Origin of the sequence: Bradyrhizobium sp. SZCCHNS3016 (assembly GCF_032484535.1) — a bacterium.
Lineage (GTDB): Bacteria > Pseudomonadota > Alphaproteobacteria > Rhizobiales > Xanthobacteraceae > Bradyrhizobium.
The window spans coordinates 167,461-225,131 of sequence record NZ_JAUETE010000008.1 but is presented as its reverse complement, the minus strand read 5'-3'; the positions used below and the strand labels follow the sequence as shown (position 1 = coordinate 225,131).

Below are 57,671 nucleotides of genomic sequence, written 5' to 3'. Positions count from 1 at the left end.
CAGCGTCGTGTTCGGAAGCCGCGCCGTTTCGGACGAAAATACCGTCACGCCAGCGGTCTGACGAAGGCCTGCTTCCAGCCGGTCGCGCAGCGCCGTGATCCGGGTCAGGTCCACCTCGCGCGAAGCCAGGGCAGCGCCGGCCGCAGCGCCAAATCCGGCAATTCCGGCCACGTTTTCGGTTCCAGCCCGGCGACCGCGCTCCTGGCCGCCGCCGCGGAGAACCGGAATCGGCTCCTCCACGCCGGCGCCCAGGACCAGCGCGCCGACCCCCTTGGGTCCGCCGATCTTGTGCGCAGAGATGGTCACAAGGTCCGCGCCCATCTGCTTGATATCGAGGGGTATTTTCCCGAATGCCTGAATCGAATCGACGTGCAGCACGCCGCCCGCCTGGTGCACCATCTCGGCGACTTTCGAAACCGGTTGAAGCACCCCGGTCTCGTTGTTGGCGGCCATGACGGACACCAGCGCCGGCGGCCCGCCGGCGAGCAGGGCTTCCAGGCGGCCGAGATCGACCACGCCGGAGGAGTCGACCGGGATCGTCTGCACTACTGATGGCGCGAACCGGCCGCCGGCCAGCACCGAGGCATGCTCGACCGCAGACACCAGCAGCCGCTCGACCGGGCCGGCCGGCGCGCGCAGGCCTGGGCTCAAGGCGAGCACATTGGCCTCGGTTCCGCCGGAAGTGAACACCACGCGGCGCGCGACGGTGCCGAGCCCCCGGGCGATCACCTCGCGGGCCTCCTCCGTCAGCCGCCGCGCCTTGCGGCCTTCGGCGTGAACCGACGAGGGATTGCCGACCAGATCCATGGCGGCGAGAATCGCCGCGCGCGCTTGCGGTCGCAGCGGGGTCGTCGCATTCCAGTCGAGATAGATCCTGTCCGCCATGGCTCGTTCTTATCAACTCGGGCCACGAACGACCATCGCTCGCCCGCGCCATGATGATGCGCGACGGCCAGCGTGATATCGTCGGGCGCGAGATTGAGATAGCGGGTCCGGTGCCATGAACAAGCTTGTCGGCTCGATGCTGCGTCCGAATGATCGTACCTTCTACGCGATCATGGCCGGGCTCTCGCTCGGCATCGGCGTCGTCAACGCCCTTTCCGCCGCCCACGATGCCGTCAGGCGGGGCGCGGCCTATGATCTGGAAAAGCAGTTGCTGTGGGAAATGACGAGCATTGTCGTCATCATCCTGCTGGCGCCGCTGCTGGTCGCCACCGTTCGTTCCATCCGGCTGGGCCCGGCCGCCATGGCACGTCATATCGCGCTCGCCGTTGCCGCCGTCGTCGCGTTCTCTGCGCTTCACATGATCGGCATGGTGACGCTGCGCAAGCTGCTGATGTGGACCGCGGGCAGCGCGTACGACTTCCAGCTCTCGCTGGCCACAATCGTGTACGAGTTCCGCAAGGACGTCATGACGGCGCTCCTCATCGGTGGCACGCTCTGGCTGTACGACGGCTATCGCGCGAGCGCTGTCCGAGAGCCGACACGGCGATCCGAGCCTCCTGCCCCTGCCACGCTCTGGCTGCGCGACGGCCCGAGCCGCATCCGCATCTCGCCGGCCGACATCCTGTGGGTGGCCGCGGCCGGCAACTACGTTGAATATGCCATGGCCGACGGCAGGCGGCATCTGATCCGCGGCACCTTGTCGGCCGCCGAGGTCGAGCTCGCCCGCTTCGCGCTCGTCCGCATCCACCGCGGCCGGCTGGTCAACATGGCCCGGGTCGCCGCGCTTTCGGTCCTGCCAACGGGCGATTTCGGCCTGACCTTCGACAGCGGACAATCCGTGCAGGGCAGCCGCCGCTATCGCAGCGCCGTTTCGCAGCTGGAGCAGACGGCGTCGCAGCGCTGAACGGCCGGGCTGCAGACGAAAACGCCAGTATTTTCATCGAATTGCAGGCGCATTCGGATCACGTTCCGCGGCCACTTCGCCCCGCCGCGGTATCGGCGGCCCGGTCTGCATCCCTGCCGCAGCCGCCTTGCCGGGCGTTGAAAATCCTTGCTTTTTGCCCCGCGCTCCATGCTAGAAGGCCAACTTCCAGTCACGCCAGCGCTGCTCCGTCCAAGCGAACGGATGGCGCTCGATCACCACTTGTCCTGCGGAACTCGTCGGCGAGGCGCCAGATGAAGCATGGACGAAGTCGGTCGACGCTCTGCCAAGGATTCTCTGATGCCTGAAGTCATCTTCAACGGTCCGGCCGGCCGCCTCGAAGGCCGTTACCATCCGGCGAAGCAGAAGAACGCGCCGATCGCGATGATCCTGCATCCGCATCCGCAGTTCCACGGCACGATGAACCATCAGATCGTGTACCAGTGCTACTATGCCTTCGCGCATCGCGGATTCTCGGTGCTGCGCTTCAATTTCCGCGGCGTCGGCCGCAGCCAGGGCTCGTTCGACCACGGCACCGGCGAGCTGTCGGATGCGGCGTCCGCGCTCGATTGGGCGCAGACCATCAACCCCGAGGCACGCGCCTGCTGGGTCGCCGGCTTCTCGTTCGGCGCCTGGATCGGCATGCAGCTTTTGATGCGCCGCCCGGAGGTCGAGGGCTTCATCTCGATCGCGCCGCCCGCCAACCTCTACGACTTCTCGTTCCTGGCGCCCTGCCCGTCCTCGGGCCTAATCGTGCACGGCGAGCGCGATGCGGTGGTGCCGCCCAAGGACGTCAACACGCTGGTCGAGAAGCTGAAGACGCAGAAGGGCATCGTGATCGACCAGCAGGTCATCCCCGGCGCCAACCACTTCTTCGACGGCAAGCTCGAGCCGCTGATGGAAACCATTACCGCCTATCTCGACATGCGCCTCGCCAATGTGAGGTGAGGTCGCGCGCGTTACCGGATGTTCGAACGGACGTGCCTTAAGGCACTGCTGTCATCACCCGCTAAAGCGGGTGATCCAGTACGCCGCGGCTTCTCGGCTGATCATCAGCGTCTCGGAATACTGGATCGCCCGGTCAAGCCGGGCGATGACACTGTGAGTGGCGTGAGAGCTCGGTACGACAACAACGTCCCTAGGCCGCCTGCTTCAACAGATACGCATCGTGCCGCGCGAGGAACGCGCGCAGCAGCTGCGGATAGTCGGCGCTGACCGCCGTCCTCACGCTCGGCCGCTGCGCGAGTTGATCGCGCCACGCCCGAACTTTCGGCGTGGACGCAAAGATGCCGAGATCACCGTACGCATCGAACACATCGAAGTAGCGGAAGATCGGCGCGAACACGGCGTCGACCAGGCTGAAACGCGCGCCGGCAAAATACGGCCCCTCGCCCAGCGCATCCTCGACGCGAGCAAACTTCGTCGTCAACGCCTCGCGCTTGGCCGCGAACAATGCGGCATCCTGCGTCGTCTCCAGGCCCCAGAGATCGCCGAGGATCGCAGAGCCGAACTCCATCCAGGCCCGATGCTGCGCGCGGACCAGCGCGTCCTCGGGATGCAGCCTCACAGCCGGCTGCGTCTCCTCGATGTACTCGCAGATCACGTTGCTCTCGAACAGCGCCACCTCGCCCTGGCCTAAAGGCACCACCAGCACCGGCACCTTGCCGAGCGGCGAGATCTTCAGGAACCAGTCGGGCTTGTTGGCGAGATCGATGTCGATCCGCTCGAATGCGACGCCCTTCTCGGTGAGCGCAATGACGGCGCGTTGCACATAGGGGCAGAGCTTGTGGCTGATCAGCTTCAGGACAGGCGCCATGACATCCTCGGCAGTTTGATGCAGATGCATCAAACTAGATGCATACGCATCGGACTGTCAAGATTCATGCAATTGCATGAATCAAGGGCGCGCAATCACCCCGCCGGTCATCGGAAACGGCACGCCTGTGGTAGTGGGATAGCTCAGCGGCAGGCCCTTCATGCCGCGTACCGCCAGGAAGCCAAACGCCTGGGCCTCGATGGCGTCCGCCGACCAGCCCTGCGCATCGGCCGATTCGACGCTCGCCGGCGCGACACGCTCGCGCAGCATCCGCATCATGGTATGGTTGCGGGCGCCGCCGCCGCAGACGATCCAGCTCGCCGGCGGCTTCGGCAGCAGCGGGATGATGCGGGCAATCGCTGCGGCCGTGAACGCCGTCAGGGTTGCGGCCCCGTCCGCCGGCTTCACATCGCCCAGCTTCAGCGCGGCAAAATCGTTGCGGTCGAGAGATTTCGGCGGCGGCAGCGCGAAAAAGGGCATTTCCAGCGCGCTGGTGATCCAGGCCTCGTCCGGGTTGCCCTGCTCCGCCACGCGGCCATCCTGATCGAATGCCTGTCCCGTGGTCCGATGCATGAAGTCGTCGAGCAGCGCATTCCCGGGACCGGTGTCGCAGGCGATCAGCACGTCGTCGCCGTCGATATAGGTGATGTTGGAGACGCCGCCGATATTGACGACGGCGATCGGCCCCGCGCGCGACAGCGATTGCGCCAGGGCACGGTGATAGACCGGCACGAACGGCGCGCCCTGCCCGCCGAAATCGACGTCAGCAGCGCGGAAATCGTGCATCACCGGGATATGGACGGACTTGGCGAGCGCGGCCGCGTCGCCGATCTGCACGGTCAGGCGGCGTTCGGGGCGGTGCAGCACGGTCTGGCCATGAAAGCCGATGATATCGATGTCCTCGGGCTTGAGCCGGTGCTGCGCCAGGAACGCGGCGACCGCCTCGGCATGCGCCACCGTCACGACGCGCTCGGCGTCGCGCACCCGTCCGGGGCGCGCATCGCGCCGCTCGATCTGCACCGCATCGGCGAGCGCCTCGCGCAGCAGGCTGCGCTCCGCGGCGCTATAGGCCCGGTAGCCCGATGGACCGAGGCTCTTGATCTGCCGCCCATCGGTCTCGATCAGGGCCACGTCCACCCCGTCGAGCGAGGTGCCACTCATGAGGCCAAGTGCGGTCAGAATCATTGCAGTCGAACCTAAAAACCCTGCCTGCTTGCCAAGTACGGCCGATTTGAGGTCCCGCCCAGGCCGTGCACATGCTTGTACAAGCCCGGCGCATCTTATAATGCCACAACGCCCGTATCCGTGGCATGTGCCCCCCGCACGTCCCCGCGACAAGCGGTCAATACCGTAAACAAATGCTCAGAGTCGCCGACAATGACTGGCTTCAAGTCTGATTTCCTGAACGTGCTGCAGAGCCGCGGGTTCATTCATCAGTGCTCGGATTTCGAGGGGCTGGATGCCCTCGCCGCCAAGGGCGAGGCGACCGCCTATGTCGGCTATGACTGCACCGCACGCTCGCTGCACATCGGCAACTTCCTGACCATGATGATGCTGTACTGGCTGCAGCAGACCGGGAACAAGCCGATCACCCTGATGGGCGGCGGTACGACGATGGTCGGCGATCCCTCCGGCAAGGACGAGACCCGCGCGATGCGCACGGTCGAGGAGATCGAGGCCAACAAGGCGTCGATCCGCGGCGTGTTCGCCAAGGTGCTGCGCTACGGCAATGGCGCCACCGATGCCATCATGCTCGACAATGCCGAATGGCTGACGAAGCTGAACTGGATCGAGATGCTGCGCGACATCGGCCGGCATTTCTCGGTCAACCGCATGCTGACCATGGACTCGGTCAAGCTGCGGCTCGAGCGCGAGCAGGAGATGAGCTTCATCGAGTTCAACTACATGGTCTGCCAGGCCTACGACTTCGTCGAGCTGGCGCGGCGCACCGGCTGCCGGCTGCAGATGGGCGGCTCCGACCAGTGGGGCAACATCGTCAACGGCGTCGAGCTCGGACGCCGCATGGGCACCGAGCAGCTGTTCGCGCTGACCACGCCGCTCTTGACCACCGCGTCCGGCGCCAAGATGGGCAAGACCGCGCAGGGCGCGATCTGGCTCAATGCCGACCAGTGCAGCCCGTATGATTTCTGGCAGTACTGGCGCAACACCGAGGACGCCGACGTCGTCAAGTTCCTCAAGCTGTTCACCACGCTGCCGCTGTCCGAAATCGAGAAGCTCGCTGCACTGCAGGGCGCCGAGATCAACGAGGCCAAGAAGGCACTGGCCGATGCGGCCACCACCTTGCTGCATGGCGAAGAGGCGGCGCGCACCGCTGCCGAGACCGCCCGCCGCACCTTCGAGGAAGGCGCCATCGCCGAGAACCTGCCGACGGTCGAGGTGCCGCAGGCCGAGCTCGACGCTGGCCTTGGCGTGCTCAACGCCTTCGTCAAGGCCGGCCTCGTCGGCTCCAACGGCGAGGCGCGGCGGCAGATCAAGGGCGGTGGCCTGCGCGTCAACGACATTGCGGTCACCGACGAGAAGATGGCGCTGACGCCGGCTGCACTGACCAGCGAGGGCGTGATCAAGCTGTCGCTGGGCAAGAAGCGCCACGTGCTGGTCAGGCCTGCATAGCCGCATTCGCTTTTGCCTGCTTGTCAGGGAAGGCCGAAAGGCGCTCCCTGACGGCATGACGATCAGCGCGCCGCGAGAGCCTGCGCAAGCCGAGGAAACCCCGACAGCTCCACCACGAGTGCGCATGGCGTTCGTGGTGCTGGGTCTCTGCTTTGCGCTGTCGGTGATCGGCCGCGGGCTGGGAGAAAGCTTCACCGTCTTTCTCAAGCCGATCTCCGACAGCTTCGGCTGGGATCGTTCCGAGGTCGTCTCGATCTATTCGCTGACGGCGCTCGCCGGCGGCCTCGCCGCTCCGCTGATCGGGCGGCTGTTCGACCACTCCGGACCACGCGCCGTCTATGCGCTCGGCCTCCTGCTGCTTGGTTCAGCCTTCACGGCCGCCGCGCACGCGCAGGCGCTGTGGCAGTTCCAGATCAGCATCGGCCTGTGCGTCGGCATCGGCATCGCGCTGATCGGCAACGTCCCCAACTCGATCCTGCTGGGCCGCTGGTTCGGCAAGAAGCTGCCGACCGCGATGGCGGTGATCTATTCCGCCACCGGTGCCGGCGTGCTGATCCTGCTGCCGGGCTCGCAACTGCTGATCGACGCGATCGGGTGGCGCAGCACCTATCAGGCGTTCGGCGCCGCCACCTTCATTCTGCTGGTGCCGCTGGCGCTGCTGCCCTGGCGGCTGTTTGCCGCCGGCGCGCCCCACATCACCAGGCCCGTCGCCGACGAGCTCGCCGACGATGCCTGGACCTTGTCGCGGGCGCTACGTCATCACGCCTTCTGGGCGTTGTTCTCGACCTTCTTCTTCACCGCCGTTGGCATGTATGCGATCGCGCCGCAGGTCGTCGCCTATCTGATCGACGCCGGCTTCGCGCCGCTGCAGGCCGCCACCGCCTGGGGCTTCTCGGGCGTGGTGCTGCTGTTCGGCATGCTCGGCGTCTCGGCCCTCGATGGGTTGATCGGCCGACGGCCGTCGGTGCTGTTCTCCTACGCCGTATCGATCGCAGGAATCCTGATGCTGTGGGCGTTGCAATTCTCGCCGAACATCTTCCTGCTCACCGGCTTCGTCGTCTGCTTCGGCAGCATGATCGGCTCGCGCGGACCGCTCCTGTCGGCCACCGCGATGAAGATCTTCCGCGGCAGGCGGCTCGGCACCATCTACGGCACGATCACGATCGGCAGCGGGCTCGGCTCGGCGCTTGGATCATGGAGCGGCGGCGTCATCCACGATCTCACCCACGGCTATGATGCCGTCATTCTGCTCGCGCTCGTGAGCGTCGTCATCGGGATGATCCCGTTCCTCGTGGTTCCTGCCCTCCGCACGTAGTTGCGGTCGGGCCATCCGCGCACGATGTGCCGGGACGCGCCTGATTGCCGCGTCAGTCCACATAGTGGACTCAGCTCGACAGATCCGCATTCATGATTAGTAAGCAGCTTGATGATAGTTGTTTCGGCAACAACAACGAAGAGGAAGCCGTGACACTGCTCAGCCGCATGAAGTTCCGCACCAAGCTTGCAAGCATGGTGATCCTTGCGATCGCGACGGTGATCGCGATCGTGGCCGTCTCCGGTTGGCTCAGCCGCGCGCGCATGCTGGAGGATCGCATCACCCAGATGCATACGGCGGTGGACCTCGTCTACGGCCTCGCGGAGACGCTGCAGACGGAGGTCGCGGCAGGAAAGATGTCGGTGGACGAGGCCAAGAACAAGTTCCGCTATTTTGCGCGACGGATGACGTTCAACAACGGCCAGGGATATCCGATCGCCTACAACGCGTCCGATTCGGCGCTTCTTCTGAACGCCGCCAACGAGAAGCTGGAAGGCAAGATCCTCGGCACCAAGGACGCCAACGGCGTCATGATCGCCGATGCGCAGATCAAGGCTGCGCAGCAGAAAACCGAAGGCAGCACGACGTCCTATCTCTATCCCCGGCCCGGCCAGACCGAGCCGCTCCGGAAGGTCGTCTTCGTGCGCAGCTTTGCGCCATGGAACATCGTCATGAGCTATGGGCTCTATGTCGACGACATCGAGGCGGACGTCTACGCTCTGCTGATGCGGCTTGCGGGGATCGGCGCGGCGCTGCTCGTGCTGCTCGGCATCCTGTCCTTCCTGATCTCGCACAATGTGGTCGGCGGACTGCATCGGCTGAAGGATCGCATGCAGGACATCGCCGGCGGGCGGCTCGAGCAGCCGGTGGCCGAGACCGAGCGTGGCGACGAGATCGGCCGCATGGCCGAGACCCTTGAGGTGCTGCGCAAGACGGCGATCACCGCGCGCATGCTGGAGCAGGAGCAGGCCGCATCCAAGCAGCGCAGCGAAGCGGACAAGCGCGACGCGCTGATTGCGATGGCCGACCGCTTCGATGCCTCCGTCGGCCAGCTCGTCGCCCTGATGGCGTCCGGCGCCGGAGAGCTCGAGGCGACGGCAAAATCGATGACCGGCACGGCAGAGAGCACCAATGCGCGCGCCACCGCCGTCAGCTCCGCGGCGACGGAAGCGAGCTCGCGCGTGCAGACGGTCGCCACCGCTGCGGAGGAGCTGACCTCGTCGATCACCGAGATCAGCCGTCAGGTCGCCCAATCCGCCGAGGTCACCGGACGCGCCGTCGAAAGCGCGCGCCACACCGACGGGATCGTTCGCGCACTGGCCGACGGCGCCAAGCAGATCGAGCACGTTGCCGAGCTGATCTCCAGCATCGCGGGCCAGACCAACCTGCTGGCGCTCAACGCCACGATCGAGGCCGCGCGCGCCGGCGAAGCCGGCCGCGGCTTCGCCGTAGTCGCAGCGGAGGTGAAGAGCCTGGCCAGCCAGACCGCGCAGGCCACGCAGGAGATCGGCGACCGCATCGCCCAGATCCAGAACGCGACCAGGGAAGCGGTCGGCGCGCTCGACGGCATCACCCTGACCATCGAGGAGGTGTCGGCGATCGCCGCGACGATCGGATCGGCGATCGAGGAGCAGGGAACCGCCACGGCGGAGATCGCGCGCAACGTCACCCAGACGGCGCAGGCCACCCGCGAGGTCACCGCCAACATCGGCGGCGTCTCGACGGCGGCCAATGAGACCGGAAGCGCCGCCGGCCACGTGCTGATCGCCGCCGGCAACCTCTCCAAGCAGGCCGAGCAGCTCTCCCGCGAGGTCGACACCTTCCTTGCGGGCGTCAGAGCCGCCTGACCGCTTCGATCCGCCGCAACGGCGTCGCCAAACGCTGACGCGGCCAGCGGCGTCAATTGTTCGGCGGCAGCTCCGCCGGCGGGTATTGCTGCCTGCCGGTGTTGAAGTCCATGATCTTGCGCGTCACGCCCGGCAGCATGGCCGAAATCGGATTGATGCGCACCACCGGCTGGCTCGGCGTGCCGACGACCTCGTAGGTCACGCCGAACAGCCCCTCATTGCTGCCGCCGAGGAACAGGCCGACGATCGGGATCTGGTTGAACATGTTGTTCAGCCCGTACAACGGCACGATCGTGCCCGAAGCCCGGACCTGGTTGACGTTGTAGTCGATGCTGCCTTCGATGGTCAGGCCGAGCGTCGGTCCCTTGACCACGCCGTCGCGGATCGAGAGCAGCCCGTTCTGCCGCGTGAACTCCGCGCGCAGCATGGTGAAGGCGATGCCTTGCGAGGCGCCCTGTGCGGCGCCTGAGGCAGCGCGATCCAGCGCCTGCTCACCCCTGACGGTGAAGTTGCGAACGATCGCCAGGCCCTCCTTGGGGCTGGTGTCGGCCGTCGGCGGCTCCATCGCAAGCTCCAGCTCGCCGCCTGCCATCTTGGAATAGGTGTCGGCGAACCGCAGCAGCGCGCCGGCATCATTGGTCACCAGATAGATCACCTCGCGGCCCTGGCGGCGTGCCCGCGGATCGGCGCTGGGCGCCTCGCGGCCGATGCGCAGGTCGGCCGTCACCGGCGTGTCGCGGCCGACCTTTCCGCTCAGATTGAAGCTCTTGAAGGCACCGCCGCGCCTGGAGAGCTTGACGTCGACGCTGCGCAGCGCCTCGCCGTTGAAGCCGGCGACGGCGCCAAGCTTGACCTCAGCGTCGAAGTCGAGGTTCGAGCGCGCCTTGTTCTTGTCGGCGTCCTTGTTGGTGCCCGAGATCGCCGACTTCAGGAAGCCGCGGCCGTCGAACACGTCGCCACGCATCGACAGCTTCAACACGCCGTCCTGGCCGCGCTCGGCCTTGAGCTGCGTCTTGTCGCCTTCCGACGGCGAATAGGTCGGAAAGTTGGCGTTCATCAGGTCGCCGTTCTGGTCGACTTCCAGCGAGCCCTTGATGGAGACGCCGCCGCCTTCGATGCTGATGTCCTCGAAGCGTGTCGATTGCTGCTTGGCGACAACGTTGAAGGTGGCCTTCCCGGATTTGCCCGGATTCTTCACCCAGCCCGGCAGCAGGTTGTCGAGCTTGAGCTGGGTCAGATCGGCCTCGACGCCGATGCGGCTGTCGCGATCGCTGGAGCCGGCGATCTTGCCATTGAGCTTGAGCGGCACGTTGCCGGTGATCGCGGTGCCCAGATCCATGCCGAGCCGGGCCCGGCTGGCATCGTCGAGGATCGCCTGCATCTTGATGTCGGCGTCGCCCTCGGTCGGCTTGCGATAGTCGAGCGTGGCCGGCTGGCCGTTGATCTTGACGTCGCCCTTCACCTGATAGCCGGCGGTGTTGGCCACGATCTTGAGCGTGTTGGCCTCGAGCTTCTGATTCATCACCAGCTTGTCGGCGGCAAAGCCATTGAGATCGGCCGTGACCGCGTAGCTGGTGTCGGCCTTGGTCAGTTCGCCCTTGACCGGCATCGCGAGATTGACGCTGGCCTGGAACGTTCCCTTGGTCTGGTTGGGATCGATCGGCATCGACGACAGATCGTTGAGCCGGTCGGAGGCGAGGATCTCGGCGGCAGCGGCGACCTGACCTTCGACGCGCATGCGTACCCGCGACGGCGACGGCTTTGGCGCCATGTCCGGCACTTCGAACACGACGTCGGAGAAGTTGAGCTTGCGTCCGGCCGGAGTATCCGCGACGCCCTGCCCGATCGTCACCGTCGCGGTGCGGCCGGTGACATGCGCCTTCACGTCGGCATCGCGCACCGACGGCAGGCCGTCGACCGGATGCACGGTGACATTGGTGGCGACGATGTTGACGTCGAGACCATCGTCGGGAATCGGCGGCCCCTTGCGCGGTAGGTTGCGCGTCGGCGAATTGACCGCGACATCGATCCGCTGCACCGAGCCGCGTTCGATGCGCTCGATGATCCAGGCCCGCACCTCCGGCACGATCAGCGCCGGCCAGATCCGCTTCATCGCCAGCGCGGGCATGGGCGTCGCCGCGAAGCCGAGCTTCAGCCGCGGCTCGCCGGCATATTCGACGCTGCCGGTGCCGGCGACGCCGATCTCGCCGTTGGACACCTCGGCCTGCGTCAGCAGCACGCGCTTGCCCTCGGTGTCGAAGCGGAAGTTGATCGAGATGCGGTTGAAGATCAGCGGCGGCTCGTTTTCGATGGCGCCGAGCAGAATGGTGCCGCCGTTGAGACCCAGCCGCCAGTCGTTTGCGGTGTCGTTCGGCGGCTCGAGATTGGCGTTGAGCGTGACGCGGTTGGCGCCCGAGATCACCTTCAACGGCGCGACCAGCACGCGGCGCCCGGCGTCCCATTCCATGCTGATCTCGGCGGAGTCGATCGCCATCGGATAGTCGGGCGTATCGGTGTCGATGATCTTGCCCGCGCCGATGTTGATCTTGCCGCGCAGATAGGTCGGCAGCCCGTCGCGCGCGAGCTCGCCCTTGATCTCGCCGCTCATGGGCAGGTCCGCCATGTAGGTGAGATCCTTGAGCCGCATCGCCAGCAGGATGTTGCTGGTGGAGACCTTGTCGGCCTTGATGTCCACCGTGCGCACGCCGTTGGCCTGGGGCCCGACCAGGATGCGCAGCTGCCACGGCCTGGCGCCCTCTTCGCCGAGGCTCAGCGCCACCCCGCCGCCGGACGGCCGGCGCAGGCTGAGGCTGATGTTCTCGAACGTCCATTTGTTGCCGCGCTGCTGGTCGTCGACGATCAGCACGCCGTTCTTCAACCCGATCTCGTTCAGGTTCTGGCCATCGAGCCCGGTCAGGCTGAGGCTGTCGAGCCAGTCGAGGCCGGCCAGCAGGCCGTTCTGGGCAGCGGCTGGCGCGGCGGCCGCAGGCAAAGTCGAGGTGGTCGGTGCCGACGGCTGCGAGCCGGCCTGCGGTCCCGGCGCATTGGGCGGTGGCGCGGCCTGTCCCGGCCGCGGGAATGTCGGCGGCAGGCCGGCGTCGCGCTTGGAGGCGACGCCCGTCGCGAGCGGCTTGTTGGTCTCACCCGTCGATACGGTGACGGTGCCGTCCGGCGTGATGCGGATCGCGAGCTCGGCGTCGACCAGCTTGAGGCTCTCGGCGCGCAGCTGGCCCATCAGCAGCGCAGCGCCGGACAGCCGCACCTCGGCCTTGGGCGCGCTGGCGACGATGGCGTGATCCTGATCGCGCACGATGATGTCGCGGATCCGGACCGCGATCCGGATCCGGCCGGCGCGCTCGATCTGGGTGCCGCCGACCTCGACGGTGTTGCCGTGGCCGATATTGTCCTCGATCGCCGCCGCGAGCCACGGCGTCGCCAGATCGAGGCTGATCGGGCCCGCACCCAGCCGCAGCCACAGGCCGGCGAAGCCGAGCCCCACGAGCAGCATCAGCGATGCCAAGGTGACGACGACCCGCTTGACCATGCGGCCGCCCGGCACACGCGGGCGCAGTCCGCCTAATCGACCGGTGCTCTCGCCCGAATCGGACCGCGACAACAGGCGGCGGCCGCGCTGCCCGGCCCTCTCGTCGGGCTCGGCGGCGGCCTCGTACTGGTCGGCCACATCCCAGTCGGCCTCATCCCACTGTTGGCCCTGGGTGTCCGCTTGCAGATGGGGCCGGTGGGGTGATGTCTGTCTTGCCATTGCCTCTCGGTGCCGGCCCCTCGTGTCCGAAACATTTCGTGCCAATCTGGCCTCGGCCAGGTTGGTCGCCGGTGTGGCCCCGCCCGTTCACGCAGCGCGCGTGCTCACTGCCGGCAGGGCCCGATCCCCCAATGATCCCGTCACGCTTCGGCGGGAGCTGTCAACACGCCTGCCGGCGGTACGCCGGCGGCGCGGACGACGCGCGAAATCCCCGTCACCATACCCCACCGCCGTCAGGTTTGCCCACCTGCTCGCGCCAGCGGACCGGCGCCGCTCCACCGCCGGACGAAATTTTTGGTGGAGCGTCTGATCCGGACGGTACGAGAGTCGTCATTGCACTGTGCTCGACTGCGCTGGTGCTCACGCCTGCTGGTAGCCATGATCTTCCCTTCATCGCAAGAGGCGTGATCCCCTGCGCGCCGCGAAGCACGGATGCCAGATCGATCCCGGGACACCGGACAAGAACCGAGATACTTTCATTTTTGAGCCGCCGAAAGCGACGAAAGGAAGGCGTATGTCAAAGGAATCACAAAAGAAATCCTCCGACCCGGCGTCCTACGGGGCGATTGACGGGAACCGGCTCGCCACCGCGGCCAAGAAGGCGACCAAGAAGACGGCCAAACCGGCATTGACGAAAGCCGCCAAGACGACCTCCGCCAAGACCGCGACGACCAAAGCCGCGCCCACCAAAACCGGGGCGGCGAAGGCCAAGCCCGCGACGCCGGCTGCGGCCGGAACGGGCCTCGCCGAGGGCGCCAAGGCGCCCGCCTTCAAGCTGCCGCGCGATGGCGGCGGAACCGTCTCGCTGGCCGACTATGCCGGCCGGAAGCTCGTGCTGTTCTTCTATCCCAAGGCCAATACGCCCGGCTGCACCAAGGAGGCGATCGACTTCACCCGCCTGTCGAAGGACTTCGCCGCCGCCGGCGCCGCCGTGCTCGGCGTCTCCGCCGATTCGGTCAAGGCGCAGGACAATTTCCGCGACAAGCACGATCTCGCCGTGCCCCTGATCTCGGACGAGACGCACGAGATGCTGGAGGCCTACGGCGCCTGGGGCGAGAAGTCGCTCTATGGCCGCAAGTTTCTCGGCATCATCCGAAGCACCATCCTGATCGGCGCCGACGGCCGCGTCGCCAAGATGTGGCGCAACGTCAAGGTCGACGGCCACGCCGATGCGGTGCTGGCGGCGACGCGCGCGCTCTGAGAATGCGCCTGACGGCGTTGGCGGAAAATTAACCATGCAGAGGTCAAATCGCTCCCGTAAATGACGCCGCTGGAATGACGATCTCCGGCCGGCGCGGGAGTGCCGATGTCGTATCGTTCCGGCCATCACGCCGAATATCCCCAGCACCATCCTCATGATCGCGGGCACGCCCACCACCATCGGCGTGCACCCGTCAGCCATCCGGCGCAGGTCGCGGCCGCATCGCAGAGCGACTACACGCTGGTGCATGCCGGCAAGCAGGTGCGCATCGGCCCCGTGGTGTTCTGGATCGTGGTCGGCACCGTCAGCCTGCTCGGCCTTTGGTCGGCGGCGACCGCGACCTATTTCGCCTTCCGCGACGACGTGCTGACGCGGCTGATCGCGCGCCAGGCCGAGATGCAATACGCCTATGAGGACCGCATCGCCGAGCTGCGCGCCAAGGTCGACCGCGCCACCAGCCGCCAGCTGCTCGACCAGGAACAGTTCGACCAGAAGCTCGACCAGATTCTGAAGCGCCAGACCGCGCTCGAGGGCCGCGCCACCGCGCTGGGTAGCATGCCCGACGTGACCGGCTCGATCCGTCTGCCAGCGCGCGGACCCGCGGCAACCGAGTCGGCGCCGTCCGCGCCAAAACCGTCGCCGATCAGCGACACCGTGATCTTCACCGCGCCGCCGGACCGCGAGGCCCGGCTCGAATCGCGCAGCCCCGTGATGGCGAATGCGCAGCCGAACCCATCGACCAAGCTCGCCGGCGTCGACAGCGTGCTGACGCGGCTGACGCGCTCGCTCGACCAGGTCGAGGCGCGGCAGATCGCGATGCTGTCCTCGGCCGAGGAGACGCTGGAATCGAAGCTGCGGCGGATGCGCGGCGTCATCACCGATCTCGGCCTCGACATGGGCCAGCTCGAGGCGGCCGCGCCGAAGGGCGGCATGGGCGGCCCGTTCGTGCCGGTCAAGCTCGGCGCCGAATCCGGTCCGTTCGAGCGTCAGCTCTACCGCATCAGCATCACCCGCGCCCAGGTCGAGAAGATGAACCGCGCGCTGTCGCTGGTACCCTATCGCAAGCCGGTCATCGGCGAGGTCGAGTTCACCTCCGGCTTCGGCGTGCGCTCGGATCCGTTCCTCGGCCGCCCCGCGATGCATACCGGGCTCGACTTCCGTGCTGCCACCGGCGATCCGGTTCGCGTGACAGCGAACGGCAAGGTGGTCAATGCCGGCTGGGCCGGCGGCTATGGCCGCATGGTCGAGGTCGATCACGGCAACGGTCTCTCCACCCGCTACGGCCATCTCTCCGAGATCAACGTCAAGATCGGTCAGCAGGTGAAGATCGGCGACATCATCGGCGAGGTCGGCTCGACAGGCCGCTCGACCGGCCCGCATCTGCACTACGAGACCCGCATCGACGGCGAAGCCGTCGACCCGCAGAAATTCTTGCGCGCGGGTGTACGGCTGAGCGCCGGCTAGGCAGACGACCGACACACTCCGGTTACTTGCGCGCCGCGCGCGCCCTGCTCCGGCCCTCGGGCGCGACCTGCGCCGCGCATTCGGCGAACACCTGGCGCAGAAATTTGTGGCTGGGGTCCTGATCCCTGAACGAGGGCCAGATCATGGATTCGTTCAAGCTCGGAATCTCGAACGGGAAGTCGACGAACTTCACGGCATAATGCAGCGCCAGATCCTGCGCGAGCAGCCGATGCACGGTCGCGATCCGGTCCGTCCCGCACAACATCCTGGGCAGCAGGCAGTAGGAATCGACCGTACAGGCAATCTTTCGCGGCCGGCCGGCGCGCGGGAAGAACAATTCCTCGAACGAGAAGGTGCCGGCTTCGCCGAGGCGGACGTTGACGTGATGGGCCGCGAAATAATCGTCCTCGGACAGCCTGCCACGCCGCAACGGCCGCTCCCGGCACATCATGCAGACATGATCGTCCGACAGCAGATGCGTCTGCGGATGCGCTATCCGTGATGCATATTGCTCGGGCAGTATCATCAGGTCGATGTCGCCGAGCCCGAACACCTGCTCGACATGCTTGGGCAGATGCGCGATCTCGAGCTGGAATCCGCTCGCGCGCTGCGCGAGCGCGATCGCCACCCGCGACACCAGCACATAGGTCGCGTAGTCGGACGCGCAGATCCGGAATGTGCGGCTGACCTTCGAGGGATCGAAGTCCGGTCTCGTGCTGATCGCGGCGCGCGCATGAACGAGCGTGTCCTTGACCGGCTCCACCAGCGCCTGGGCTAGCGGCGTCAACTCGAACTGCCGTCCGACCTGGGTCAACAACTCGTCCTCGAAGAATTCGCGCAGACGCGCCAGAGCGGCGCTGGTCGCGGATTGGCCGAGCCGGAGGCGATCCGCAGCCCGCGTGACGTTGCGCTCGTCGAGCAGCGCGTCGAGCGCCACTAGCAGATTGAGATCGAACCTGTCCAGCCGCATCGAGCGCGTCCCCTCCCCTGTCCTTGTCGCTTGGTATCGATCGTATCGATGAGAGCGCGCAATTCAATCGATTTTGCCGGATTACGGATTCGACCTAGCGTGTGGTCGGACCAGCGGCGGCAAGGGCGCGCAAAAGCCCGGGCCATGGGGCCCCGCAACCGGTCCGTTCTCGGGGAGGGAAACATGAGCCGATCGAGCTCTGGCGGAATTGTGCTGGCCATATGCCACGTGGCCGGCATGCTGGACCTGGTGGCGCTGCCGGTCTGGGTCGGAACGTTCATCGAATTCTACGGCCTGTCACCGGCACAGGCCGGTGCCACCGTCACCAGCTTCCTGGCGGGCATCGTGCTCGCGAGCCTGGTGACCGCGCGATCGTTCACGCGGCTCGACGCGCGCACCATCGTGGTCGGCGGCTTCGTCGTGGCCGCTGCGGCCTTCGGCTATCTGGCGAGCAGGCCGCCAGAGCTGGTGCCATTCTCGGTTCTGCCGATCATCCACGCAATCGCTGGCCTCGCGGCCGGTGCCGCCTTGTCGATGACGCACGGCACGATGGGCCGTACCGACAATCCGCACCGCCTGTTCGGCCTCGCCAATGTCGCGCTCGCCATCTTCAGCGTCGCCTTCTTCGCCGCGGTGCCGGCTCTGATCCATGCAATCAGCCCGCGCCTGCTGTTCGTCGTGTTCGCAGCCAGCATGGCGGTCGCGGCGCTGCTGGCCGCTGTCGGCTTCCCGCGCTCCGTCGGCACCGCCATGACCGGCGGCGAGGTGCTGCACGCCATGCCCGGCAAAGCCTGGCTGATCATCGTCGTCGTGATCTGCCTCGCCTTCAACCAGTCGCTCGTTTTCTCCTTCCTGGAGCGCATCGGCCATCACAAGGGATTCTCGCAGGCCGATGTCACCAAGGTCCTGGTCGCCGTCGGCTTCATCAACCTGGTTCCCGGCGCGCTCGCCGCGGCCCTGCAACGACGCCTATCACCGATCGCGGTCGGCATCGCCGGCCCCATGTTGCAGGCGCTGCTCGCAATCGTGATTGTCAACGCTCAGGGCCTTTCGACCTACGCGGCCTTTGCGATCCCCTACGTCTCGATCGTGATCTTCACCCATACCTTCCTGTTCGGGCTGCTGTCGCAGATCGATCCGAGCCGGCGCGCGGTAGCGGCGACACCGGCGATGATGATGATCGGGTCGGCCGCAGGGCCCGCCGTCGCCGGCGCGATCGTGGAGACCCTGGGCTATGGCGGCCTGAGCTCCATGGCCGGAATCACATCCGCGCTCGCCGTCGTCCTGATGCTGACCTTCAAGGCGCGCGCCGCCGCGCCACCGGCCATGCTGCGCTCCGCCTGAGCGCAGCGTTCCCCTGTCCCTGAGGAGAGCCCCATGAACAAGCACGTCACGCAGCACAACGGCCTGCAGTTTCCGCAAGACATCGTCTTCTCCGGCTATGCCGCTCCCGTGCGGATCGAAGGCGAAGTGCATGACCTCGAGGTAATCGGCCGCATTCCAGCGGGGCTCGAAGGCGTCTACTACCGCAACAGCGCTGACCACACCTACCCGCCCCTGCTGGGCAAGGACATCTTCCTCAACGGCGACGGCATGGTGCACATGGTCCGCATCCAGAACGGCCATGCCGATCTGGCAATGCGCTACGTCCGCACTCGCAAGTTCCTAATCGAGCGGCAGGCGCGCAAGGCGATGTTCGGCGCCTATCGCAATCCGTTCACCAATTCCCCGGAGGTGGCGGGCGAGGATGCCAACACCGCCAACACCTCGGTGATGTGGCATCATGGCAAGCTCTATGCCCTGAAGGAATCCGGCCGCCCCTACGAGCTCGATCCGGTCACGCTGGAAACCCGCGGCGAGACCGATTTCGGCGGCCAGCTCCGAAGCCGGACCTTCACCGCCCATCCCAAGATGGACCCGCTCACCGGCGAGTGCATCGCGTTCGCCTATAATTGCGACGGCACGGCCAGCAATGACATCGAGCTCTACACCATCGCGCCGGACGGCGAGTTCACCCGCACCGAGCGCTTCACCGCGCCCTACTGCTCGATGGTCCACGACTTCCTGGTGTCGCGCAACTACATCGCCTTCGTGATCTGCCCGATGGTCTGCGACTGGGATCGCGTCAGGAAGGGCGAGCCCTATTGGCATTGGGACAGCCACCGGCAGACCCATGTCGCCGTGATCCCGCGCCGGCAGGGCGTGGCCGGCATCCGCTGGTTCACGGCGCCGAAACTCGCGATGCAGACCCACACCTTCAACGCCTGGGAAGTTGGCAGCCGCCTGGTGCTCGACCAGTTCGTCACGGAGTCCGGCTGGCTCAGCCAGTTTCCGGACATCCACAATCCCGAGGCCAAGGAGCTGCCGCCCTTCGGCGAACGTTGGACGATCGATCTGTCCAGTGCATCTGGCGCAATCGACATATCGCGCTTCATCGGACACATCGGCGAGATGCCGGTCATCGACCAGCGCTTCGCGATGACCCGCGTCAGGCACTTCTGGTTCGGCACCAACAACCCCAAGCTCGGCCCGATGCTGCCATTCGGCCCCAAAGGACCGCCCTTCACCTGCCTCGGACATTTCGACGAGGAGACCGGCAAGCTCGACTTCTACTACGCCGGCACCGACAGCTCGCCCGAAGAGCCCTGCTTCGTGCCGCGTCGCGCGGACGCAACCGAGGGCGACGGCTGGCTGCTCAGCATCGTCGGGCGTCGGGCGGAGAACCGCACCGATCTCGTCATCCTCGACGCACGCAATCTGTCGGCCGGCCCCGTCGCGACGATCCGCTTCCCGTGCCGGGTCCACGAGGGCTTCCACGGCATCTGGGTGAACGCCGACGTCCTGTAACGCTTCCGGCCACGGAGGCGCTGGTCACAGATCCGCCAGCGCCTCACGCCGAACGACGACGGTTCAATGACAAAGAGCCTCGCAGCAGGTCCGACACAACCGGGGGAAACACGATGATACGTCTGTACGGCTCGATGCACTCGCGCGCGCATCGCTGCGCCTGGATGCTGAAGGAGCTCGCGCTCGACTTCGAGCACGTTCCGACCGGCTTCACCGACGGCAGCTCCCACACGCCGGAGTTCCTGAAGATCAATCCCAACGGCCGCGTACCTGCGTTCGTCTCCGACGAGATCAGCCTGTTCGAGTCGCTCGCGATCAACCTCCATCTGGCGCGCCGCTACCGCAGCGACCTGTCGCCGGCCACGCTGGACGAAGACGCGCTCGTCACCCAATGGAGCTTCTGGGTCGTCACCGAGATCGAGAAGCCGCTGCTCCTTGCCGCAGCCAATCGCGTCCTGTTCGATGCCGACAAGCGCAATGCCGGCGCTGACCAAGCTCGGTCGTCCGCTCGGGGTCCTCGATCGGCATCTCACCGACAAGCCCTATCTCGTCGGCGGCCGCTTCACCGTGGCCGACCTGAACGTCGCCGCCGTCATGACTCTGGCCCGGCTCGGCTCGCTCGACATGTCACCGTGGCCCCATGTCGACCGCTGGCTCGATCGCTGCCTGGAACGGCCGGCCGCGGCGGATTGGAAGACGATCAGCTTCCGCATTCCGCGGCCCGAGAGCGCCCTCGGCATCCTCGCGATGTTCGTCTGAGGCCATATCGCTCATTGAATGAGGAAGCGCACATCATGCTGATGCTCGACGACGCCGTGATCATCATCGACGCCGCGCTGTGCGAAGGGCGGGCACGCAAGCTCGCGCCGCTCGCGGTCGCCGTGCTCGATCCAGGCGGACACCTCATCGCCTACAAGCGCGAGGACGGCGCCGGCATCGTCCGCTTCGACATCGCCTTCGCAAAGGCCTTCGGCTCGCTCGGCATGGGCTTCGGATCACGCGAGCTGAGCCGTCGCGCCGGCAACATGCCGACATTCTTCACGATGCTATCAGCCACGACCGGCGGCCGCCTCGTCGCCTCGCCCGGCGGCATTCTGGTGCTCGGGCCGGACAGGCAGGTGCTCGGCGCCGTCGGCATTTCCGGTGATCTCGGCGACAATGACGAGGCCTGCGCGATCGCCGGCATCGCCGCAGCGGGCTTTCGAACAGACGAGCCGCCCGACGCTTGAACCGGCGACGAACGGCTGAGCGGATGCCATGGCGCGCTCCACAGCGAGTACGCGGCCGGCGCCGTCACGCTCGCGCTCCCACCGCGATCGTCACAGCCTCGGTGATGATGGTCCGCTCCCGTTCGCGGCGATCAGTCCGAAGCTGCTGGCTACCGCTTGGCCGGCAGCACGAAGACCTGGCCTGGATAGATCAGGTCCGGCCGGCGGATCTGCTCCCGGTTGGCCCGGTAGATCACGGCATAGCGCGTGCCTTCGCCGAGCAGACGGCGACTGATATGCCACAGGCTGTCGCCGCGCGAGACGGTAATCGTCTTTGCTCCACCGCGGGCGGGCGACGCAGGGATATCCTTGAGGTCAGCATTCGACGCCGCCGCGGGTTGCGTGCGCGAGCCGGCCGCGCCGGCAGCCGCCGCGGGGATCGACACCGATGCCGTCGTCACAGCATCGGGAACGTTCAAGGGCACCTCGGCACGGGCCTCAACGGATCCCGATTTGGCATCCACCTCGTCGAGCCGCAACCGGTCCTTGCTGCCCCAGGCGGCGTCCTTGATGGTCGCCGCGAGACGACCGTCAGCACCGGCAATGGCCGAGCTGACCAGGCGATCGTTGAGATAGAGCCGCACCGTCGCGCCGGGCCGGGCCCGTCCACTGACGCGCAGATTTCCGTTCGGCTCGAAGTCCACGGCCTCTATCGCCACGGCCTGAGGCGTCGCCCCCTCAGGCTTCGACAGCACGCGGGTCGGCTGGTCCGGAGCGATCAACGCGACCGTAGGCGGTTGCTTTCGGGCGTCGACCACGACGGCCACGCTCTGCTTGGATGACACCTCGCGGCCGTCGAGCTGCCGTGACCGCAGGGTCAGGTCGAACGCTCCAGCCGGCAAGGGAGGCGGAACCATGGAGAATTGTCCCGATCGATCGGCAACCGTTTGCGCATGCGGCTCGCCGTTGCGCAGCAGTTCGACGGTCGCGCCGGGCGCGGCCCGGCCTGCGACCACGGTCTCCCCCGAGGGCTCCACGCTGACCACGTCGAACGACGGCTCGTCGCTGTCGAGAGCGGCTGGCGCAACCGGCGCCAACAGCGCTGCCAGACCGCTAGCCTGTTGCCGGGCAGTCGCCAGCGCGGCCGCAGCTTGCTTCGCGCCGCCCGGGTCTGCCGGCTCCTGCTCCACCACCGCGCGGCCCGGAGCCGCGGAGGCAGACGCCGCTCGCGGTGCTGCAGCATCCGTCGGGCTTGCGGCCGACGGCTCACGCTTGAAGATCGAAAGGTCGAGACCGATACTAGGCGCCAGCACGATCGCGGCAGCGCCCGCTGCGAGCGCGGCCACGAAACCGCCTGCCCAAAACACGCCTCGACTGATTCCGGTGCTCATGCGTAGCTCCGTCCTGTTCGCGGCGAACACGGAGACGACGGCTCCGCCAGCAGGATGCTCGGTTCGCTCTTAGCACCATGTTCGCCGAAACGCCATCATTCGGCTGAACGGGCCCATGCTCGGCAGCATCCCCTTTAGCCGAATACCCCCACGCCATTTTGCTGTTTCTTTTTTCCAGAAATCTTGTATGATCTCCCCATCCCGCCTCGTTGCGAGGGGCGTACGCGTCGTCACGGACGTTGGGGCGGGCTGCGGTGGACGTGGGCTGCGATGCACGACGGGCATGGCCGCTCGCGGACGACGAAGTCGCGTGGTCCTGGCGCCCCGATGCTGGCGCTAAGTTCGTGCCGGTGCCGATAAAGTCACGGCGCGGATGACGGGGGCAAGAAAGCCCGGTCCCCGGGGAGATCGCGTATAAGTTGTTAAAACCATCGCGCAGGGAATGCCGGCTACGGCTTTGCCTGTGGTACCTGCCGCCTGCATTTTTTTCGCAGGCGGGCCATGGGTGAGGCCTTCACCCGGCATTCCCTGCGCCCTCGTTTCGAGGGCTCGCTGCCCAAAGCTCGGACGCTTATGCGTCACGAGGCATTTCGCATGCGGTATCAATTGCTGGTTGTTTAAGGTGGCGCCCAGCTCCCGCCCCACTGTAATGCACAACGCGTAGTCCTACGGTGCCCATCTTTTACGCAACCTTTAACGGATTGGGGTCTCTTGTTAGTTCCAAGGTTGGCATTCCGACACCGAATACGACTGGGCAGCTGGGAGTTCATATCCGTGCGCAAGAATCTACCCGTCACGTCCAACGAATACCCGATCACCGACGAGACGCTGATCGTCTCGCGCACCGATCTCAAGGGCAAGCTGACCTATTTCAACGACCAGTTCGTCGACGCCGCGGGCTTTACGCCGGACGAGCTGATGGGCCAGCCGCACAACATCATCCGTCATCCCGACATGCCGGAGGCCGCATTTGCGAACCTCTGGGACACGCTGAAGCAAGGCAAGCCGTGGGCCGGCGCCGTCAAGAACCGCCGCAAGAACGGTGACTTCTACTGGGTGCAGGCGACCGCGTCGGCGATCCGCGAGAATGGCGAGATCACGGGCTACACCTCCATCCGCACCAAGCTGCCGGCCGAGCAGCGCGCCGAGGCCGAGAAGGTCTACGGGCTGCTGAATCAGAACAAGGCGCAGGGCTACGCGATCAGCGCGGGCGTCATCCGCCGCCGCTCGGTGTTCGACCGCCTGTCGCTGTTCACGGGTACGCTCAGGGCGCGCCTGACGACCTTGGCCGCGGTGCTGGGCGTGTTCATGCTGATGATCGGCGCGGCCGGCCTGCTGTCGACCCGCTCCACCAACGTCGCCATGAAGTCGCTATACGAGGATCGCACGATCCCGCTGGCGCAATTGCTCGAGATCAACGATCGCACCTTGCAGAACATGTCGTCGCAACAGTCCGCGGCGGCGAACGGCAAGGCCGGAAAACCGATCGACGGCATCAGGGCGCTGGTGGACGGAAACAGCGCCAGGATCACCAAGGTGTGGGCCGACTACATGGCGAGCTACCTGACGCCGGAGGAGAAGATCGTCGCCGATGCCTTCGCGATCAGGCGCAAGGCCTATCTGGAGGAAGGCATCAGGCCAGGATTGGCTCTGCTCGAGCAGGGCAAGTTCGACGAGGCGAGCCAGCATATCGCCACCAAGGGGCATGATCTGTTCGAGGCCGCCAAGCACGAGCTCGACAAGCTCGTTCAGATCCAGGTGAAGGAAGGCAAGGCGCTCTACGAGGAGGCCGAGAGACAATATCTGGTGGTGCTCGCGATCATTTCGGTGATGATCCTGGCGGGTATCGGAATCGGCGCTACGTTCAGCCTGCAGAGCATCCGCGCGGTGCTGCGGCCGCTCAAGGTGCTCAACGACGCGATGCAGAACATCAGCCAGGGCAAGCTCGACAACCGCATCCCGGTGGAGCGCGACGACGAGCTCGGCGAGGCGCTGCGCAACCTGCAGACCGTGCAGGCGATCGTCCGCTTCAACAGCGAGGAAGTGAAGGCTGTGCAGCACTCGGCCGAGGTCAAGCGCAAGGCCGGAATGAACAAGCTCGCCAGCGAATTCGAAAGCGCGATCGGCGGCATCGTGCAGACGGTATCCTCGGCGTCGTCGCAGCTCGAGACGTCCGCCGGCACGCTGACCTCGAACGCGACGCGCTCGCAGGAGCTCGCCACTACCGTGGCCGCCGCGTCCGAGCAGGCCGCGACGAACGTGCAGTCGGTCGCCTCGGCCACCGAGGAACTGACTTCGTCGGTGACCGAGATCAGCCGCCAGGTGCAGGAATCGGCGCGCATCGCCAACGGCGCCGTCGATCAGGCGCGCACCACCAACGACCGCGTCAACGAGCTCTCGAAGGCAGCTGCGAGGATCGGCGACGTGGTCGAGCTGATCAACACCATCGCCGGCCAGACCAACCTGCTGGCGCTGAACGCCACCATCGAGGCGGCGCGCGCCGGTGATGCCGGCCGCGGCTTCGCCGTGGTCGCGTCCGAGGTCAAGGCGCTCGCCGAGCAGACCTCGAAGGCCACCGGTGAGATCGCCCAGCAGATCTCGGGCATCCAGGCGGCGACGCAGGAATCGGTGTCGGCGATCCGGGAGATCAGCACGACGATCGAGCGGCTGTCGGAAATCTCCTCGACCATCGCCGCCGCCGTCGAGCAGCAGGGCGCGGCGACGCAGGAGATCTCGCGCAACATCCAGGAGGCGTCGCGCGGCACCACCGAGGTCAATACCAACATCGTCGACGTCCAGCGCGGCGCCTCGCAGACCGGCTCTGCTTCGGGCAACGTGCTGTCGGCGGCGCAGTCGCTGTCGCAGGAGAGCGACCGGCTGCGGCAGGAGGTCAACAAATTCCTCAGCAACGTGCGGGCGGCCTGAGCCGCCCCGCGCTCACCGCCCGGTCAGCCGGATCGGGCGGCCCTGACTGATGAAGGCGTAATGGCCGGCGCCGATGCCGCCGACCATCAGCGCCTCGACGACGGGCTCGGCGATCTCACCGGTCGCGGCCCAGTCGATGACGAAATTGGCGCCCGTGCCGCCGCGGGTGTCCTTGATGGGCACGAAGACCTCGACGGTCGCGAACGGCCTCAAGGCGACGGGCTCGCGCAGATGCGCCTCCACCAGCGTGCCGGCCGTATCGTAATAGTTGATGCGCCGGACGATCAGCGGCCGCTGCTCGGAGGCGTTGTGGATGCTCAGCGTCACCGAGAAATCGGCCTGGACCCGGCCCGGGGTCATCGCGACGCTGGAATAGACGGGGACATAGACGGCGCCCGTGACCGTGACGGGCTCCGCCGGAACTGGCGTCAGCGAGCTCGCGAAAGCGGCGGTCACGTCGGCGGCGGCCTGCGCCGGGCCGGCCGCAGCAGCTGCGATGAGCAGCAGCGCGAATGCGCCGGTCCGGATGTGACAGATTGCGGGTTTCCTTGCGCGGCGGCACGACATAAGTTGCCGCCCCGGGGGTTGCTTCATGCATGAACTGATCGGCGACATCACGCTCTGCATCCTGTTTGCGTGGGTGCTTGGACTGGCGGCGCATAAATGGCGCCAGCCCTCGATTCTCGCTTATCTGGTCGCGGGCTTCGCCATTGGCCCCTTCGGCACCGGCTGGGTCAAGTCCCAGGAGTCGATTTCGGTGATCTCCGAGCTCGGCCTGATCTTCATGCTGTTCATGATCGGGCTCGAGATCGACCTCAAGAAGATCATCCGCGCCGGCCCGGTGATTCTCATCGCGGGCGGCGTCCAGCTGCTCGGCGGCGCCGCGCTCGGCATCCTGTTCTTCGTCGCGATCGGCATGCGGATGGGCGCCGAAAGCTACGACGCGCTCTATCTCTGCGTCGCCTGCGCGCTGTCCTCGACCGTCATCATCGTCAAGGTGCTGTACGAGAAGCGCGAGCTCGACACCCTTCCCGGCCGCATCACGCTCGGCGTGCTCGTGCTGCAGGACGTGTTCGCGATCCTGTTCCTGGCGGTGCAGCCGAGCCTCGACGACCTCCATGTCAGCGTGATCCTGCTGTCGTTCGCCCGCGCCGGCACGCTGGTCGCGATCGCCCTGCTCCTCAGCCGCTACGTCTTGCCGCCGGTGTTCCATCGCATCGCGCGTACCCCGGAGCTGATCCTGCTCGGCGCGCTGGCCTGGTGCTTCCTGATCGGCGAGATCGCAGAAAGGCTGCACCTGTCACGCGAGATGGGCTCGCTGGTCGCGGGCGTCTCGCTATCGACCTTCCCCTACGCGCTCGACGTCACCGCCAAGGTCACGACGTTGCGCGATTTCTTCATCACGCTGTTCTTCGTCGCGCTCGGCATGACCATCCCGATCCCGACGATGTCCGTGGTGGGGCTGGCGCTGGTGATCGCGCTGTTCACGGTGGCGAGCCGGCTGCTCACCACCTTCACGCCGCTGTACATGATGCGGCAGGGCCTGCGCGCCAGCCTGCTGCCGGCGCTCAACCTTGCCCAGATCAGCGAATTCTCGCTGGTGGTGATCCAGACCGGCGCGGCCGCCGGTCACCTCAAGAACGGCACGTCGAGCGCGGCGTCTTTTGCCTTCGTGCTGCTCGCGGTGCTCTCGACCTTCGTCATCGTCCGCTCCGATCCGATCGCGCGGCGAAGCATCCCGCTGCTCAAGCGGATCGGTCTGCGCGACCTCGATGCAAGCAAGGATGGCGAGGCCGGCCACGAGGGCGGACACGGCGCCGGGCGTCCGATCGTGCTGCTCGGATTCTTCCGCACCGCCAGCGCCCTCCTCAGCGAAATCGAGCGCAGCCAGCCGGCGCTGCTGGAGCAAATCGGCGTGGTCGATTTCAATCCGGTGGTGTTTCGCACCCTATCCGATCGCGGCATCCAGGTGACCTATGGCGACATCAGCAATGTCGACACGCTGGTTCATGCGGGGGTCGGCCAGGCCGAGCTGATCATCCTGAGCATCCCGGATTCGCTGCTCAAGGGCGCCAACAACGAGAAGCTGGTGCGGCACGTCCGCAGCATCAATGCCACGGCCAAGATCGTCGCCACCGCCGACCTGCTCGCGGACGTCAACGATCTCTACGACGCCGGCGCCGACTATGTGACCGTGCCGCGGCTCAGCGATGCGCAGGTTCTGCTCAACCTGATCCAGGACGCCAGCGCCGGCCTGTTGTCGGAGCGCCGCAACGAGGCCGAGGCCATGCTCGCCGATCGCCGCGAGGTGCTGCCATGAGGCCGGCGCGCATCCATCTTCCACAGAATCTCCGATCCCGCTGGACTTGAAGCATGGCAAACACGAACGTTCACGTCGTCGATCACCCGCTGGTCCAGCACAAGCTCTCGCTGATGCGCGAGCGTGACCGCTCGACCAAGGGCTTCCGCGAGCTGCTGAACGAGATCGGCATGCTGCTGGCCTACGAGGTCACGCGCGACCTGCCGCTCGAGCTGGTCGACATCGAAACGCCGATCGCGCCGATGAAGGCGCCGAAGATCGCCGGCAAGAAGCTGACGCTTGCGCCGATCCTGCGCGCCGGCGTCGGCTTCCTCGACGGCATGCTGGCGCTGATGCCGTCCGCGCGCATCGCCCATATCGGCCTGTACCGTGACCCGAAGACGCTGCAGGCCGTCGAGTACTATTTCAAGGCGCCGCAGGACCTGACCGACCGCACCGTGATCCTGATGGACCCGATGCTCGCGACCGGCAATTCGGCCTGCGCGGCAGCCGAACTCCTCAAGACGCGCGGCGCCCGCGACATCCGCTTCGTCTGCCTGCTGGCGGCACCTGAGGGCATCGCGCAATTCGAGAAGGAGCATCCGGACATTCCGATCTGGACCGCCGCGATCGACGAGAAGCTGAACGACCACGCCTACATCGTGCCCGGTCTCGGCGATGCTGGCGATCGGATGTTCGGCACGAAGTGATCGTGGGCGAGCGGTTCAGCAGGACGGTCGCGGCGAGAAACGAATGACGCTGAAGATGCGACCATCGATCACCAGCAGCGCACTCCCGATCACCAGCGCACCGCCGATCTCCCGCAACGAGATGCTTTCGCCGAGCACCAGCGACCCGAGCAGGATCGTCGTCAACGGGATCAACAACGTCACCAGCATCACGTTGGTCGCCCCGGAGCGGCGCAGGATTTGGAAGAACACGATATAGGCGAAGGCCGTCGACAGCGCCGCAAGCCCGATGACCGCGAGCCAGGTCTGCAGTCCGGGAATTGGAAGACGCCATGGCTGGTCGACGACAGCGGCGATGACCAGCATCATCACGCTGGAAGCCGAGAGCTGGAAGGTGGCGGTCGCAAGCGGCGGCGAATGGGCGAGATGGCGGCGCACCAGCAGCGCGGCGATACCGTAGCTGAGCGACGCGCCGAGACCGAACAGAAAGCCGTAGCCGCCTGCCGAGCCGTCGAGCCCCGGCCCACCTCGCAGGATCACGACGCCGACGAGGCCTACGACCAGACCCGCTGCCCGCCGGGCCGACAGCCTTTCCTCTCCCGCGGCTGCCATCACCACGATCGTGAACAGCGGCGTCGTCGCATTGAGGACGGCGGCAAGGCCGGAGGTGATGAACGTCTGGCCGATCACGATCAGGCAGAACGGCACGACATTGTTGAACAGCGCCACGGCAAAGAACGGTCGCCAGCCGGCAAACCCCTTGGGAAAGCCGAGCCCGCGCAGTCGCAACAGCGGCAGCAGGATCGCGGCTGCCAACACGATGCGCAGCATTACCAGCGTCAGCGGCGGCAATTCCTTCAAGGCAAGGCCGTTGAAGATGAAAGATCCGCTCCAGAGCAGCGATAGCAGCCCAAGCAGCGACCAATCCCGTGCGTCCATGCTATCGTTCAGGGATGTCATCACCGCAAACCGCTGTTCAATGTCCGCGCGAACGTTGCAGATGAAGCGGAGCGAGGTCCACCCGCTTTCCGTCGGCGCGGACGTCGCGCTCTACCGCGTATCTTTCGGCCGCGAGACCAGCTCGATCATGCGGCCTTCGTCCTCATCCGGCATCGCCGCCCTCGCCCGCGCATAGGCATCGACGGCTGCCTGGGCCATGACAGGACGCTCACCGAGCAGCTCCTCGGCGAGCTGCAGCGCATAGGCTGCATCCTTGTGACGGAGCGCCGCCGTGAAGCTGGCATCGGCAAAGTTGCGCGCGATCATGCGCGGCGCGTGGCGCAGAACCTGCGGGCTCGCGGCGACGCCGCCCTGGATCGCCTCCAGCACGAGCCCCATGTCGAGCCCGGCCTGCTCGGCGATCGCAAGGCCTTCGGCGAGACCTGCGATCTGCATCGCGCCAAGCAGGTTGTTGATCAGCTTGTAGACTGTCCCGGCGCCCACGGGCCCGAAATGGCGAATGGTCGAGCCGATCGGCGCCAGATACGGCCGCGCGCGGTCGAGATCGGCGGCGTCGGCGCCGACCAGCAAGGTGAGCTTGCCGCTCGCGGCCGCGTCGGGCAGCCCGGTCACCGGGCAGTCGAGATAGGTCACGCCGCGCGCATCCAGCTCGCGCGACAGGCGCAGCGTATGGTCGCGCGACACGGTCGAGCATTCGATCGCGATCGTGCCGACCCGCATGGTGGCCGCGGCGCCATCCGGCCCGAGCCACACCGCGCGCGAGGCGTCGTCATCAGCCACCATCGTAACGACCGCATCGGCATCGATTGCCGCATCAGCAGGCGAGGTCGACCAGCGCGCGCCGCGCGCGATCAGATCCTCCGCCTTCGCCCGGCTGCGATTCCAGACCGCGACGGAATAGCCTGCGTCGAGATAACGACCGGCCATGCCATGGCCCATGCGCCCGAGCCCGATGAATGCAACGCGCGCCGCGCTCAATCGACGTCCTCGATCGCAGCGCCTGGCGTCGTGCCGAACGCGCGCTGCGCCAGCGTCGCCGCCATGAACTCGTCGAGATCGCCGTCGAGCACGCCGGCGGTGTCGGATGTCTGCACGCCGGTGCGCAGATCCTTCACCATCTGATACGGCTGCAGCACGTAGGAGCGGATCTGGTGGCCCCAACCGATCTCGGTCTTGGCCGCCTGGTCGGCCGCCGCTTTCTCCTCGCGCTTCTTCAACTCGATCTCATAGAGACGTGCGCGCAGCATGTCCCAGGCCTGAGCGCGGTTCTTGTGCTGTGAGCGACCGGCCTGACAGACCACGGCAACGCCGGTCGGGATGTGCGTCAGCCGCACCGCCGATTCAGTCTTGTTGACGTGCTGGCCGCCGGCGCCGCCCGACCGCATCGTGTCGACCCGGACATCGGACTCCTTGATGTCGATCTTGATGCTGTCGTCGATGACCGGGAAGATCTGCACCGAAGAGAACGAGGTGTGCCGCCGCGCATTCGAATCGAACGGCGAGATTCGGACCAGGCGATGCACGCCGGCTTCCGTCTTCAGCCAGCCATAGGCGTTATGGCCGGAGATCTGGATGGTCGCGGACTTGATGCCGGCTTCTTCACCCAGCGATTCTTCGAGATACTCGACCTTGAAGCCGTGGGTCTCGGCCCAGCGCGTGTACATGCGCAACAGCATCTGCGCCCAGTCCTGGCTCTCGGTGCCGCCGGCGCCGGCATGGACCTCGAGATAGGTGTCGAACTTGTCGGCCTCGCCGGACAGCAGCGCCTCGAGCTCGCGCCGCGCGACCTCCTTCTTCAGCTCCTTGAGCGCATTCTCGGCTTCAGTGACGACCCCCGGATCGTTCTCGGCCTCGCCGAGCTCGATCATCTCGATGTTGTCGCTGAGCTCACGCTCGACCTTGCCAATGCCGGTCAGCGAATCCTCCAGCGAGGTCCGCTCCTGCATCAGCCGCTGAGCTTTTTGGGGGTCGTTCCAGAGATTGGGATCTTCGGCGAGCTTGTTCAGCTCAGCGAGCCTTGCCGTCGATGTCTCGACGTCAAAGATGCCTCCTCAGCAGCCCGACCGACTGCTTGATCTCTTCTACGATTTTCTCGATTTCGGCGCGCATGTCGCTCTCTTCAGGCCACGGCTCGAAGCGCCGCGGCATCATCTCTCACAGGGGGATGTAACGGCGCTCGGCGCAAAGCGCAATCGCTCTGCACCGCACCAGCACTGTTTCGCCGGCCTAGTAGAGGCTCCCGGTACCCGGACGGATGATGAAGCTGCCCGCATCAGGCTGGCCGCCGCCCTGCGACGGCATCACACGTCCATCGGCGTCGGCGACACCGATGACCGAGTAGTTGTCCGGCGGCGCCGTACCAGGCTTGAACGCCTCCATGATGGTACGGCCGCCGTCGCCCGGGCTCGCCCGCATGCCGGTCTTGGCGTCGACACGCACCAGCTTGATGCCGGCCGGGATCTTGAAGGGCGTGGCCGGCTTGTCGGCCAGCGCGAGCTTCATGAAATCTTTTGCGATCGGCGCGGCCAGATGACCGCCGGTCGCAGCATTACCCTTACCGAGCGGCCGCGGCTTGTCGTAACCCATGTAGATCGCGACGGCGAGGTCCGGCGAGAAGCCGACGAACCATGCGTCCTTGGCCTCGTTGGTGGTGCCGGTCTTGCCGGCGATCGGCTTGCCGACCTCCCTGAGCACGGTTGCCGTACCCGCCTGCACCACCCCCTCGAGCATCGAGGTGATCTGATAGGCGGTCATCGAATCCAGCACCTGCTCGCGGCGGTCGACCAGTTGCGGCTCGCTCTGGTTCTTCCAGCCGTCCGGCGCGTCGCAGCCGCGGCACTCGCGGGCATCATGCTTGAAGATGGTGTGGCCGTAGCGATCCTGGATCCGGTCGATCAAGGTCGGCTTCACCCGGCGGCCGCCATTGGCCATCATCGAATAGGCCGTGACCATGCGCATGGCCGTGGTTTCGCCCGCACCGAGTGCGTAGGACAGGTAATTCGGCAGTTCGTCATAGACTCCGAACCGTTTGGCATACTCGGAAATCAGCGGCATGCCGACGTCCTGCGCCAGACGCACGGTCACCGTGTTCAGCGACAGGCGCAGCGCGTTGCGCAAGGTCGTGGGCCCGAGATACTTGCCGTTGGTAAAGTTTTCGGGGCGCCAGACCTGGCCACCCTGCCCCTGGTCGATCTCGATCGGTGCGTCGACGACCTGGGTCGATGGCGTATAGCCGTTGTCGAGTGCTGACGAATAGACGATCGGCTTGAATGACGATCCGGGCTGCCGGTAGGCCTGCGTTGCGCGGTTGAACTGGCTCTGGTCGAAGGAGAATCCGCCGACCATCGCGAGCACACGGCCCGTATTCGGGTCCATGGCAACCATCGCGCCGGACACTTCGGGCAGTTGCTCGAGGCGATACTGGCCTTCGACCGGATTGCCTTCCTTGTACAGCGGATCGGCATAGATCACGTCGCCCGGCTGCAGCACCTGGGCGACCGACGTCGGCACCTTGCCACGGCCATTGGCCGTCGCAGCCCGCGCCCATTTCACGCCGTCGAGCGTGATCAGGCCAGTCTGGCGCTCCTTGCTCACGGCGCCGCCGAGCTCGCGCGGCGGCTGGAATCCGATGCGGGCGGACTGGTCACTGGTCTCGAGCACCACGGCCATCCGCCACGGTGAGATGTCCGAGAGCGATTTGATGTCCGCGAGCTTCACGCCCCAGTCGCCCGAAGTATCGAGCTTGGAGACAGGCCCGCGATAGCCCTGCTCCTGGTCGTACCTCACGAGTCCGGCGACCATGGCCTTGCGCGCCATGACCTGGATCTTCGGATCGAGCGTCGTCCGGACGGACAGGCCGCCCTCGTAGAGCTTCTTCTCGCCATAACGCTCGAAGATGTCACGGCGCACTTCCTCGGCGAAATATTCACCTGCAAAGATGTGGGCGCCGGTGTTGCGGCTCGCGATCGTCAGCGGGTCCTTGCGCGCCTTGTCGGCGTCGGCCTGCTTGATCCAGCCGTTCTCGAGCAGACGATCGACGACGTAGTTGCGGCGCTCGATGGCGCGGTCGCGATTCCGGATCGGATGCAGGCTGCCCGGCATCTTCGGCAGAGCCGCCAGATAGGCGGCCTCGGCCACCGTCAGTTCGTTGACCGACTTGTCGAAATAGACCAGCGACGCCGCGGCGATGCCGTAGGCGCCGGAGCCGAGATAGATCTCGTTGAGATAGAGCTCGAGAATCTTGTCCTTCGAGTAGGTGCGCTCGATGCGCATCGCCAGCAGCGCTTCCTTGATCTTGCGGGCGAACGATACCTCGTTGGTCAGCAGGAAGTTCTTGGCGACCTGCTGCGTGATCGTCGAGGCACCCTGCGGGCGGCGATTCGAGCCGAAGTTCTGGGCGTAGACCACGGCAGCGCGCGCCATGCCGGTGAAGTCGATGCCGCCATGCTCGTAGAAGTTCTTGTCCTCGGCGGCGAGGAAGGCGTTGATGACGAGCTTGGGAACCGCCTGGATCGGCAGGTACAGCCGCCGCTCCCGGGCATATTCACCGACCAGCGAGCCGTCGGCCGCGTGCACGCGCGTCATCACCGGCGGCTCATAATCCTGCAACTGGGAGTAATCAGGCAGGTCCTTGGAAAAATGCCAGATCAGGCCGGCCGCTGCTGCCACACCGACCAGGAACAAGACGGTACCGGCCGCGAACAGGAAGCCCAAAAACCGCACCAGAAAGCGCATCGGCGAATATCCGTTCCAACTCTTGTTTCGTCTCTCGGCTCGGACGCGGCGCACCCACAGGCGCTACCGCCAAAAACCACACGGTCAGCTGCAATGCCGCGTGACTCATGCCTGAGAAACGCACGGTCAAGCCTATCAGCGGTCAAGCCTATCACAAGTCTGCCGAGAAGGAATCCTCACTGATTCCGGGTGCCTCGCAGCACGTTTATAGGGATGTTGCTGTGGCCAAACTAGGGCTTTGCGCGTACCGGCCCCGGCTTGTCCGGCCTCTCGGGGCCCGCATTGGCGATGCGCTTGGCCAGAAAGGCATCGATCGCCCGCGCCATTGCGTCCGCCGTGCGCGACCGCCATGCGTCGGAGACCAAGTTTCCCATATCGCCCTTATTGGAGACATAGCCGAGCTCGACCAGCACGGATGGCACGTCGGGCGCCTTGAGCACGCGGAAACCGGCCGATTTGAGCGGGCGCTTATGCATATGCACCGCCGTCTTCATGTCGTTCATCAGCAGACGGGCGAACCGGTTGGAAAACGTCCGCGTTTCCCGGCGGGCCAGATCGATCAGGATGTCAGCCACGTCAGCCGGCTCCTCCGTCAGATTGACCCCGCCGATCTGGTCGGCGCGGTTCTCGGCCTCGGCCAGCCGTTCCGCCTCGACGTCGGACGCCTTGTCGGACAGCGTGTAGATGGTCGCGCCCTGCGCAGTGCCCTCACCTCGCGGCAGCGCATCGGCGTGGATGGAGACGAACAGCGCCGCCGACTGCTTCTGGGCGATGCGGACCCGGTCTCCGAGCGGAATGAAGGTGTCGTCGTCGCGGGTCATGACCACGCGGAACTTGCCCGACCGTTCCAGCCGGTCGCGCAGCGCCTGGCCGAAGGCGAGCACCAGATTCTTCTCCGGCACCTCCCCGCCCTGTGTGCCGTAGTCGACGCCACCATGACCGGGGTCGATCACGATCACGGGCCGGGTGTCCGGCGGGCCATCCGTGGGAGGGGGGGCAATGGCGACCGTGGTCGGCGGCGGCCGGACTGCCGGCGGCGCAGGGTTTCCTGCGACAGCGACCGACGCCGTCGCGGAACTCGAATCGGTAGGCCTGGCGGCAAGACGACTGTCGCTGCCGATGGCGCGGGCGAAGGTCGCCTCGTCGACCTCCTCCAGTTCGAGCACCAGCCGCGGCGGCTGACCGTTGGCGGCATCCAGCACCGTGGAGTTGGCGATTCGGGCCGGGCCGGTGAGATCGAACACGATGCGGGACCCACCGGGCATCACCATCCCATAGCGGAACGCCTTCACCAAACCCCGGCCGCTGGTCCCGGCTCCGGTGGGCAGATGAAAGCTGACCTGGGGCAGGTCGACGACGACGCGATAGGGTTCGCTGAGCAGGAAGGCTCGAAACGGCACCGTCCGGTCGAGATCGAGCACGAATCGGGTCTGTCGGGAATCGCCGGCGACCCGCGCATCGGTGGCGATCGGGAACCCGGGCCCGACCACGGCAGGCGGCACTTGGCCGACCGGCCCACTCTGGGCGCGGGCCGGAATGACGGCCGCACATAACATTTGCGTGACGCACAGCGACGCGCATCCCAGCAAAGAAAGGTAATTCGCCCGGCCAGCTGCCAAATCGATGCCTCCGCGGGATGGTCTTACCGCAACCAATCCCAGGGGTTAACCGCCAAATTTTGTCATTTTCGTTAAAGGCCACCGATTGTTGCGGTTCCGCGACGCTTCGCTTGCGCGACCTGACCATTCCTCGTATGTACGAAGGGCTGAAGGCTAATCCTTACTGCCGGTTGTGTCGCGTTCAACCTCCCGGTGAAACGCCGGAAGCTTCGTGATCGGGGTGCTCGGTATCGGGTCCTCGATCGTGGCGGAGATTCCAGCGCCTTTCCGACGCTCCACCAAAGCCTGCGCGATCCCGCGCGGCCGCAACGGAGAGCCGGTCACGAGCCGAGTGGCGCCTGTCAGGCGCCTCCTCGCAGAGACCGCCCGGGCACCAGGTCAGACACGGTATAGCCTGATACCGCACCCGTGACAGGGTGGGTATTCGATCCAGGCAAGCGTTTCGGCGCAATCTGGCCTTCGGCAACAGAGCAAGGCGGCACCCGCTGCCGCCCACGTATTCCAGACGGGCCGACGCTTGATGCGCCAGACTGAGTTGCCAACCATGACCAGCGGACGATCCGCGCCGATGCGGGGCCAGACCCCTGCCCGGCCAATCGCCCCGCCGGCATCAGGGTTGGCGCGGCGCGACCAGCTGCGTTTAGGCCTTCCCCTCACCCCCGAATCAGGTGGACCGTCGCGTCATCCGACAGCGCGCCACGCGCTCGCGGCCAATCGCGCCCGTCGCCTCCAAGAGTTCCAATATGCCCAACAAGATGTTGATCGATGCTACCCACCCGGAAGAGACCCGGGTCGTTGTCGTCCGCGGCAACCGCGTCGAGGAATTTGATTTCGAGACGGCCCAACGCAAGCAGCTCCGCGGCAACATCTACCTGGCCAAGGTTACGCGCGTTGAGCCCTCACTGCAGGCCGCCTTCGTCGAGTATGGCGGCAACCGCCACGGCTTCCTGGCCTTCAGCGAAATCCATCCGGACTATTATCAGATCCCGGTCGCCGACCGGCAGGCTCTGATCGAGGCCGAGGAGCGCGCGCATCGCGAAGCCGAAGAGGAAAGCGAGAACCGCTCCAATCGCCGCCGCAACCGGCACCGCAGTTCGCGACGCCGCGGCAGCGGCGAACGGGTTCAGAGCGAGATCGTCGAGGCCACCGAGGCAGGCCTCCTTGCCCAGACCCAAGGGCATGAGGCCGACCACGAGGCGCATGAGCACCACGCCTATGCGCAGGACGATCGGCCGCACGCCGACGCGACCGATCCCAGCGAGGCGCAGGGCTTCTCCGAGGGCCCGGTCAAGGCCCAGGGTCAGGACGCGCCGGGCGAAGCTCACCACGGTGCAGCCGACGAATCGCGCGACCAGGCCGACGAGCCGCATGATGCCGTCGCCGCGCAGGACCGTGTGGCGGCTGCCGAACTGCCCGCCGGCGAAGCCGCGGACACCGCGGTCGCGCAGAACGGCGACGCGACCTCTGCCGAGGCGGCCAGCCCCGCTGTCGCCGCGGAAGAGCACGACGAAGAACATGACCATGCAAGCCATGATCATGACGAGCATGGTCATGACGAGCATGACCATGACCATGACCATGACGATCACGATCACGACGAACATGATCACCACGATGACGGCGCGCCCGTAGCCGAGCATGACGGCAACGGCGTCACGATCGTGCCGGGCGACGACAACGGCGCCGAATCGGGGTCCGGCGACCACGAGGACGACGAGGACGACGGCGAGGAGATCGAGGAAGAGCTCGTCGAATCCGTCGGCGGCGATGACGTGCTGGAAGAAGTGCCTGAGCGCACCTTCCGCCCGCGCCGCCAGTACAAGATCCAGGAGGTCATCAAGCGCCGCCAGGTGATGCTGGTGCAGGTCGTGAAGGAAGAGCGTGGCAACAAGGGCGCGGCGCTGACGACCTATCTGTCGCTGGCCGGCCGCTACGCCGTGCTGATGCCGAACACGGCGCGCGGTGGCGGCATCAGCCGCAAGATCACCTCGGCGCAGGACCGCTCGCGGCTGAAGGAAGTGGTGCAGGACCTCGACGTGCCCGAGGGCATGGGCGTCATCCTGCGCACCGCCGGCGCCAACCGCACCAAGCCCGAGATCAAGCGCGACTTCGAATATCTGCTGCGGCTGTGGGAAACGGTCCGCGACATGACCCTGAAGTCGCAGGCCCCGACCCTGGTCTACGAGGAAGGCTCGCTGATCAAGCGCTCGCTGCGCGACCTCTATAACAGGGAGATCGACGAGATCCTGGTGGCCGGCGAAGCCGGCTACCGCGAGGCGCACGACTTCATGAAGATGCTGATGCCGACCAACGTCCGGGCGGTGAAGCAGTATCGCGACGGCCAGCCGCTGTTCTCGCGCATGGGCGTCGAAAGCCAGCTCGACGCGATGTTCTCGCCGACCGTCCAGCTGCGTTCGGGCGGCTATATCGTGCTCAACCAGACCGAGGCGCTGGTCTCGATCGACGTGAACTCCGGCCGCGCCACGCGCGAGCATCACATCGAGGACACCGCGCTCAAGACCAATATGGAGGCCGCCGAGGAAGTGGCGCGCCAGCTCCGGCTGCGCGACCTCGCCGGGCTGATCGTCATCGACTTCATCGACATGGACGAGAAGCGCAACAACCGCTCCGTCGAGCGCAAGCTGTCGGACTGCCTGCGGCAGGATCGCGCGCGCATCCAGGTCGGCCGCATCTCGCATTTCGGTCTGCTGGAGATGTCGCGCCAGCGCATCCGCGCCAGCGTGCTGGAAAGCTCGACCGAGCCGTGCGCGCATTGCGGCGGCACCGGTCACGTGCGCTCGGTATCCTCGGTGGCGCTGCAGCTCTTGCGCAGCCTCGAAGAGACGCTGATGAAGGGCGCGACCCACAACCTCGTGGTCCGCACCCGCACCGAGGTGGCGCTCTACGTGCTCAACCACAAGCGCGGCCATTTGCGCGACCTTGAGAACAGCTTCAAGGTGTCGCTCGCGGTCATCGCCGATCCGACTGTGAGCGGCCAGCAATCCTTCATCATCGATCGCGGCGAGCAGGTGCATACGCTCGAGGCCGCCAAGGCGCTGCTCGCGGCGCAGGCCTCCGCGCCGCCGCTGGTGGCCGAGGAAGTCTTCGACGACGAGGAGACCTTCGACATCGAGACGGAATCCGAGGTCGAGACCGAGGAGACCGAAGGTCTGTCCGAGGACGCGGCCGACGGCAGCGCTGCCGAAGGCGAGCGGGACGGCGCGCGCCGCAAGCGGCGCCGGCGCCGGCGCGGCCGCAGTGGCGAGACCCGCGAGGGCACGCTGCCTGAAGGAACGGCCGGTCTGCAGCCCGCAGAGCCGGGCCTTGCCGCCGAGCAGTCAGCCGAGGACTCCGATGGCGAAGACGACGAGTCGGAGGAACAGCCTGCGTTCGCCCAAGGCGAGCAGACGGATCAGCCTGGCGGCGAGCGGCGTCCGCGCCGGCGTGGACGCCGCGGCGGTCGCCGTCGGCGCGGTGGCGCGGAAGAAGGTCTCGCCGCGTCGATCGGCGACGAGCTCGCGCCGGCTTCGGCATCGGAGGCAGAAGCCGCCGTGGCCGATTTCGACGGAAATGGCGCTTCCCGCCACGACGAGGAAGAGCCGGCCGAACCCACGGCGCCGGTCCATGCGGCGGCCGCAACCGAGGCCGATGAGCCCATCGCTGACGCCTCCGTGCCCGTGCCCCAGGCTGCTCCTCGACAACCCGAAGTGCAGCAGACCGAGGCTCCGAAGACGGAATCCGAGAAGACCCCGCGCCGCTCGACGGTTCGCGAGAAGGTCAGCTTCCTCACCGAGCCCAGGCCCGAGAGCGCGGTTTCGGCCGTCAACGTCGCCGCGAGCAGCGCGCCCGCTCCGGCTGTCGACGTCGCTGCGTCCGAGCCGGTTGCCACCGAGCCGGCGGCCACCGATTCCTCGTCCTCTGCGGCCCCGCGCCGGGCCGGCTGGTGGTCCCGCCGTTTCGGCGGCGGGCAGTAAGCCCCGCTTTCCGACGCTTCAATGCAAAGCGCCCGGCCAGATGGCCGGGCGTTTTCATATGACGTTCTTCCATGGCGGCGAATGCGCCGACCGGCGCCGACTTCATGACGATGGCGATGACGCCGAACACGGCATGCGCCGTATCGTCGATCACGTCCCGCGGCCGCTGACTGCGCTCGCCGCGCGCCATCAGCGCGAAGCCGAACGGGATCGCGAACAGCTGCACCTACAGGATGTCGCCGCGCGCCAGCGCGCCGAAGCCCTGCCCGCCCTACGCGAGCCAGCGGGCGATCCGGGAGACGGCCTCGCGCATGTCCTCGGCCGAACGCGCATAGGAAAAGCGCACGAAGCTGCGGCCGTGGATCGGATCGAAGTCGACGCCGGGCGTGGCCGCAACATGGGTCTCCTCCAGCATCCGCTTGGCGAAGTCGAAGCTGTCGGAGGTGAAGTCGGACACGTCGGCATAGAGGTAGAACGCGCCGTCGGCGGGCAGAAAGCGGGTCAGGCCGGCCTTCGGGAAACCCTCGATCAGGATGCGGCGGTTCTCCTGATAACCGTGCTTGATGGCCTCCATTTCGGTCCGGCCGTCGAACGCCGCTTCCGCAGCGATCTGCGACAGGGTCGGAACCGAAATCGCGAGGTTCTGCTGCAGACGCTCGATCGGCCGCGCCAGCGCATCCGGCACCACCATCCATCCGATGCGCCAGCCGGTCATGCAGAAGTACTTCGAGAACGAGTTGATGATCAGGGCCTCGCTCGACAGCTCCGCCGCCGTCACCGCCGGAAACGCGTAGTCCAGACCATGATAGATCTCGTCGGAGATGAAGCGGATGCCGGCGTCGCGTGCGGCTGCGATGACGCCGCCCAGCGCCTCACGCGACATCATGGTGCCGGTCGGATTGGCGGGACTTGCCACCAGCACGCCCTTCAGCGGCGTCTTGCGGTGAACGGCAAGCAGCGCCTCGCCGGTCAGGGCGTGGCGGTTCTCCGCCGTGGTCTCAATCAGCACCGGCTCGCAGCCCAGCGCCGTCAGGATGTGGCGATAGGGCGGATAGCCAGGCACGGTCACGGCCACGCGATCGCCGGGCTCGAACATCGCCAGGAACGCCAGGATGAATCCGGCCGAGGATCCCGTCGTGATCACGATCCGCGCCGGATCGATCTCGCAAGCGTGCGTCTCGCGATAGTGCCGCGCGATTCGCTGTCGCAGCGACAGCAGGCCGAGCGCCGAGGTGTAATCGATGCGTGCCTGATCGAGCGCAGCGTGCGCGGCCGCGATGGCCGCTCGCGGCGCAGGCGCCGCAGGTTGGCCGACCTCCATGTGGATGACATGTCCGCCGCCCGCCTCGATCCGCTCGGCCGCAGCCATCACGTCCATCACCATGAACGGCGGAACATTGCTGCGCGCGGACGGCGCCGTCAGGTTGGCGATCCGCTGTTCCAATGTCGGTATCACTGTCGCATCCACCATCGATATCTGCTATTGACCCCGGCTGTTCGGACCCGCTTCGTGAACCGGTCGAGGTCAGCCCATGGGCCTCATTCGCCGCAGATGAGCCGCATTCCGCCGTTTGGTGGGCAATAGCCCGTCTCGAGCCTCGCGCCAATTGCAAAGATCGCCTGATGTCGCTCCGTATCGTGCTTCGCAAGAAACTGTCCGGCGGGCTTGCCGCGGTCGTCGCTGCGGCCGTGACGCTGGCGCCGCTCGCGCCTGCATCGGCGCAGCAAGGCAAGGGACCGCCGATCCTGCGCGACACCGAGACCGAGGTGCTGCTGCGTGAATATACGCGGCCGATCCTGCGCGTCGCCGGACTCGAAAAGCAGAACATCCAGATGGTCATCATCAACGATGCGTCCTTCAACGCGTTCGTTGCCGACGGCCGCCGCATCTTCGTCAATTACGGTGCGATCCTTCAGTCTGAAAATCCGAACCAGCTGATCGGCGTTCTCGCGCACGAGACCGGCCATCTCGCCGGCGGCCATCTCGCCAAGCTGCGCCAGCAGCTCGCCACCGCCCAGACCCAGATGATCATCGCCACCATTCTCGGCGCCGGCGCCCTCGCCGTCGGCGCGCGCGGCGGCGGCAGCGGCCTCGCCAATGCCGGCGCCGCGACGCTGTCCGCGCCGGGCGAGGTCATCCGCCGCTCGCTGTTGTCGTATCAGCGCCAGCAGGAGGAGAACGCCGACCGTGCGGGGGTGAAATTCCTCACTGCGGCAGCGCAATCGCCGAAGGGCATGTACGAGACGTTCAAGCGCTTCACCAATGAGAGCCTGTTCGCCGCACGTGGCGCCGACCCCTATCTGCAATCACATCCGATGCCGGCCGATCGCGTCGAGGCGCTCGAGGGCCTCGCGCGCCAGAGCCCCTATTGGGACAAGAAGGACGACCCCGCGCTGCAGCTCCGCCACGACATGGTCCGGGCCAAGATCTCGGCCTTCATGGAACGGCCGGACACGGTGGCACGGCGATTTCCCTTGTCGGACACCAGCCTGCCCGCCCGCTACGCCAGGGCAATCTCCACCTACTTGCATGGCGACCTGCGCAGCGCCCTGAGCCAGATCGACGCCCTGATCCAGGTGCAGCCCAACAACGCCTATTTCTACGAGGTCCGTGGCCAGGCCCTGCTGGAGGGCGGCCGTCCCACTGAGGCGATCGCCCCGCTGCGCAAGGCGGTGCACCTGTCCAATAACGCTCCGCTCATCGAGATGTTACTTGGTCAGGCCTTGGTGGCATCCGAGAACAAAGCCTACACTGACGAGGCGATCTCGATCCTGCGCGCGGCGGTCGCGCGCGAATCCGAGGCACCGCTCGGCTACTCCCAGCTCGCGATGGCCTATGGCCGCAAGGGCGACTATGCGGAGGCGGATCTCGCCTCGGCGCAGGCCGCCTTCCTGCGTGGCGACAACAAGACGGCGCGCGAGCTTGCCTCGCGTGCGAAAACCCGCTTCGCGGTGGGGTCGCCGGGCTGGGTCAAGGCCGACGACATCGTCACGGCAAAGCCGCTTTCCGGCCAGTAATGTGTCGGACAGCGGGGGTTGGCGCCCGTTGAAGTTTTGAATTACTGCTATCATCCGATCCAGAATATCAAGATACCGATCACGACCATCGACAAGGACCCGATCATTTGACCCAGAGGACCTCCTTCATGCCGTCAGTCCGCACGCTCATTCCCGCGATGTTGTTCGCGCTTTCGCTCTGCGGCGTGCCTCAGCTCGCGTCGGCGGAGAGCTTCTCCGACAGCCAGCGTGGCGAGATCGAGACGATCGTTCGAAACTACCTGATCGCGCATCCCGAGGTGCTCGAAGAGGCGATGGCCGAGCTTCAGAAGCGCCAGACGGCGGCCGAGGCGGCCAAGCACGAGGCCAGCATCAGCAAGAACGCCGAGACGATCTTCAACTCGCCGCGCGGTGTCGTGCTCGGCAACAAGGATGGCGACGTCACCTTCGTCGAGTTCTTCGATTACAATTGTGGCTACTGCAAGCGCGCGATGGCCGACATGATGGACCTGATGAAGAGCGACCCGAAGCTGAAGGTCGTGCTCAAGGAATTTCCCGTGCTGAGCCAGGGCTCCGTCGAGGCCGCGCAGGTCGCGGTTGCCGTTCGGATGCAGGCCCCGCAGAAATATCTCGACTTCCACCAGAAGCTGCTCGGCGGCCGCGGCCAGGCCGACAAGGCCCACGCGCTCGCGGTGGCCAAGGAACTCGGCCTCGACATGGCCCGCGTCGAGAAGGACATGGCAAGCCCCGAGGCCAAGGCGACGATCGAGGAGAACTTCAAGCTCGCCGAGGAGATGGGCATGAACGGCACGCCGAGCTACGTGATCGGCAAGCAGGTCGTGATCGGCGCCGTCGGCGTCGAGGGCCTGCGCGAGAAGATCAGCACGGCCCGCTGCGGCAAGGCGAGCTGCTGAGCATATCTGTCAAAGCGTCTCGCCATCACGAGATCAATCGAAGGCCGGCTGTATCAGCCGGCCTTCTGCTTTTGCCGTGAGCCGGTGAAGAAGCAAGAGACCGGTGGCGCTGCCGCCCTCGCCTATCCCGTCAGCTTCATGCCGAGCCGGGTTCGAAGTGCCTCGCGGATGTGGCCGCGTGCAATCGCCTCGGCCCGATCGGGATCGCGGATCGCGATCGCCTCGATCAGCTCACCATGCTCGGCCGCGGCCGTTGCCGGACGTCCTTCGGCCGCAAACGTTGTGGTTCCCAGCAGCGCTGTCGCCACATGCATGTCCTCGAGGGCGGCATCGAGATAGCGGTTGCGCGCGGCGCGCTGGATCGCACCGTGCATCAGCCGATTCAGCCGCGCGAGCTCGACGGCGTCGCCCTCCCCGCTGACGAAGCGCGCATGAATGTCGCGCAGCGCCGCGATCTCGGCCGGCACGGCATACTGTGCCGCGAGCCGGGCCGCAGCGCCTTCGAGAATCTCCCGCATCGCGTACAGCTCGAGGATTTCATTCTCGTCGAGACTTCGCACGATCAGGCCGCGGCCACCAGCCGGCTGCACCCACCCCTTGGCCACCAGCTTGCCGAAGGCCTCACGGACCGGCGTGCGGCTGACGTTCAGCTTCTGGGCGACCTCGTCCTCACGCAGTCGATCGCCGGAGCGATAGAGGCCGTTCTCCAGCGCATGGCACAGCGCACGAAATACCGCCTCGCCGAGAGAGACGTTGTCACGATCGATGGTGAGCGATGGCGATTCCGAGGACATGGGGTCACTGTCTCACAACCTTGTTCCGAACAACAGTATCTCTTGCATGTGTTCGTATACAATAGTATACGAACACATGCCTCCGCAGCCGGCACTTCAGCACTGTCCATCATCGCTAGGCCGACGGCTGGCATGCCGATGGCGTGGCTGTGCGGACGCACGCCGATCCAGGGCCTGCCGCCTTGCGTTCGCAAGGGCCTGCGATGACTGATCAGAGCGATATCGTCGACTATCCCCTGACCTACGACGTCGTCGTGGCCGGCGGCGGCAACGCGGCCCTCTGCGCCGCCATTGCAGCACGGCGCGCCGGGGCCTCGGTCATCGTGCTGGAGGCCGCCTCGAAGTTCTATCGCGGCGGCAATACGCGCCACACCCGCAACATGCGCTGCGCCCATGACGCGGCGACCGCAACGTTGAGCGGCCCCTACACCGAGGACGAGTTCTGGGACGATCTCCTGCGCGTCACCGAAGGCCAGACCAACGAGCAGTTGGCGCGCCTGATGATCCGCGAGTCCAAGGACATGCTCGACTGGATCGTCGAACAAGGCGTGCGCTTCCAGCCCTCGCTCGGCGGAACGCTGAGCTTAGGACGGACCAACTCGTTCTTCCTGGGCGGCGGCCGGGCCATGCTCAATGCGCTGTATCTCACCGCCGAGCTCCTCGGCGTCGACGTGCGCTACGAGGCCGAGGTGGTGGGGCTGGAGATGGACGACGGCCGCTTCCGCGCGGCGATCGTGCAGCACGGCAACGGCAGGATGCGCATCGGCGGCAAGGCGCTGGTGGCGGCCGCAGGCGGCTTCGAATCCAACATCGACAAGCTGGTCGAGGGCTGGGGCGAGATCGCCCGCAACTTCCTGATCCGCGGCACGCCCAACAATCGCGGCACGGTGCTCGACATGCTGCTCGGCGCCGGCGTCGACAGTATCGGCGACCCCACCCAGTGCCATGCGGTGGCGATCGATGCGCGGGCGCCCAAATATGACGGCGGCATCATCACGCGGCTCGACTGCGTCGTGTTCGGCATCGTCGTCAACAACAACGCTGAGCGATTCTACGACGAAGGCGAGGACGTCTGGCCGAAGCGTTACGCCATCTGGGGCCGCCTGGTCGCGACCCAGCCGAACCAGATTGCCTACATCATCTTCGACGCGAAATCGGCGAACCTGTTCATGCCATCGCTCTACCCCGCGATCGAGGCGGCCAGCATCACCGAACTCGCCGGCAAGCTCGGCCTTGATCCCGACAAGCTGACCACCACCGTCGCGCAATTCAACGCATCGGTGCGCGACGGCAGCTTCAATCCCGACATCCTGGACGATTGTCGCACCGAGAACTTAGCGCCGCCCAAATCGCATTGGGCGCGCCGTCTCGATTCAGCGCCCTTCTACGCCTATCCGGTCCGGCCCGGCATCACCTTCACCTACCTCGGCGTACGCGTCGATCAAGCGGCAAGGATGATGATGAAGGCCGGCGGGCCAGCCGACAACATGTACGCCGCCGGCGAGATCATGGCCGGCAACGTGCTCGGCCGCGGCTATGCCGCGGGCATCGGCATGACGATCGGCAGCGTGTTCGGCCGCATCGCGGGCCGGGGAGCAGCGACACATGCAGCGCAGTGAGGCGTTGACCGAGGCGGATCGGCTGATGACGATCTGCAATTCCTGCCGCTATTGCGAGGGCCTCTGCGCCGTGTTTCCGGCGATGGAGATGCGCCGCGCCTTCACCGGCGGCGACCTCAACTATCTCGCCAATCTCTGCCATGCCTGCGGCGCCTGCCACGTCGACTGCCAATTCTCGCCGCCGCACGAATTCGACGTTCGCGTCCCGTCCGTTCTGGCCCGGGTACGGCACGAGAGCTACGCCGACTATGCCTGGCCGCGCGCGCTGGCGCCGCTGTTCAGGCGCAACGGCCTTGCGGTGTCGCTCATCGCGGTCATCAGCATGGCCGCGTTCGTCCTCGGCTTCGTGGCCTTCAACGATCCCGCCGCGCTGTTCGCAAGCCGGCACGGCCTGGGATCGTTCTACGCGCTCATGCCTCACAACACGATGGCGCTGTTGTTCGGCGCCGCCTTCCTGTGGGCCATCATCGCCATCATCATGGGCGCTCGGGCCTTCTGGAATGACATCGGCGAGCCGAGCTCGACCCTGACGCGCTCACGTCCGCTGCTGCGCGCCGTTCGCGATGCAGCCAGCCTGCGCTATCTCGATGGCGGCGGCGTCGGCTGCTACAACGAGGATGAGCGGCCGCGCGACACCCGGCGGTTCTATCACCATCTGACGCTCTGGGGCTTCGTGCTCTGCTTCGCATCGACCAGCGTCGCGACGCTCTATCACTATCTTCTGCAGCGCGAGGCGCCCTATCCGTTGTGGGATCTACCCGTCGTGCTCGGGACACTCGGCGGATTGGGCATCGTGGTCGGTCCGCTCGGACTCTACGCCGCCAAGCGCAGGCGTGAGCCGGCGATGATGGACGGCGGCAGCCGCGGCATGGACGTCGCGTTCTTGGCGATGCTCGTCCTCACCGGCGCGACCGGGCTCGCTCTCCTCGTGCTTCGCGAGACCAGCACGATGGGCGTGCTGCTCGCGGTCCATCTCGGTGCGGTGTTCGCGATCTTCATCACGATGCCCTATGGCAAGTTCGCGCACGGCCTCTATCGATTCTTGGCGCTCCTCCGCTACGCGCGCGAACGTCACGGCGCGTAGCTCGCGCGAGGTCGCCGTCAACGCGCAACTGATCGCCGTCGTCATGCAGCATTCATGACCCTGAGCATCCGTTCATAAAGTTGCGATCTGCGACATTTTTCCGGAACGATCCGCGACGTACGGAACGACTCCTACCTCCTGCCGTTGTCGGCGCGGGCAGTGCAAATACGAGGAGGATAGAGGATGACCAATCGCTTGATGGTATCAGTTGCTGCAATCGCGCTCCTGGCGGGTGCAGGTTTTGCTCATGCGCAGAGCGCCGGCGGTGCGGGCGGGGCAGTTGGACAGTCCGGCGGCGCAGCCGGCGGCATGAACGCGCCCGGCGGCACGATGCATCGCGACAGCGCCTCGCCTGCGGCCGGCGGCGCCTCCGACATGCGCTCCAGCCAGTCGGATCAGAAGTCTGGTGCGACCAAGGGCCAGCGCGCCGAGGAAGGCATGAAGGGGCCGACTGCCAAGGGCGCGACCTCCGAGAGCGACAAGGCCGGCTCCAAGAGCATGAAGGCCGAGAGCCGCGACAGCAAGAGCGGCACCAGCACGAACGCCGAAACCAAGACCGGCAGCGACCGGTCGCAGACCACCACCGGACTGGCCGGCGCCGGCGCCAAGCTCTCGACGGAGCAGCGCACCAAGATCACCAGCGTGATCCGCAGCCAGCGCGTCGAGCCGGTGACCAACGTGAACTTCAACATCTCGGTCGGCACCCGGGTGCCGCGCGACGTTCGCTTCCACCGGCTCCCGGCCGAAGTCGTGACGATCTATCCGGAATGGCGCGGATATGACTTCATCCTGGTTCGTGAGCAGATCATCGTAATCGATCCCCGCACCCACGAGATCGTCGCAGTTCTCGACGCCTGATCCCGACCAGGCAGGCGATGAGGACATGGGGCGGGCAGCAATGCCCGCCCCTTTCTATTGCGCAAATCTATTGCGCAAAGAGCACGCAAGGGCGATCACACGCAGCCCGTGCAGCCCGGTGGACAAACCTGGTTAATCAGCGATTTCGTACACTTAAGACGGTTTTTTCGTGTGACGGACCAAGCCTCGAACGGCCGGCCTGGCTGCCGAAAGGCTTCCCCTTGGCGGCTTTGTTACCTATAACGCCGCCCACTGCCGCCACACCGCCGGGATGGGAATGGCCGACGCCGCTCACAACACGATCTATGTCCTCAACGGACCCAACCTCAACCTGTTGGGCACCCGCGAGCCGGAGACCTATGGCCACGCCACCCTCGCCGACGTGGAACGGCTCTGCGTCGAGACGGCTGCCCGCTTCGGCCTGGTGGCGGAGTGCCGGCAGTCCAATCATGAGGGCGTCCTGGTCGACTCCATCCATGAGGCCCGCAGCCGCGGTGTGGTCGGAATCATCCTCAATGCCGGCGCCTACTCTCATACCTCCATTGCCCTGCATGACGCGCTGATGGGGGTGAAGATCCCCACCGTTGAAGTGCACATCAGCAACATCCACGCTCGCGAGAGCTTTCGGCACCATTCTTTCACCGCGAAGGCGGCGTTTGCCTCGATCTGCGGCTTCGGCATCGACGGCTACCGGCTCGCGATCACTGGCCTCGCCGCCAAGATCGGCGCCAAAGCCGATACGCAGACCGACATCTAGCGCAAGCCTGACGTCACAGTCCTCACGCCACCCAACGTTCCGGATCAGATCATGGCGCCCCAGCCCGACGACAAGACCATCGCGAAATCCGAAGACAGCCAGCTCATTCGCGAGCTCGCAGCGCTGCTGGATGAGACCAGCCTGACCGAAATCGAGCTGGAGCGTGCCGGCCTTCGCATCCGCGTTGCCCGCAACGTGACCGTTGCGGCGGCCGTCCATTCGTCCATCGGAGCGGTCGCCGCTGGCGTTCCCCTGGTCGCAGCTGCGACGGCGGCAGCCGCCGGTGCGGACTTGTCCAAACATCCCGGCGTGGTGCCCTCGCCCATGGTCGGCACCGCCTATTGGGCGCCCGAGCCCGGCGCCAAGCCGTTCGTCGAGGTCGGCTCCAAGGTGTCGGTCGGTCAGACCCTGATGATCATCGAGGCGATGAAGACGATGAACCAGATTCCGTCACCGCGCGCCGGGACGGTGACGCAGGTCCTGGTCGAGGACGGCCAGCCCGTTGAGTTCGGCGAGCCGCTGGTGATCATTGAATAATTGCGAGTAGCGAATGGCGAATAGCGAATAGCCGTCCGTTCCCTATTCGCTACTCCCTATTCGCTACTCGCCACTCGCGCCCGAGGCACCATGTTCGACAAGATCCTCATCGCCAATCGCGGCGAAATCGCCCTTCGCATCCTCAGGGCCTGCAAGGAGCTCGGCATCTCCACCGTCGCGGTGCATTCCACCGCCGACGCCGATGCCATGCATGTCCGCCTCGCCGACGAAAGCGTGTGCATCGGCCCGCCGCCGTCGAAGGACAGCTATCTCAACATCCCCGCGCTGCTCGCCGCCTGTGAGATCACCGGCGCCGACGCCGTGCATCCCGGCTACGGCTTCCTCTCGGAGAACGCGCGCTTCGCCGAGATCCTCGCCGACCACAACCTGCACTTCATCGGACCCAAGGCGGAGCACATCCGCCTGATGGGCGACAAGATCGAGGCCAAGAAGACCGCCAAGCGGCTGGGCATTCCGGTCGTTCCCGGCTCCGACGGTGCGGTGACGCCCGACCAGGACGCGATGGCGATCGCCAAGGAGATCGGCTTTCCGGTGCTGGTCAAAGCGGCCGCCGGCGGCGGCGGCCGCGGCATGAAGGTCGCCCACACCGAGGCGGACCTGCAACTGGCGCTGACCACCGCGGCCAACGAGGCCAAATCCGCGTTCGGCGACGCTTCGGTCTATCTCGAGAAGTATCTGCAGAAGCCCCGCCACATCGAGATCCAGGTGCTCGGCGATGGCCGCGGCGGCGCGATCCATCTCGGCGAGCGCGACTGCTCGCTGCAGCGGCGCCACCAGAAGGTCTGGGAGGAAGGCCCCTCGCCGGTGCTCGACCCGGCCAGCCGCGCCAAGATCGGCGAGACAGTCGCCAAGGCGATGCAGGAGCTGAAATATATCGGCGTCGGCACCGTCGAATTCCTCTATGAGGACGGCGAGTTCTACTTCATCGAGATGAACACCCGCATCCAGGTCGAGCATCCGGTGACCGAGATGATCACCGGCATCGACCTCGTGCTGGAGCAGATCCGCATCGCGGCCGGCGGCGACCTGCCGATGACCCAGGACCAGGTTGTCATCAACGGCCACTCCATCGAGTGCCGCGTCAATGCGGAAAATCCCGTCACCTTCCGGCCCTCGCCGGGCAAGATCCTGCAGTACCATCCGCCGGGCGGCCTCGGCGTCCGCATCGATTCGGCGGTCTATCAGGGCTACGTGATCCCGCCCTATTACGACTCGCTGGTCGGCAAGCTGATCGTCCACGGCAAGACCCGAGTCGAGTGCCTGATGCGGCTGCGGCGGGCGCTGGACGAGATGGTCGTCGACGGCATCGAGACCACCCTGCCGCTGTTCCGGGCGTTGGTGCGTGAGCCCGCCATCATCGATGGCGACTACCACATCCACTGGCTCGAGCAGTATCTCGCCGGCCAGAACGCGGACTGAGCAGCACCTGAAGAATCCCGCGGCCCGGCGGGAACTCGTCGGTCTGCAAGACGTTCTGCTCTGTCGGCGGTTCCGCTGAGGGGGCAGGTATTTCAATCGGCATGCGAGTGAGCGGTGGCGCCTGAGATCAGACAGAGGCGCACGCTAGGACAAATCCTGCTGTTGTCGGCGGGATTCCTGGTGCTGGTCGTGGTCAGCACGGCCTCGGTGCTGCTGGTCAACAAGGCCCGCAGAGACAGCGCCTGGGTGGTGCACACCATTGAGGCGGAGAACCAGATCAATGCGCTGCTGCTCGAGGTCCGCCGCGCCGAGAGCGGCGCCCGCGCCTACCTGCTGACCCAGAGCCCGGATTTTCTCAGAGATCACGAAGCCGCCGTTGCCGCGATCCGGCCCGTACTCGACAAGCTTGCGACGCTCCTCGCCGACAACCAGGTTCAGGTGGCGAACCTCGCCAGATTGCGCAGCATCATCGAGACCCGACTGGCGCAATTCGACCAGGAGAAGGCCCTCGTCGCGTCCGGCGATCTTCCCAGTGCGGTGGCCCTGGTGCGCGATGCCGCATCGATCGACAGTAGCACGACCATGCGTACCACCGCCGAGGCGATGCGCACCGAGGAGGAACGCCTGCTGGCGGTGCGAACCACCAATGCCGACGAAAGCCAGCAGCTCGCGACCATCGTCACCGTCGCCGGTTCGGCGCTGGTCGTCCTGCTCGCCGTCATCTCGCTGCTCCTTGTGCGCCGCTCGACCAGCGCCCGCGACGAGGCCGAGGCCAAGCTGCGCGAGAGCAATCTCAACCTCGAAGCCACTGTCGACGAGCGCACCGCCGACCTGCGCGAGGCCAATGAGGAGATCCAGCGCTTCGCCTACATCGTGAGCCACGATCTGCGCTCGCCGCTGGTCAACATCATGGGCTTCACCAGCGAGCTCGACGAGCTGCGCAGCGACATCTTCCGGCGCATCGCGGCGCTCGCGCGCGCGGTGTCCGACGCGCCGCCGCCGGCCGAAGGCACCGAGCCGGAGCTGGAAGGCGCCGACAAGCAGCTCTCGGAGGATTTCTCCGAGGCGCTGGGCTTCATCAAGTCCTCGATCGCAAAAATGGACCGGCTCATCACCGCCATCCTCAATTTGACCCGCGAAGGCCGCCGCGAGTTCGTGCCGGTGCGCATCGACACCCGCGAGCTGATCGAGGGCATCGTCTCGACGCTCGCGCATCAGGCTGCGGAAACCAACACCACCATCCGCGTGGAGCCGCTGCCCGCCATCGTCAGCGACCGCCTTGCGCTGGAGCAGATCTTCTCCAACCTGATCGACAACGCGATCAAATATCTGAAGCCCGGCGTTGCCGGTGACATCGCCATTCGCGCCCGCACCAAGCTCGGTTTCGCCATCTTCGAGATCACGGACAATGGCCGGGGGATTGATCCCAGGGATCATCAACGTATCTTTGATCTGTTCCGCCGCGCCGGGACCCAGGACCGTCCGGGTCAGGGGATTGGATTGGCCCATGTGCGCGCACTGGTGCGCCGGCTCGGCGGAACCATGTCGGTCGCGTCGGAGCTCGACCAGGGCAGCACGTTCACCATCACGCTCCCGATCAACTGGAACGCCTCAACCCGGAACTCAGACCGATGACCATGCCCGTGACGATCATCATGATCGAGGACGACGAAGGCCACGCCCGCCTGATCGAGCGCAACATCCGCCGCTCGGGAGTCAACAACGAGATCAAGCCGTTCACCAACGGTACAGATGCCGTGAAGTATCTGCTGGGTGCTGACGGCACCGGCCTCGATCACAAGGGGCAAGCATTGCTGATCCTGCTGGACCTGAACCTGCCGGACATGACCGGCATCGACATCCTCAAGATGGTCAAGCAGAACAGCTTCCTGAAGAGCGCGCCCGTGGTCATCCTGACCACGACCGACGACTCACAGGAGATCAAGCGCTGCTACGAGCTCGGCTGCAACGTCTACATCACCAAGCCGGTCAACTACGAAAGCTTCGCCAACGCCATTCGCCAGCTCGGCCTGTTCTTCTCCGTCATCCAGGTTCCGCCCGCCGCATGAGCTCCGCCGCCCCCACGCTGCTCTACATCGACGACGACGCGGCGCTGGCGCGGCTGGTCGAGCGCGGGCTCAAGCGATTGGGCTTCACGGTGGAACACGCCGCCGACGGCAGCGCGGGCTTGCAGCGGCTGGAGCGCGGCGGGATCGACGTCGTTGCGCTCGACCAGTACATGCCCGGCTTCGACGGGCTCGAGACGCTGGAGCGCATCATGGCGCTGCCCGAACCGCCGCCGGTGGTGTTCGTCACCGCCTCGCAGGATTCCAAGATCGCGGTCACGGCCCTGAAGGCGGGCGCAGTCGACTACCTCGTCAAGGACGTGCAGGGCGAGTTCATTCCGCTGCTGCAGGTCGCAGCCGAAGGCGCGGTGCGGCAGGCACGGCTGCAGAAGGCCCGCGACGAGGCGGAGGCAGAAGTGCGGGCGTCACGCGACCGCTACGCGGCGCTGGCGGCGGAGCGCGAGGTCCTGCTGCGCGAGGTCAATCATCGCGTCGGCAATTCGCTCCAGATCATCGCGTCGCTGCTGCATCTTCAGGCCAACTCCAGCACCCAGGACGACGTCAAGGCCGCGCTCACCAATGCGATGGGCCGCGTCGCCGCCGTGGCGCAGGTGCACCGCCGCCTCTACACGTCTCAGGATCTCAAGAGCGTGCTGCTCAACCAGTATCTGGATTCGCTGCTCGACGACCTGCGCCGCTCGGCCGAGGGCAACCGGATGTCGCGGCTGACCCTGAAGGCGGAGCCGGTCGAGATCGACCCGGATCGCGCGGTCGCGATCGGCATCGTCGTCAACGAGCTGGTCATGAACGCGGTCAAATACGCCTACCCCGATGGGCCGGGCCCGATCCATGTCGAGCTGAAGCTTGCAGGCGAGGACATCGTGCTGTCGATTGCCGACGACGGCGTCGGCCTCAACGCAACCAGCGATCCGCGCTCGACCGGAATGGGCCAGCGCATCGTCAGCGCCATGGCGACCAAGCTCGATGCCACCGTCGGCCCCGATCCGAGCCATGCCGGCACCAAGATCGTGGTCCGCTTCCGCCTCGAAAAAGATGCTCCCAAGCCCGCGGCTGCTGGGGTCGGCTGAGCTGACGCAGGCGGCACGCGACCATCGCGCACCCGACGTCGGCCTGCTATGCTGATCCCATGAATACGCGCGACTCTGCAGCGTCCGAGATCACGCCCGAGGTCCTGCTGCGTGCCTATGCCTGCGGCATCTTCCCGATGGCCGAAAGCGCCGACGACCCGACCTTGTTCTGGGTCGAGCCGGAGCTGCGCGGCGTCATTCCGCTCGACGGCTTTCGCGTCGCCTCGCGCCTTGCGCGCACGGTGCGATCGGACACCTTCACCGTGACCGTGAACCAGGCCTTCAAGGCGGTGATGGATGGCTGTGCCGAGCCGCAGCCCGGTCGCGAGGACACCTGGATCAACAAGCGTATCCGCGAGCTCTACAGCGGCCTCCACGCGCTCGGCCATTGCCACAGCGTCGAATGCTGGCAGGATGGCGAGCTGGTGGGCGGCCTCTACGGCGTCAGCCTGGGCCGCGCCTTCTTCGGCGAGAGCATGTTTCATCGCACCCGCGACGCCTCGAAGGTCGCGCTGGTGCATCTCGTCGCGCGGCTGATCGCAGGCGGCTTCGAGTTGCTCGACACCCAATACGTCACCGAGCACCTCAAGACCTTCGGCGCCGTCGAGATCCCGCGCCGGCGCTACACCGTGCTGCTCGAAAAGGCCCTGAGGGGACCGGCCGCCAATTTCGCCAGGCTGGCGGTCGATCGGCCGATGCCGGGTGCCGAAGCGTTGGCGATCATCGCCGCGCGCGGCTGAGCCCGGTTATCTGAACACTCCGCCGAACGGTCCGCCCGCCTGGGGCGGCGGCGGCGGTGGCGGCACCTGCTGGGTCTGATACTGCTGCGGCGGCGATGGCGGCCTGGGCGCCGCCTGCCTCTGCTGCGGCGGCCGCTTCTGTGCCGGCTGCGGCGCCGCGGTCGGCTTCTGATCCGGCGCGGCGCTGACGACCGTGGTCTGCGGCTCTTTGCAGTCAACCAGCCAGATGTCGTAGATCGGGTGCTCGACGCCGTGCAGGCCGGGGCTGGCCGCGAACATCCAGCCCGAGAAGATGCGCTTCACCTCGCCCTGCAAGGTGATCTCGTCGACCTCCACGAACGCGTCGGTGTTGGCGGCCTCGGTGGCCGGCCTCGTGTAGCAGGCGTCGGTCTTCACCCGGAGCGCGCCGAACTGCACGGTCTCGCCGATGTCCTCGTCGAAATTGATGATGCGGCCGGTGATCTTGTCGAGCCCGGAGAAGCTCGCCTTCTTGTTCACGATCTTCTGCGCCGGCGGCTCGGTCACGACCTCGTCACCCGGCTGGATGGTGGCCGGCGTCTGCGGCACCGCGCCGTTCGGCGGGATCGCCGCATTCTGGGGTGCCCCGCGTGCCGGTGCCTGCCGCTGACCGGGCGCAGCCTGGCCGGGCGGCGGCACGGCCGCAACTGGGGGATTGTTCTGTGGCAGGATCGTCGTTCCCGGCGGTGGCGCCAGCGGCTGGGATTGGACCGGGCCCGGCAGGGCGGCGCCCTGCCCTGGCGGCGGACGGGTCGGCGCCGGCAGCACCCGGCCCTGCGGCAGCTCCGGGACCTCCTCCTCTTCCTCGGGAGGCGGAATCGGCTCGCCACGGCGCGGAATGTTGCCCGGCGGGCGCGGAACGGGATCGGAGAAAATGGTACCGATCTGCGCGCGCGCCGGCACGGACAGCGTGAGGGATGTGGCGGCCAGCAATGCCGCGATACCGGTCAGGACGATTGTTCGGTGCATCTCGCGCGGCTTTATCAGGCGAATCGGGGTTCGGGACAATCAAATCGCGTCATGACCCATCCGCCGCTCTCGATCAGCCCTCCCGTTAACATGTCGAATACGGCGGGGGAAGGGCGAGCTGCCAGCGCTCCGCGTGCTGGTCAGCCGGTTCATCCAATGAGATAGTCGTGATCAAGAGCCGGATCGGAACCGGCTTCAAAGGGAAGGAAACCGATGTCTGATTCGATCCGTCTCGACGGCCGAGTGGCCGTCGTTACCGGTGCGGCCGGCGTCATCGGCGCCGCAACCATGCGGCTGCTGGCCGCACGCGGGGCCCGCATCGTCGCCGTGGACCGGCGCGAGGCCGATCTCGCCGCCGCGACGGCCGCCCTGCCCGCAAGCGCCGAGGCGCTCGCCGTGGCCGCCGACGTCACCGACGAGGACCAGGTCGCCGCCTACGTGCGACAAGCGTGCGATCGGTTCGGCACCATCGACGTGTTCTTCAACAACGCCGGCATCGAAGGCGAGATCAAGCCGATCACCGCTTATCCGCTCGACGCGTTCCGTCGCGTGCTCGACGTCAACGTCGTCGGCGTCTTCCTCGGCCTCAAGCACGTGCTTCCGGTGATGCTGAAGCAGAACCGCGGCTCGATCATCAACACCGCCTCGATCGCCGGCCTGATCGGCTCGCCGCAGATCGCCGTCTACAGCGCCAGCAAGCACGCGGTGATCGGCTTGACCAAGAGCGTGTCCTGGGAGTGCACCGGCACCAATGTGCGTGTGAACTGCATCTGCCCCGGGCTGATCGAGAGCCGCATGCTGAGCGCGATCATCGAAGGGCGCAGCGGCGCCCCGGTTCCGGCCGACAAGGTGGTCGATCGCGTCCCCGCACGCCGACTTGGCCAGGGCGCAGAGGTCGCCTCGATCGTCGCCTTCCTCGCTTCCGACGATGCCAGCTACGTCTCCGGCGCCGCCTACACCGTCGATGGTGGCCGCACCGCCGCCTGACATCCCCTCAACGCACAGGTCGATTGCAATGCCCGTTCAGCTCGATGCCGATGCCGCCGCCGTCTACAAGGCGTTCCAGGAGGCCGGCCGCCCTGCCTATGAATCGCTGACACCCGCGGAGGCGCGGGACTACTATCTCGCCGCGCGCGTCGTGAGCAATCCCGAGCCGCCGGAGCTTGCTGAGGTCAAGGAGCTCACCATCCATGCCCCGCATGGCGCGATCCCTGCCCGGCTGTACCGGCCCCGGACGCTGCGGCAGACCGCCGGCCTGGCACCGGCACTGGTGTTCTTCCACGGCGGCGGCTGGGTGATCGGCAATCTCGACTCGCACGACGTCGTCTGCCGTACGCTCGCCCATGAAGGCGAGCTCATCGTGATCTCGGTCGACTACCGCCTTGCGCCGGAGCACAAATTTCCGGCTGCGATCGACGACGCGGTCGCAGCGACGCAATGGGTCGCGGAGAATGCGCCCGCGCTCGGCATCGACGCGTCGCGGCTCAGCATCGGCGGCGATTCCGCAGGTGGCAATCTCGCCGCCGTGGTCGCATTGTCGGCACGCGACGGCCGCGGGCCGAAGCTGTCGGGCCAGGTGCTGATCTATCCGGCCACCGACTTCACGATGAGCCATCCCTCCCACAGCGAGCCCGAGACCAGCGTGCTGCTGACGCATTCGGTCATCCGCTGGTTTCGCGACCATTATCTCAGCAGCGCGGCCGACATTCACGATTGGCGTGCCTCGCCGGCGAAGGCGGAAAGCCTGGTGGGGCTACCGCCCGCTTATGTGCTCACAGCCGGCGCCGATCCGCTGCGCGACGAAGGCAACGACTACGCGCGGCGCCTGCGCGAGGCCGGCGTGGCGGTGACCTACCGAACGCATCCCGGCCAGTTCCACGGCTTCTTCACCATGGGCAAGCTGTTGGATCAGGCGAATGTCGCTGCGCGCGACATCGGCGTCTGGCTGAAGCAGCTCGACCGGCCCGGCGGCATCTGACAGGCTGGGCGCCGAGTCATGGCTGGCCCCCTGCCACCAGCCGTTGCCAGTGTCCAGGCGAGATGCCGTAATTCGCTTTGAACCGCCGCGTCATGTGCGACTGATCGCTGAACCCGGCGGCGAGAGCGGCGTCCGCCAGACCGAGCCCCGCCGCAATTTCGGCGCGCGCACGGTCGAGGCGGCGCATCATCAGATATCGGTAGGGACTGGTCCCATAAGCCTTGCGGAACTGACGCGCGAGCGAGAAGCGATCCTGCCCCGTGATCGCCTCGAGCTCGGCGGAAGCGACGGT

Annotated in this window: 45 protein-coding genes and 2 pseudogenes (2 of these 47 only partly in view); 30 read left to right on the top strand and 17 right to left on the bottom strand. The window is 66.3% G+C overall.

Features of this window, described 5'->3' with window-relative positions; translation table 11 throughout:
• Positions 1-885 carry the 5' portion of a cysteine desulfurase family protein gene (locus QW881_RS17410; protein WP_315755587.1) on the bottom strand. The gene continues 279 nt to the left of window position 1, outside the view, so only the first 885 of its 1,164 coding nucleotides appear in the window; the start codon lies at positions 883-885; its stop codon lies beyond the left edge, outside the window.
• Positions 886-1,057: 172 nt separating this feature from the next.
• Between QW881_RS17410 and QW881_RS17405 the strand changes: the two genes are divergently transcribed.
• Both QW881_RS17405 and QW881_RS17400 read left to right on the top strand, forming a co-directional pair.
• Positions 1,058-1,849: a LytTR family DNA-binding domain-containing protein gene (locus QW881_RS17405; protein WP_315755588.1), complete on the top strand. Its 792-nt coding sequence runs from the start codon at positions 1,058-1,060 to the stop codon at positions 1,847-1,849.
• Positions 1,850-2,167: 318 nt separating this feature from the next.
• Complete coding sequence (locus QW881_RS17400; RefSeq protein WP_008971476.1) at positions 2,168-2,815, top strand: alpha/beta hydrolase; 648 nt, start codon at positions 2,168-2,170, stop codon at positions 2,813-2,815.
• Between the two features lie 190 nt (positions 2,816-3,005).
• Here the strand turns inward: QW881_RS17400 and QW881_RS17395 are convergent, their stop codons facing one another.
• Both QW881_RS17395 and QW881_RS17390 read right to left on the bottom strand, forming a co-directional pair.
• Complete coding sequence (locus tag QW881_RS17395; RefSeq protein WP_315755589.1) at positions 3,006-3,683, bottom strand: glutathione S-transferase family protein; 678 nt, start codon at positions 3,681-3,683, stop codon at positions 3,006-3,008.
• 81 nt (positions 3,684-3,764) lie between these two features.
• Positions 3,765-4,868 carry an anhydro-N-acetylmuramic acid kinase gene (locus QW881_RS17390; RefSeq protein ID WP_315755805.1) on the bottom strand — a complete coding sequence of 368 codons (1,104 nt, stop codon included), beginning with the start codon at positions 4,866-4,868 and terminating at the stop codon, positions 3,765-3,767.
• 192 nt (positions 4,869-5,060) lie between these two features.
• Here QW881_RS17390 and tyrS point away from each other — a divergent pair, with 192 nt between their 5' ends.
• The 3 genes from tyrS to QW881_RS17375 all read left to right on the top strand — a co-directional run bounded on the left by tyrS (position 5,061) and on the right by QW881_RS17375 (position 9,476).
• A complete protein-coding gene (tyrS, locus tag QW881_RS17385; RefSeq protein ID WP_315755591.1) occupies positions 5,061-6,314 on the top strand; it encodes a tyrosine--tRNA ligase in 1,254 nt (417 codons plus the stop codon).
• Positions 6,315-6,369: 55 nt separating this feature from the next.
• Positions 6,370-7,629: an MFS transporter gene (locus QW881_RS17380; RefSeq protein WP_315755592.1), complete on the top strand. Its 1,260-nt coding sequence runs from the start codon at positions 6,370-6,372 to the stop codon at positions 7,627-7,629.
• A gap of 149 nt (positions 7,630-7,778) precedes the next feature.
• Positions 7,779-9,476 carry a methyl-accepting chemotaxis protein gene (locus tag QW881_RS17375; protein WP_315755594.1) on the top strand — a complete coding sequence of 566 codons (1,698 nt, stop codon included), beginning with the start codon at positions 7,779-7,781 and terminating at the stop codon, positions 9,474-9,476.
• Positions 9,477-9,528: 52 nt separating this feature from the next.
• Here QW881_RS17375 and QW881_RS17370 read toward each other — a convergent pair whose 3' ends face one another.
• On the bottom strand, positions 9,529-13,239 hold the full coding sequence (locus QW881_RS17370; protein WP_315755596.1) for a DUF3971 domain-containing protein: 3,711 nt from the start codon (positions 13,237-13,239) through the stop codon (positions 9,529-9,531).
• Positions 13,240-13,753: 514 nt separating this feature from the next.
• Here QW881_RS17370 and QW881_RS17365 point away from each other — a divergent pair.
• Positions 13,754-14,440, top strand: coding sequence for a peroxiredoxin (locus QW881_RS17365; protein WP_315755597.1), 687 nt, complete (start codon positions 13,754-13,756; stop codon positions 14,438-14,440).
• Between the two features lie 105 nt (positions 14,441-14,545).
• On the top strand, positions 14,546-15,904 hold the full coding sequence (locus QW881_RS17360) for a peptidoglycan DD-metalloendopeptidase family protein (RefSeq protein ID WP_315755598.1): 1,359 nt from the start codon (positions 14,546-14,548) through the stop codon (positions 15,902-15,904).
• 22 nt (positions 15,905-15,926) lie between these two features.
• Here the strand turns inward: QW881_RS17360 and QW881_RS17355 are convergent, their stop codons facing one another.
• Positions 15,927-16,874: a LysR family transcriptional regulator gene (locus QW881_RS17355; protein WP_315755599.1), complete on the bottom strand. Its 948-nt coding sequence runs from the start codon at positions 16,872-16,874 to the stop codon at positions 15,927-15,929.
• A gap of 183 nt (positions 16,875-17,057) precedes the next feature.
• Between QW881_RS17355 and QW881_RS17350 the strand changes: the two genes are divergently transcribed.
• The 5 genes and pseudogenes from QW881_RS17350 to QW881_RS17335 all read left to right on the top strand — a co-directional run bounded on the left by QW881_RS17350 (position 17,058) and on the right by QW881_RS17335 (position 20,950).
• Entirely contained in the window at positions 17,058-18,218 is a 1,161-nt protein-coding gene (locus QW881_RS17350) for an MFS transporter (RefSeq protein WP_315755600.1), read from the top strand.
• A 33-nt stretch (positions 18,219-18,251) separates the two neighbouring features.
• Positions 18,252-19,721: a carotenoid oxygenase family protein gene (locus tag QW881_RS17345; RefSeq protein WP_316158540.1), complete on the top strand. Its 1,470-nt coding sequence runs from the start codon at positions 18,252-18,254 to the stop codon at positions 19,719-19,721.
• Positions 19,722-19,834: 113 nt separating this feature from the next.
• Positions 19,835-20,005, top strand: a pseudogene (locus tag QW881_RS32605) (glutathione S-transferase N-terminal domain-containing protein); the annotation flags it as partial.
• A gap of 193 nt (positions 20,006-20,198) precedes the next feature.
• Positions 20,199-20,480: a glutathione S-transferase family protein gene (locus tag QW881_RS17340; RefSeq protein ID WP_316158541.1), complete on the top strand. Its 282-nt coding sequence runs from the start codon at positions 20,199-20,201 to the stop codon at positions 20,478-20,480.
• A 35-nt stretch (positions 20,481-20,515) separates the two neighbouring features.
• Positions 20,516-20,950 (top strand): GlcG/HbpS family heme-binding protein, encoded by a 435-nt coding sequence (locus tag QW881_RS17335; protein ID WP_316158542.1) that lies wholly within the window; start codon positions 20,516-20,518, stop codon positions 20,948-20,950.
• Between the two features lie 149 nt (positions 20,951-21,099).
• Here the strand turns inward: QW881_RS17335 and QW881_RS17330 are convergent, their stop codons facing one another.
• Complete coding sequence (locus QW881_RS17330; RefSeq protein WP_316158543.1) at positions 21,100-22,320, bottom strand: LysM peptidoglycan-binding domain-containing protein; 1,221 nt, start codon at positions 22,318-22,320, stop codon at positions 21,100-21,102.
• Positions 22,321-23,094: 774 nt separating this feature from the next.
• Between QW881_RS17330 and QW881_RS17325 the strand changes: the two genes are divergently transcribed.
• Positions 23,095-25,245 carry a methyl-accepting chemotaxis protein gene (locus QW881_RS17325; protein WP_316158544.1) on the top strand — a complete coding sequence of 717 codons (2,151 nt, stop codon included), beginning with the start codon at positions 23,095-23,097 and terminating at the stop codon, positions 25,243-25,245.
• A 12-nt stretch (positions 25,246-25,257) separates the two neighbouring features.
• On the opposite strand, the gene QW881_RS17320 is transcribed toward QW881_RS17325, so the two are convergent.
• Complete coding sequence (locus tag QW881_RS17320) at positions 25,258-25,812, bottom strand: DUF3124 domain-containing protein (RefSeq protein WP_315755806.1); 555 nt, start codon at positions 25,810-25,812, stop codon at positions 25,258-25,260.
• Between the two features lie 25 nt (positions 25,813-25,837).
• Between QW881_RS17320 and QW881_RS17315 the strand changes: the two genes are divergently transcribed.
• On the top strand, positions 25,838-27,565 hold the full coding sequence (locus QW881_RS17315) for a cation:proton antiporter (RefSeq protein ID WP_315755609.1): 1,728 nt from the start codon (positions 25,838-25,840) through the stop codon (positions 27,563-27,565).
• Between the two features lie 53 nt (positions 27,566-27,618).
• Positions 27,619-28,254, top strand: coding sequence for a uracil phosphoribosyltransferase (upp, locus tag QW881_RS17310; protein WP_315755610.1), 636 nt, complete (start codon positions 27,619-27,621; stop codon positions 28,252-28,254).
• Between the two features lie 15 nt (positions 28,255-28,269).
• Here upp and QW881_RS17305 read toward each other — a convergent pair whose 3' ends face one another.
• From QW881_RS17305 to QW881_RS17285, 5 genes are all read right to left on the bottom strand, one after another.
• Positions 28,270-29,172, bottom strand: coding sequence for a DMT family transporter (locus tag QW881_RS17305; RefSeq protein ID WP_409998966.1), 903 nt, complete (start codon positions 29,170-29,172; stop codon positions 28,270-28,272).
• Between the two features lie 111 nt (positions 29,173-29,283).
• Positions 29,284-30,279, bottom strand: a complete 996-nt coding sequence (locus QW881_RS17300; RefSeq protein WP_315755807.1) for an NAD(P)-dependent oxidoreductase — start codon at positions 30,277-30,279, stop codon at positions 29,284-29,286.
• Positions 30,168-31,302 (bottom strand): peptide chain release factor 2 gene (gene prfB, locus QW881_RS17295; protein ID WP_315737783.1). Its coding sequence is split into 2 segments (ribosomal slippage): positions 30,168-31,232 and positions 31,234-31,302, totalling 1,134 coding nucleotides; the frame shifts between segments, so codons are not numbered across the junction. Before prfB ends, QW881_RS17300 begins: the two co-directional genes overlap by 112 nt.
• A 117-nt stretch (positions 31,303-31,419) precedes the next feature.
• Positions 31,420-33,927, bottom strand: a complete 2,508-nt coding sequence (locus QW881_RS17290) for a penicillin-binding protein 1A (protein WP_315737782.1) — start codon at positions 33,925-33,927, stop codon at positions 31,420-31,422.
• Positions 33,928-34,157: 230 nt separating this feature from the next.
• Positions 34,158-35,483 (bottom strand): N-acetylmuramoyl-L-alanine amidase, encoded by a 1,326-nt coding sequence (locus tag QW881_RS17285; protein WP_315755808.1) that lies wholly within the window; start codon positions 35,481-35,483, stop codon positions 34,158-34,160.
• Between the two features lie 806 nt (positions 35,484-36,289).
• Here QW881_RS17285 and QW881_RS17275 point away from each other — a divergent pair.
• Positions 36,290-39,520, top strand: a complete 3,231-nt coding sequence (locus QW881_RS17275) for an Rne/Rng family ribonuclease (protein ID WP_410052032.1) — start codon at positions 36,290-36,292, stop codon at positions 39,518-39,520.
• Between the two features lie 70 nt (positions 39,521-39,590).
• Here QW881_RS17275 and QW881_RS17270 read toward each other — a convergent pair.
• Together QW881_RS17270 and QW881_RS17265 are read right to left on the bottom strand one after the other, a co-directional pair.
• A pseudogene (locus QW881_RS17270) lies at positions 39,591-39,776 on the bottom strand (cation:dicarboxylate symporter family transporter); the annotation flags it as partial.
• Positions 39,777-39,791: 15 nt separating this feature from the next.
• Positions 39,792-40,991, bottom strand: a complete 1,200-nt coding sequence (locus QW881_RS17265) for a pyridoxal phosphate-dependent aminotransferase (protein ID WP_315755614.1) — start codon at positions 40,989-40,991, stop codon at positions 39,792-39,794.
• A 152-nt stretch (positions 40,992-41,143) separates the two neighbouring features.
• Between QW881_RS17265 and QW881_RS17260 the strand changes: the two genes are divergently transcribed.
• Both QW881_RS17260 and QW881_RS17255 read left to right on the top strand, forming a co-directional pair.
• Positions 41,144-42,538: a M48 family metalloprotease gene (locus tag QW881_RS17260; protein WP_315755615.1), complete on the top strand. Its 1,395-nt coding sequence runs from the start codon at positions 41,144-41,146 to the stop codon at positions 42,536-42,538.
• 128 nt (positions 42,539-42,666) lie between these two features.
• Entirely contained in the window at positions 42,667-43,431 is a 765-nt protein-coding gene (locus QW881_RS17255) for a DsbA family protein (RefSeq protein WP_315737778.1), read from the top strand.
• Between the two features lie 122 nt (positions 43,432-43,553).
• Here QW881_RS17255 and QW881_RS17250 read toward each other — a convergent pair whose 3' ends face one another.
• Entirely contained in the window at positions 43,554-44,225 is a 672-nt protein-coding gene (locus QW881_RS17250; protein WP_315737777.1) for a GntR family transcriptional regulator, read from the bottom strand.
• 203 nt (positions 44,226-44,428) lie between these two features.
• On the opposite strand from QW881_RS17250, the gene tcuA reads away from it, so the two are divergent.
• The 10 genes from tcuA (at position 44,429) to aat (ending at position 54,414) form a co-directional block, all read left to right on the top strand.
• Entirely contained in the window at positions 44,429-45,844 is a 1,416-nt protein-coding gene (gene tcuA, locus QW881_RS17245; protein ID WP_315755616.1) for an FAD-dependent tricarballylate dehydrogenase TcuA, read from the top strand.
• Positions 45,831-46,928 carry a tricarballylate utilization 4Fe-4S protein TcuB gene (tcuB, locus tag QW881_RS17240; RefSeq protein ID WP_315755617.1) on the top strand — a complete coding sequence of 366 codons (1,098 nt, stop codon included), beginning with the start codon at positions 45,831-45,833 and terminating at the stop codon, positions 46,926-46,928. Before tcuA ends, tcuB begins: the two co-directional genes overlap by 14 nt.
• 183 nt (positions 46,929-47,111) lie before the next feature.
• Positions 47,112-47,786, top strand: coding sequence for a DUF1236 domain-containing protein (locus tag QW881_RS17235; RefSeq protein ID WP_315755618.1), 675 nt, complete (start codon positions 47,112-47,114; stop codon positions 47,784-47,786).
• A 277-nt stretch (positions 47,787-48,063) separates the two neighbouring features.
• On the top strand, positions 48,064-48,543 hold the full coding sequence (aroQ, locus tag QW881_RS17230; protein WP_315755619.1) for a type II 3-dehydroquinate dehydratase: 480 nt from the start codon (positions 48,064-48,066) through the stop codon (positions 48,541-48,543).
• A gap of 51 nt (positions 48,544-48,594) precedes the next feature.
• On the top strand, positions 48,595-49,080 hold the full coding sequence (gene accB / locus QW881_RS17225; protein WP_315755620.1) for an acetyl-CoA carboxylase biotin carboxyl carrier protein: 486 nt from the start codon (positions 48,595-48,597) through the stop codon (positions 49,078-49,080).
• Between the two features lie 90 nt (positions 49,081-49,170).
• Positions 49,171-50,520: an acetyl-CoA carboxylase biotin carboxylase subunit gene (gene accC, locus QW881_RS17220; RefSeq protein WP_315737771.1), complete on the top strand. Its 1,350-nt coding sequence runs from the start codon at positions 49,171-49,173 to the stop codon at positions 50,518-50,520.
• Positions 50,521-50,634: 114 nt separating this feature from the next.
• Positions 50,635-52,155, top strand: a complete 1,521-nt coding sequence (locus QW881_RS17215) for a sensor histidine kinase (RefSeq protein ID WP_316158546.1) — start codon at positions 50,635-50,637, stop codon at positions 52,153-52,155.
• Positions 52,152-52,589 carry a response regulator gene (locus QW881_RS17210; protein ID WP_315737769.1) on the top strand — a complete coding sequence of 146 codons (438 nt, stop codon included), beginning with the start codon at positions 52,152-52,154 and terminating at the stop codon, positions 52,587-52,589. Before QW881_RS17215 ends, QW881_RS17210 begins: the two co-directional genes overlap by 4 nt.
• Positions 52,586-53,674, top strand: coding sequence for a sensor histidine kinase (locus QW881_RS17205; protein ID WP_315755622.1), 1,089 nt, complete (start codon positions 52,586-52,588; stop codon positions 53,672-53,674). Before QW881_RS17210 ends, QW881_RS17205 begins: the two co-directional genes overlap by 4 nt.
• 59 nt (positions 53,675-53,733) lie before the next feature.
• Positions 53,734-54,414, top strand: coding sequence for a leucyl/phenylalanyl-tRNA--protein transferase (aat, locus tag QW881_RS17200; RefSeq protein ID WP_315755624.1), 681 nt, complete (start codon positions 53,734-53,736; stop codon positions 54,412-54,414).
• Between the two features lie 6 nt (positions 54,415-54,420).
• Here aat and QW881_RS17195 read toward each other — a convergent pair whose 3' ends face one another.
• A complete protein-coding gene (locus QW881_RS17195; protein ID WP_316158547.1) occupies positions 54,421-55,401 on the bottom strand; it encodes a DUF2155 domain-containing protein in 981 nt (326 codons plus the stop codon).
• Positions 55,402-55,614: 213 nt separating this feature from the next.
• On the opposite strand from QW881_RS17195, the gene QW881_RS17190 reads away from it, so the two are divergent.
• Both QW881_RS17190 and QW881_RS17185 read left to right on the top strand, forming a co-directional pair.
• Positions 55,615-56,388 carry an SDR family oxidoreductase gene (locus QW881_RS17190; protein WP_315755627.1) on the top strand — a complete coding sequence of 258 codons (774 nt, stop codon included), beginning with the start codon at positions 55,615-55,617 and terminating at the stop codon, positions 56,386-56,388.
• Between the two features lie 28 nt (positions 56,389-56,416).
• Positions 56,417-57,379, top strand: coding sequence for an alpha/beta hydrolase (locus QW881_RS17185; protein WP_315755628.1), 963 nt, complete (start codon positions 56,417-56,419; stop codon positions 57,377-57,379).
• A 16-nt stretch (positions 57,380-57,395) separates the two neighbouring features.
• On the opposite strand, the gene QW881_RS17180 is transcribed toward QW881_RS17185, so the two are convergent.
• Positions 57,396-57,671: the 3' end of an AraC family transcriptional regulator gene (locus QW881_RS17180; RefSeq protein WP_315755629.1), read on the bottom strand. Its footprint extends 519 nt past the window's final position; only the last 276 of its 795 coding nucleotides appear in the window; the start codon falls outside the window, past its right edge; its stop codon occupies positions 57,396-57,398.

Coding starts and splice junctions, on each gene's coding strand:
- aat (WP_315755624.1), top strand. CDS start 53,734: ATGAATACGCGCGACTCTGCAGCGTCCGAGATCACGCCCGAGGTCCTG.
- QW881_RS17235 (WP_315755618.1), top strand. CDS start 47,112: ATGACCAATCGCTTGATGGTATCAGTTGCTGCAATCGCGCTCCTGGCG.
- QW881_RS17190 (WP_315755627.1), top strand. CDS start 55,615: ATGTCTGATTCGATCCGTCTCGACGGCCGAGTGGCCGTCGTTACCGGT.
- QW881_RS17290 (WP_315737782.1), bottom strand. CDS start 33,927: ATGCGCTTTCTGGTGCGGTTTTTGGGCTTCCTGTTCGCGGCCGGTACC.
- QW881_RS17380 (WP_315755592.1), top strand. CDS start 6,370: ATGACGATCAGCGCGCCGCGAGAGCCTGCGCAAGCCGAGGAAACCCCG.
- QW881_RS17265 (WP_315755614.1), bottom strand. CDS start 40,991: ATGGTGGATGCGACAGTGATACCGACATTGGAACAGCGGATCGCCAAC.
- QW881_RS17390 (WP_315755805.1), bottom strand. CDS start 4,868: ATGATTCTGACCGCACTTGGCCTCATGAGTGGCACCTCGCTCGACGGG.
- QW881_RS17370 (WP_315755596.1), bottom strand. CDS start 13,239: ATGGCAAGACAGACATCACCCCACCGGCCCCATCTGCAAGCGGACACC.
- QW881_RS17185 (WP_315755628.1), top strand. CDS start 56,417: ATGCCCGTTCAGCTCGATGCCGATGCCGCCGCCGTCTACAAGGCGTTC.
- upp (WP_315755610.1), top strand. CDS start 27,619: ATGGCAAACACGAACGTTCACGTCGTCGATCACCCGCTGGTCCAGCAC.
- QW881_RS17285 (WP_315755808.1), bottom strand. CDS start 35,483: ATGTTATGTGCGGCCGTCATTCCGGCCCGCGCCCAGAGTGGGCCGGTC.
- QW881_RS17335 (WP_316158542.1), top strand. CDS start 20,516: ATGCTGATGCTCGACGACGCCGTGATCATCATCGACGCCGCGCTGTGC.
- QW881_RS17360 (WP_315755598.1), top strand. CDS start 14,546: ATGTCGTATCGTTCCGGCCATCACGCCGAATATCCCCAGCACCATCCT.
- QW881_RS17250 (WP_315737777.1), bottom strand. CDS start 44,225: ATGTCCTCGGAATCGCCATCGCTCACCATCGATCGTGACAACGTCTCT.
- accB (WP_315755620.1), top strand. CDS start 48,595: ATGGCGCCCCAGCCCGACGACAAGACCATCGCGAAATCCGAAGACAGC.
- tcuB (WP_315755617.1), top strand. CDS start 45,831: ATGCAGCGCAGTGAGGCGTTGACCGAGGCGGATCGGCTGATGACGATC.
- QW881_RS17400 (WP_008971476.1), top strand. CDS start 2,168: ATGCCTGAAGTCATCTTCAACGGTCCGGCCGGCCGCCTCGAAGGCCGT.
- tcuA (WP_315755616.1), top strand. CDS start 44,429: ATGACTGATCAGAGCGATATCGTCGACTATCCCCTGACCTACGACGTC.
- QW881_RS17315 (WP_315755609.1), top strand. CDS start 25,838: ATGCATGAACTGATCGGCGACATCACGCTCTGCATCCTGTTTGCGTGG.
- QW881_RS17405 (WP_315755588.1), top strand. CDS start 1,058: ATGGCCGGGCTCTCGCTCGGCATCGGCGTCGTCAACGCCCTTTCCGCC.
- QW881_RS17210 (WP_315737769.1), top strand. CDS start 52,152: ATGACCATGCCCGTGACGATCATCATGATCGAGGACGACGAAGGCCAC.
- accC (WP_315737771.1), top strand. CDS start 49,171: ATGTTCGACAAGATCCTCATCGCCAATCGCGGCGAAATCGCCCTTCGC.
- QW881_RS17205 (WP_315755622.1), top strand. CDS start 52,586: ATGAGCTCCGCCGCCCCCACGCTGCTCTACATCGACGACGACGCGGCG.
- QW881_RS17195 (WP_316158547.1), bottom strand. CDS start 55,401: ATGCACCGAACAATCGTCCTGACCGGTATCGCGGCATTGCTGGCCGCC.
- QW881_RS17350 (WP_315755600.1), top strand. CDS start 17,058: ATGAGCCGATCGAGCTCTGGCGGAATTGTGCTGGCCATATGCCACGTG.
- QW881_RS17255 (WP_315737778.1), top strand. CDS start 42,667: ATGCCGTCAGTCCGCACGCTCATTCCCGCGATGTTGTTCGCGCTTTCG.
- QW881_RS17355 (WP_315755599.1), bottom strand. CDS start 16,874: ATGCGGCTGGACAGGTTCGATCTCAATCTGCTAGTGGCGCTCGACGCG.
- QW881_RS17330 (WP_316158543.1), bottom strand. CDS start 22,320: ATGAGCACCGGAATCAGTCGAGGCGTGTTTTGGGCAGGCGGTTTCGTG.
- QW881_RS17340 (WP_316158541.1), top strand. CDS start 20,199: ATGCCGGCGCTGACCAAGCTCGGTCGTCCGCTCGGGGTCCTCGATCGG.
- QW881_RS17395 (WP_315755589.1), bottom strand. CDS start 3,683: ATGGCGCCTGTCCTGAAGCTGATCAGCCACAAGCTCTGCCCCTATGTG.
- QW881_RS17305 (WP_409998966.1), bottom strand. CDS start 29,172: ATGGACGCACGGGATTGGTCGCTGCTTGGGCTGCTATCGCTGCTCTGG.
- aroQ (WP_315755619.1), top strand. CDS start 48,064: ATGGCCGACGCCGCTCACAACACGATCTATGTCCTCAACGGACCCAAC.
- QW881_RS17320 (WP_315755806.1), bottom strand. CDS start 25,812: ATGTCGTGCCGCCGCGCAAGGAAACCCGCAATCTGTCACATCCGGACC.
- QW881_RS17275 (WP_410052032.1), top strand. CDS start 36,290: ATGCCCAACAAGATGTTGATCGATGCTACCCACCCGGAAGAGACCCGG.
- QW881_RS17365 (WP_315755597.1), top strand. CDS start 13,754: ATGTCAAAGGAATCACAAAAGAAATCCTCCGACCCGGCGTCCTACGGG.
- QW881_RS17260 (WP_315755615.1), top strand. CDS start 41,144: ATGTCGCTCCGTATCGTGCTTCGCAAGAAACTGTCCGGCGGGCTTGCC.
- tyrS (WP_315755591.1), top strand. CDS start 5,061: ATGACTGGCTTCAAGTCTGATTTCCTGAACGTGCTGCAGAGCCGCGGG.
- QW881_RS17345 (WP_316158540.1), top strand. CDS start 18,252: ATGAACAAGCACGTCACGCAGCACAACGGCCTGCAGTTTCCGCAAGAC.